Below are 57,671 nucleotides of genomic sequence, written 5' to 3' on the forward strand. Positions count from 1 at the left end.
AAGTCTTATCCTATCTTTTATATTGCTAAACACGACTATTCAGCATATTTTTTTACGATTACACATGCATTATGTCCACCAAAACCAAAGGTATTGCTCAATGCAGCGTTTACTGTACGTTTCTGAGCTTCGTTGAACGTGAAGTTCAAGTTATAATCAATGTTTTCATCATTATCACCTTCCTCATGGTTGATAGTCGGCGGAACAATGTCGTTCTTCACAGCCAATACACTGGCAATAGCTTCTACCGCACCGGCAGCACCCAACAAGTGTCCTGTCATAGACTTAGTAGAGCTGATATTCAGTTTATAAGCGTGATCTCCAAATACATCCTTGATAGCTTTCACTTCTGAAACATCACCTACAGGAGTCGAAGTTCCATGTACATTGATATAATCAATGTCTTCCGGCTTCAATTCCGCATCTTCCAATGCGTTCAACATCACCAATTTAGCGCCCAATCCTTCCGGATGAGAAGCTGTCAAGTGATAAGCGTCGGCAGAAGCGCCTACACCGGCAAGTTCCGCATAAATCTTGGCACCACGTGCTTTTGCATGTTCCAATTCTTCCAAAATCAGACAGCCTGCGCCTTCACCCATCACAAAGCCATCACGGCTTGCGCTAAACGGACGGGATGCACGTTCCGGATCATCGTTACGGGTAGACAAAGCATGCATAGCGTTAAAACCGCCTAAACCAGCTTCAAAAATTGCAGCTTCCGCACCACCTGCCACAATTACATTTGCTTTACCCAAACGGATATAGTTAAATGCATCGGCAATAGCATTTGATGAAGATGCACAGGCAGAAGTTGTTGTGAAGTTAGGACCGTGGAAACCATACATGATAGAGATCTGTCCCGATGCAATATCAGCTATCATTTTGGGGATAAAGAATGGGTTGAATTTCGGTCCGACAGTATCTTTATTCAGTGTATAATTAGCTACTTCTTCTTCAAAAGTATGAATACCTCCGATACCTACACCGTAAATTACACCTATTCTATTCAAATCTTCTTTTTCGAGGTCCATTCCAGAATCCTCCACCGCTTCTTTAGCAGCTGCAATGGCATACTGTGTATACAGATCCATTTTGCGAAGTTCTTTACGGTCAATGTAATCAGTTCCATTGAAATTCTTCACTTCGCATGCAAAATGAGTCTTGAATTTAGACGCATCGAAATGAGTAATAGGCCCTGCCCCGCTTATCCCCTTCACCAGGTTTTCCCATGTTTCTGCAACATTGTTACCTACAGGAGTAAGAGCACCAAGACCTGTTACTACTACTCTTTTTAATTCCATATTATAAAATAAGGATAATTACTTAGCGTTAGCTTCGATATAAGAAACGGCGTCACCTACTGTACCAATTTTCTCAGCCTGATCATCAGGAATAGAAATACCGAATTCTTTTTCGAATTCCATAATCAGTTCTACAGTATCCAGTGAATCTGCGCCCAGATCGTTAGTGAAGCTTGCTTCTGTTGTAACTTCTGATTCTTCTACACCTAATTTATCAACGATAATAGCTTTTACTCTTGATGCAATTTCAGACATAACTTTAATTTTTTAGTTAATAAATTGAATTATTTTATTTTCTTTGCGGTTGCAAAGGAATAAATATTTCTTGGGCTGAGCAAATATTCAGGCAAATAAATGCAGAATTTTGCACATTTTTTTGTTTTATGTGCACCAAAATAGAGATCATCATGAAGAAAATCGCAATTTTAGCTTCAGGAGAAGGCACGAATACTGAAAGAATTATTCGGTATTTTTTAGAGAAAAGAACAGCTGAAGTAGCATTGGTTATCGTCAACAAAGCACAGGCCGGTGTACTCAAGCGGGCTGAAAGACTGAGTGTTCCGTCACTTATCCTCACAGCTCAAGAATTTGCCGACGGGAAAGTACTGGAAACACTGCACCAATATCATATTGACTTTATTGTACTGGCAGGCTTTCTCTTGAAAGTACCTGATGCCATTTTGCATGATTATCCGAATAAAATAGTAAATATTCATCCGGCCCTCCTTCCCAAGTTCGGTGGTAAAGGTATGTATGGTTCCCGCGTGCACCAAGCTGTCATAGCTTCCCATGAAAAGAAAAGCGGCATCACCATCCATTATATAAATGAACAATATGATGAAGGAAATACCATTTTCCAAGCCACCTGTCCGGTATTACCCACTGACACGCCAGATACATTGGCAACACGGGTGCACCAGTTGGAATACGAATATTTCCCTCGGGTGATTGAAGCGACTATTTTAGGCAAAAATCTTTCAATCTAATACGAAAAAACTGAAGAGCTTTGCCTATCCGATAATTGACAGTCTGCACCGACACCTCCAGCGTGTCAGCAATTTCTTTATGGGTCAGTTGTTTATATCGACTCATAACATATACTTTTTGCTGTTCTTTAGGAAGAGCATGAAGAGCTTCCATATAGGCATTAAACAACTCCGTGCTATAACAAGAATCCAATGCCGGCAGAGATTTTAACTGTTGGCTCTGGTACTCTTCATATACCTGACGGGTAATATGGGAACGGGTGATTGAATTCAATGCCCTGTTCCTGACACTGGTAAATAAGAAAGATTTCAGCGACAAGTCCTCTACCAGCGACTCACGCTTTTCCCACACATACATCATCAAATCCTGCACTATTTCTTCAGCCTCTTCAAGAGAAACATACGAGGAACAAAACAAACATAGCGGCTTGTAATAAGAAGCATAAACCAGGGAAAATACTTTTTGATCCCCTGACCTCAAGGTTTTAATAATTAAGCGGTTATCATTAAGGTTCATAGGTCATTTTTAATTTAAGGTTACACAAACATAAGTATTTATTTCAAAATAAGAAAACAAGAATGAGATAAAATACAAAAAATATAAGTTTTTGTTTAGTAACCCGGTTATGATATTTGTATTAATAATGTTGACCGACTTAAAGAGAGATTAACAGAAACCTTAATAAATAAACCTTGATAAGTTAACCTTAAACTGAATGCCTATGCGAAAAATTATCAAATCAAACCTATTGGGTAAACATACCCAATTATCAACAAACCTATTATTTAATCTAAAAACAAAAATCTAATTAAGAACGAACCTCAAAATCTAACCTTATGAGACGAATTTTTACTTTTTTCCTGACATTCCTATTGGGAATGTTTGTAACAGCATTGTATGCACAAACGCATACAGTCAGCGGTACTGTAATAGATAAAGACGCTAACGAACCTCTGATCGGCGCAAACGTATTAATTAAAGGTACAACTATCGGAACAGTGACCGACCTCGACGGAAAGTATACCCTGCAAGCCGGCGACAAAGACATTCTGGTATTCTCCTATTTAAGTATGAAAACCATCGAGGAACCTGTAAACGGACGTACAGTAATCAACGTAAAAATGACATCGGACACAGAAACACTGGGTGAAGTCGTAGTGACGGCAATGGGTATTAAACGACAATCCGAGACACTAACCTATTCTGCGCAAACAGTAGGAGGTAAAGACGTTAATGACATCAAGAGCGTCAATATGATTAACTCCCTGCAAGGTAAAAGTGCCGGTATGATGATTACACCGAACTCAACCGGAGCCGGCGGTTCTTCCAAGATTCTGTTCCGTGGCAATAAGTCCATCAGCGGTAATAACCAGCCATTAGTAGTAGTAGACGGAGTTCCTGTCATGATGAATATCACCAATTCACAGGTAGACAGCAACTACGGAGGCCAGCGAGACGGTGGTGACGCCATGTCTACAATCAATCCGGACGACATCGCCCAAATCACCTTGCTGAAAGGTGCATCGGCAGCAGCACTTTATGGTGCGGTAGCAGCCAATGGCGCCATTATGATTACCACCAAATCAGCACAGTCGGGTAAAGTTTCCGTTAATGTATCCAGCAACACCACAATGGAGAGCCCAATGGTGCTACCCGAATTCCAGACTACTTATGGGATGAGCGACAACGGTACTTTCAGCTGGGGTGAGAAACTAAGCAGCAAAGCTCCAAACTATGCAAAAAAATTCTTCCGTACCGGATTTACAACGAATAACTCTATCTCCTTAAGCGGGGGTAATGAAAACATCCAATCTTATTTTTCCTATGCCAATGTCTATTCACAAGGTATCACTCCCCAGAATGACTACCGAAGCCACAATTTGAATTCAAAAGTAGGTTTCAATATTCTGAAAGACATTCATATTGATTTCACGGCCAAGTTTACCAACCAGCACATCACCAATCAGGCAGCTGCCGGCTATTTATGGAATCCGCTGACCGGTGTTTATCTCTTCCCTAGAGGAGAAGACTGGAATGGCTATAAAGAGAACTTCGAGGTATATGATCCCGCAAGAGGCTGCTATGTCCAAAACTGGACAAATACACAACAACAGCAATTCGGTAATCCATATTGGATGTTAAACAGACAGACCCCGATCACTGACCGTAACCGCTATGAATTTGGCGGAAGCATCAAATGGGACATAACTCCAGATCTGAATATCCAAGGACGTATGCGTTACGAAAGAGGAGAAGAACACTGGGTACACAATGCTTACGCATCCAGCGTAGGAAACCTTTATCCGATGGGACGCATGAAAGACAACCGCTATTTCAGTGACCAACTTTATGGCGATGTCTTGGTAAGCTACAACCATACATTCAATGATTTTTCTCTATCTGCTACCGCAGGTTCCAGTTTTACAAAAACCAAAACCTCTCATGTAGACCTATGGGGTGAGGGCTCCCAGTTCTCACAGCCCGGTTCCGGAAACATTTTTTATCCGAACATCTTTACTCCGAACAACTATTATGGCAATATGTCCACCGTGGGCAAAGATGACAACTGGATGACCCAAAAACGGCTGAACTCAGTATTCGCCACCGCACAACTTGGTTATCGTGAAGGCATATTCCTTGATATATCAGCACGTAATGACTGGTCTTCGGCATTAGCTTTCACAGAAAGCTGTTCATTCTTTTATCCCTCTTTTGGCGGTAGTGTCCTGCTGAACAAATTTGTAGATATGGGTAAGAACATTGATCTGTTCAAATTCCGCGCAAGCTATTCTATCGTAGGTAATGACGTACCTGTATTCATGAGTAATCTGCTCTATTCTCTAGGTTCTCAAGGTGCTATCACTCCCCCCGACAAAGCTCCGTTCAGAACATTGAAGCCGGAAAAAACTCATTCTTTAGAAATTGGTTTTGACGGTACATTCTTACAGAACCGACTGAATATCAATCTGACTTATTATAAGACCAACACCAAGAATCAGTTCTTCTCCGTTGCGGCTCCTTACGAATCAGGCTTGAGAAACCGTTATGTAAACGCCGGTAATGTAGAAAACAAAGGCTTTGAATTCAACATCGGATGGTATGAGCAGTTCACTGACCACTTCAGTTGGAGTACCAACCTAAACTTCTCTTACAATGACAATAAGATTAAAGAATTGGTAGATGACCTTCCCAACGGACTGACATTGACCGATTTCGGAGGTGCAAAAGTGATCTTGAAAGAAGGCGGCCACTACGGAGATTTATATGTACGTCACCTGATGCGTGATGAAAACGGCAAGCCCCTGCAAAACGAAAAAGGAGAGCCTATCGTAAGTGGTGATTCTATGGACGAACTGGAATACGCAGGCAATATGAATGCCAAAGTAAATATGGGATGGACGAACACATTCCGCTACAAGGACTTCTCACTATCATTCCTGATTGATGCTAAATTCGGTGGAAAAGTGATCGGTATGACCGAAGCGGCTCTAGACGGTTGGGGCGTGTCCAAACGTTCAGGTGAAGCCCGTGACGCCGGCGGTATTACAGTAGACGGAGTAAAATTTGATGCCGATAAGTACTATCGCACCACCGGTAACAATAACTTCAACAGTCCATACGCTGTAGAAAACTACGTTTATGATGCAACCAATATACGCCTTCGCGAAGTAACTTTCGGCTACACCTTCCGTAACCTGTTAGGTGCGGGCAAGAACCTGACCGCAGCCATCATCGGCCGCAACTTGTTCTTCTTCCACAAAGACGCCCCGATGGATCCGGACGTATCAGCAGGTACAGGCAATGGTATACAAGGTGTAGATATGTTTGCACTGCCTACCTCACGCAGTTTTGGTCTTAATTTAAAACTTAACTTCTAATGCTTGAAACTATGAAACGGAATAAGATATTAACATACGCCTTTTTAATGGCATTCCCAATGACCGTAGGAAGTATCTTCTCTTCCTGCACAGACGATTTTGAAAAATTGAATACCAGTAACATCCAGGTAAATCCGGCAGATCTTCCTTTTGCCGCACAATGTACCGAACCGATGACCTACTGTTATCCTCCTCAGCAAAATATGTTCCAGTTTTGGACCAACCTGACCATTGACCTTTATGGAGGTTACTTTATGACTCCCAACGGTAACTTCACCAACGGTGATATGGGAGAGAACCGGGGACATAGTGGCGGTATGTATGAGAACTATTATCTCCATATTTTCAACAACACCCGCCGCATCATCGCACAATGCGACGCCAGTGGTGAAAGAGGTCTGTCAGGCGTGATGCGTATCGTACAGGCTTACGGAACATTGATGACTACAGATGCCTACGGACCGATACCTTACAGTTCCATCCTGTCGGGCGAAAACGAAGTGTATTTCGAGTTCGACAGCCAGAAAGACCTATATAAAGCCATGCTTGAAGATCTGAGTACAGCCATTACTGACATCAGTGCCATGAGAGCAGATGAAATAGCCAAATTGAAATCCTTTGACTGTTGGTGCAACGGCGACAAAGACCTATGGGTAAAAATAGCCAATACGATGAAACTACGCATGGCGTTACGCCTGTCCAAACGGGAAACCGAAGCCAGCAACGCCGGAATGAACCTTAAGGCAATCGCTACCGAGGCTGCCCAAAACACCTTGGCAACAGTCAACAAGGATATTCTGATCGATAAAAGTCTTGAGAATGAAATGTGGCTGATGTTCAATTGGGGTGATTGTGGATTCAATGCCAATCTGGTAACTATTATGAGTGGAACCAAAGATCCGCGCCAACCATTATATATGACCCTGAATACCGGAGATATCAAAAACGAAGCCGGTACTACCACAGTAGCCGCCAATAGTCAATATCTGGGTATCCGTTTTGCCAGCGGCCTGCCTGCCAAACCAAACAGTTGGGGTAGCTTCTCCGGTTGGATTCAGGGAAACAACGGTTCCTCTTATTCCATGCCACTGCCTATCATGAAAGCAGCGGAAGCCTATTTCCTATTGGCTGAAGCAAAATTAAGATGGGATATTGGCAGTGAAAGTGTAAAGAACCTATATGAAAATGGAATCCGTGTTTCCATGACTAATGAATTAGCTTATCGGGGAGCTTATGCCGGAATCAAAGAATATCCGGAAGGAGCAGTAGACGCCTACATCAATGGAACAAGCACCCAAATAGACTATACAGATCCCATCAAAGCCGAATTAAGTACCCCGGCTGTAAATAAATTAAGTGTAAAATGGGATGAGAGCGCAAGCAACGAAGAAAAACTGGAAAGAATCATCACCCAAAAATGGCTCGCCCTATTCCCCCTATCCACCGAAGGCTGGGCAGAACAACGCCGCACCGGCTATCCACGCTTCTTTCCTGCATTCGTCAATGAAAGTAATGGAGCCGTAAACACAGAAGAAGGTGTACGCCGCGTAATTTATAGCAGCCAGGCTTATGATGCCAACGCTAAGGGAGTAGAAGGCGGAATCAAACTTCTGGACCAAGAAAATTCCAGCAAATTTGGCATCTCCGGTGACAAAGGCGGAACACATCTTTGGTGGGACAATGCTGATAAAGGAAACTTTTAAATGCAATATTTTAAGGTAAAAACTGTGATTTTTGTTTCAATAGGCATTTCATATTAAAGTTTCGGATAGGGCAGGCCGTGAGGTTTGCCCTATTTTTGTTTACAGCATATCACTTATTCTGGATACTTTGGGTTTGCGCCAGTCCTATACCATATCCTTTCGGTTCGTTCCGGCTTCCCGATACAGGGCAGTTTTTTGGCAATTACTACATTCTTCAAACATATCATCTGTCATCATCAAGCGAAAGCGTAAAAGTGCCCAAGCGGTATGAATAATCCGGCTCACCGAGCATAATTCGGGAAACATTCACTAAAAACAATATTTCCGGTTGATTTAATCGCACAAACCTACCAGATGTAAAACCGGTGAAGTGGAGGGAGTAAGAGTTTACGGCAATTGCCGCATAAGTGTTAATTTAACGCTTAACGAACTATTATCATAAATTAAATTGAATAAACTTTGCTGATTATCAAATTATTATTATAACTTTGCGATTATTCTAAAAAACGTTTGCCTATTAAGAACGTTTTTTGATTAGGAATGACAAAGTTATTTTATATACTCAGTTTGCTGATTATTAAAGTAGCAAGCAATTACATTAGTACACATTTATGGTCAGGTGAAAAAAAACTGAAGAAACGCGTATTATTGCAAACTTTGATTCTAACAGCCTGCTTCCTGCCCACTCATGGACAAGACAGTTTTTTATGTTTCCAAACAAATGTTCAAAAGAGTAATATCAGCATACACGAACAAAGAATGAAACATCCCGGGCATTCCCAAACCGCGTGTGTTCACTCTAAGCATATCGGCATTGGAAATGAAGATACCGGCAATGACCATGGAGCCGGAAAAACGAAATACAATAAGTCGGTTCCATTTCTCGCCCTGAAAACAAACATGCTGTTTGACATTGCTTTAATACCAAACATAGAAGTCGAAGTTCCCGTCGGCAAATGTTGGTCGCTCAACGGCGAATTGATGTTTCCGTGGTGGCTGTTTGATAACGACAAATACTGTATGCAAATATTATCCGGAGGACTGGAAACACGTTACTGGCTAGACAACAAGAAGAAACGAAATATCCTTACGGGGCACTTCGCCGGGCTGTATGCCGGAGGCGGAAAGTACGATTTGCAATGGAAAGAGAATGGCTATCAAGGAGAATTCTTCATTGCCGCAGGAATCAGCTACGGATATGCAAAACGCATTTCCCGAAATCTGCATTTGGAATTCAACCTCGGAATAGGAGTGCTGAGAACCTATTACAAACATTACCACGCCAACGATAACCATCAGACATTGTTGTGGCAAAACAACGGACGATATACATGGTTTGGTCCCACCAAAGCTAAAATCTCCCTTGCATGGATATTAAACCATAAAGTAAAAGGAGGTGTAAAATGAGAATGCGTTTTATCTTGCTTTCCTTTCTGCTTTTCATATCTTGCAATAGGCGCGAACTTACCTACTATGAAGTTGTGGGAGTCACCCTCATGGCAGACTGGAGCCAAGCCGGACTGGAGGGAGAAGACACCTATGGCGCGACGGCCGTTTTCTATCCCCAAAATGGAGGAGTGCCTCAAACCGTACTGATGGGCAACCGTACTCACGCCATCACCCGTTTGCCCAAAGGACATTATAACGTGATCTTATTCAACCGTTCATTCAGTGATTTCGGCGGCATTGCTTTCCGAGGAGAGAATGCTTTCCACACCTTCGAAGCGTATGCCAAACAAATAGAAAATCGTTCCGCAAGCGAAGTTAGCGTTACCTCACCCGAAAAGCTGGCAACCTGCGTCATCGAGGGATTTGAAGTGACGGACAACATAGAATGCTCACTGCACTTCACCCCTACCGAGCTGACAAGCACAGTGAAAGTGCAGATTAGCATAGACGGACTGAACAACATAAAAGATGCTACTTGCCGCCTTGGAGGCATCCACGCCTCCATATTGCTGCACAACGGCCAATGCGGTGAAAAGATGATTACACAGGAATTTTCCATAGGAAACCCGACCTTCCACGAAGGATCTTTCACCGACGGCACTCTTACAGGCGAAATCTGTGTTTTCGGATTTGACGAAGAAACCGACCACAGCATGAGCCTGAGTGCCAATCTAGTAGACGGAAAGACTAAGATAGAACAAAACTTCGATAAAGTGAGTATCTCAAAAGACACGGATGAAACAGGTGCCATCTACCTACATATAGAAGCAAAAACACCCGGACGAATACCTGATGTAGAACCTGAAAAAGATCCCAACTCCGGTTTCAATGCAGATGTAAACGACTGGGGGAAAGAAGAAAACACAGAATTGCCTTTGTAAAACAAAAGTATAATACTAATCAATAAAAAAATGAGAACAAAACATTTATTAATGGCGATAGCAACGTTGCTGGTGGCAGGTTGTTCGCAGAATGAAATTACGGAGGTCAGAACAGTCGGTAATCCAGCTGTCGGATTCGATGTCTACACGGGGGTGGCGACCAGAGGCACAGATGTTTCTACCACAACCATGCAAGGAACATGTGACGAGACCCATTATGGCGGTTTCGGCATTATGGGATATTACACAGGGAGTAAAAATTGGGATGAGGCTAAAGGAACCGTAACTCCATCTTTTATGTTCAATCAAAAAGTGACTTATGACACAAATGCAAATGAATGGACTTATTCCCCGACAAAGTATTGGCCGAACAACACGACAGACAAAGTGTCTTTCTTTGCCTATGCTCCTTATGAGAGCAATGTATCCGGAGGCCGTGTAGGAATCGTGACTTCCCAAATTGATGATACCGGCATACCTTCTATTGATTTCACATTGAAAGAAGCAACCAAAATTGATGAAATGGTAGACTTGGTTGTAGCTGAAGAATTAAACAAAACAGCACAAGATGAGGCCATACAATTCAACTTCAGGCATACACTTTCTAAAATAAATTTTAAAGCCAAATTAGGCGCTGACTATAGCGGATTGGACGGAACAAGCAGCTTCATCTATATCACTCACATGTGGATAATAGGCCAAAAGGGAGGGAGCCTGTCTTTTGATCAGACTAATAAATTAACCAACGAAAATTCTAAATTTTATACGAAGGCAACATGGAAAGACCTTCATTGGGACTATGAAAATGCTACAATCGCTGAAGGCGATTACAGTATCGAAAAGATCATGAAAATGGAAGAGAAGGAGATCACGGAAATATGGGCCGATGGTACGGAAAAATCCATTAAAGGCATCATTCTGAAAAAAGGGAACAAAGAAACTCCGGTAGATTTATTCAAAAAAGATCAATACCTGTACTTAATTCCAATCAACGATAATGCTGAAGAAGTTGCGGCAGACGGTGCCGGCGGATGTACAAGTGGCGATATTCAGATTGGCTTCCATTACGATATTGTATCCAAAACGGCAGATAGCAGCGATGACAATCCCAAATACGCAGTAAGCCATTTGGAAACAGCAGTTTCATTACCTGCCAATCACATGAAAAGAGGTAAATTTTACACATACACTTTCACTATTTCTCTGAAGGAAATAAAAGTAAGTGCGGCTAAAGTGAACGACTGGGGTAGCGTTACCGGTAATTTTGATGTAAATTAAATATTGCATAAGCCCGGATAAGGTTGAATGGTTGAATGTCCTTCTCCGGGCACACCAACCGACAAATTGAAATTGACACATAAATAAAACAATGAGAAGATTAAGAAAGATACTCTTTTTTATAATCCTTTCGGCATGGACACTCACGTCTTGCGAAAAGGATACAGGCACAGAAACCGTAAATGTTCCCATAGGCTTCTCCAACAATGTAACGACCGCCACAAGGGCCGGCGATATAAACAACGACAATCTTACCTCCATCGGAGTATTTGCCAGTCTTACCCACGGCAACTTTGACGCAACAGTTTCCACCCCCAACTTCATGTACAATCAGCTGGTGGAAAAGAAAAACGGCACATGGCAATACACTCCCCTGAAGTATTGGCCAAACAATGATTCGGATAAAATCAGTTTCTTTGCCTATGCACCCCACAATGCCACGGGCGTTACGCCGAGCAACGCAATCCAAAAGGGTTATCCTTCATTCACTTACACTACACCCACAGCAGAAGCCGACCAGGTGGACCTGCTTGCCGCCACCCCCATTATAAACCAAAACGGGGGCAGTGTGGATTTCAAAATGCAACACGCACTTACCAAGGTGGTTTTCAATGTGAAAAGTAATGACGACATAACGGGAAAGGTAATCACAGCTTTCTCCATTACGGGAGCAAAAAGCGGGACACTGGCTTTTCATGTGCCGGCAAACGATGACGACAAGGGTTTCGGTTGGACTTATCCGTCAACGGTTACTGCCGAAACATTTACCGCTACCACAAAATCCCTGTCCGTACCGGATAAAAGTACTCCGGAGGAAGCTATGCTATGTACCTACTTCCTGCTCCCCACAAATATAGGAAACACATTCAACATCACCTATACATACATAGGAATCAAAGGAACGCAAACCGTCACGTTGACCAATCAGCCTTTACCTTCACTTGACAAATGGCTGTCGGGGGCTTTCGTGAGCTACACCATCGGCATAGACAAAAAAGTAGTCACTGCCACAACAGAAAGTCATCCCACATGGGGGAATGGCGGTCAGGGATCTGTAGACGGAACAATTAATTGAATCTGAAAGAAAAACTATATATACATATGAAATACTCTTTTATCGTCACGGTATTATGCGGCCTCCTTGTCATAGGTGGCGCATGTACGCACGAAAACGACCCAGAGGATGGCAAAAGAACTAACCAGACGCCCCTCATCGTGAAAGCCACGGCAAGCAATTTCAATCATCTCTCCATATCCGGCTCCCCCTTTGCACGTACTCCCTTGGAAGACGGAGCCGAAACGCAGTTTAGTGCAGGAGACGCCATCGGCATTTTCGCCGTTAAAAATAATGCGATAGCAGATGCCGTCAACAACATCAAACTGACTTATAAGAAAACAGGCATTGACACAGGTGAGTGGATTCCTCCTGCCGGCACTTCGCTCTATTGGAATGAAGGTATGGACTATATCGCGTACTATCCCTACAAGGAAGGTGTCACGATAGATACCGGTAAAACCACGGACGAAATCATGACCTCACTAGTGGACAACGAAAAGCTGAAACCCGGAGCGGATCAATCCGGTTCCGATGAATATACCGCCTGTGACCTGATGACCGCCGTAGGAAAGGTCAGCGAGGAAACCCTGACTTTTGAATTCGAGCATCGGTTCGCATTACTGATATTGAAGCCACAAGCGCATTTCAAATATGTTCCACCCGCGGATGCAGTCTTCACCTATCGCAACAATGGAACATTATCAGACCTGACTGTCGATGTCACAGCCAAAAACGTGAAACTGAACAATGTCACTCCCTGCAAAATGGACGACGGCAGTTTCCGTGCCATTGTCCTCCCCACCAAGACAGCGACAGCCATAGCCGGGAGCTATTCAATAACCGATGTATCAACTTCCGGCACAAGCACAGACAAAACACTGACCTACTCATTCACCCCCTCCACAGCGTTCACTGCAGGATGCTGCTACACCTTAGAGGTGAAAAGCCCGTTATCTGCCATAGAGAAAACACGGGAACTCACTCCCGGTGATTTTGTTTTTTTCACGGCAAACAATAAAATAGAGATTTTCCCCGGAGATGGAGTCTTTGAGGGCAACACAATCCCCGACTACAAAGATGCTGCAGGGATGGTAATTACTTGCGATCCGGAAAAAATGACCGATCCGGAATGCAATAAGAAAGGATGGACACATGCCTATGTGATGGGATTGGAAAACATAGGAGCGGCTAAATGGGGAGACAAGGTAGATGAACCCGATATCCCTAATATGACAACAAACGATTTACTGGAGAATAACATGAATGGCTATTCTGAAACGCAAGTGATATTGAATGCTCATGATGATACTCAACTTAAGAATACATACAAAGCTTTTTTTAAGATAAAAGATTATCGGACGAAAAATAAAATACCGAATGACGAAAATATATGCAGTCCGTGGTTCATGCCGAGTATAGGTCAATGGTTCGATCTGCTCATAAATATAGGGGGAAAATCTCCGAGAACATTTGAAAGACAGTCTGCATACAGTTTAGAAACTCTGATATATGGAACCGAAACAAGAGAAAAAATAAGTAAACAATTAGCCAAAGCCGGAAGTACGTTGGGAGAAATTGTCGGCAACAGAAACATTTTCAGATGCACCACCGAATCCAATGTAGCGACAGATACCTGGATTCTTATTTGGCACTTTGAGATGCTCGATGGCGTTTTTTGGGAAAGAGTAGCTGTCAAAACTTACAGCAAGCTTTCCGATTCCGGATATAACGTTCGTCCTTTCTTCGCTTTTTAACTATCAAAAACGTAACTTCGATATAAGAGTTATCGTATAACTGATTAATAATGAATTAATTCACAAATGTGCTAATATGCCAATTATCATGCGGAATAGAGCGCAGCCAATTGGCATATTAGCACATTGACCCATTGGCAAATTATTCAAAACCATTCTGCAACGAGCGTACCAACGATGCCACCCGTGCATAAGGGGGGGGGCTTGTACCAGCTATCAGCCCGTCTGGTATTCTATTCCATAACCGCTTTATGCCCTTTAAGGCTCTGTTAAGGCGGATAGCCTGCCACAGCTTTGACATAAAGCCATGCTTTTAATGTGCCTTTTCTGGAGACTTCTCGGGAGAAAGATCCCATATCCCTTTTAATCGGTATGCAGATACTAAATTCCGAAGCCGGTACAGTGAACGCTAATCACATTAACTAAAGGCTGTTATCATACAGCCACCCCATTCCATCCATTATTCCACCTTAGTGAAAATGCCATTTCACTAAGGTGAACTACTTGCTTCACCCAGGTGAAAGAAGCGCTTCACCAAGGTGATATTTCGGATGCCGCCGGATAGAAACACAAATCCGCCTATGCTCTTGCCGGAAAACAGCTGCAGAAAAGACACACGCATGAAGAAAACCTGCTTCTGCCGTATGAAAAGCAAGCAGAAGCAGGACTACAAACCGTTTCAGTGGAATTCGAAAAGTATTCGCACGGCATTATATTGATTTACAACAAGATATGGTGACAGAATAAAATAATATAAAAGGGAAAAATGTTTTTTGTTCAAGATCGATATCCCTTACACTGACTATGAAATTAAAGACTTTTCACCTCGTATCGCTTGACTACCGAAAAAAAAGCCGTAAGTTTGCCTCTGTTTACATAAAAACGTAATATGAAACTATCGGCAAAGGAATTTGAATACCAATTTCGCTGTCTTTACCGTCCGCTGAATATGTATGCCCTGCGCTATACTGAAAATCTGGATGACGCAGAAGACATCGTCCAACAAGCCTTCTCTGATGTATGGGAAAAGCTTGTCGGAGGCACATCTATTCAAAATCTGAAAGCTTATATGTACCAAACTGTACGTAACCGCTCACTCACACTGGTAACCAACCGGCAAACACACTGTGAAACAACCGAACTGACAGACTTGGAAGATTTAACAGAAGAAGAACGCATCATCCGGTCAGAACGTGATGCTCGTTTATGGACAGCTATCGACCACCTTCCTACCGAACGGAAAAAGATCTTTCTGCTTTCCAAACGTGACGGCCTTACTTATCAGGAAATTGCCACCGAGCTGGGTATTTCTATAAAGACAGTCGAACATCAAATCAGTAAGGCACTGAAAACATTACGAGAAACAGCCATTAAAATATATACTTTTTTCTTCGGATAAAAAAATCGGCAAGCGAATAGGGGGATTTTGTCTTTTCCCTGTCTTAACAATAAAAAGAAAAAAGATCGCATGGAGAAAGAAGAAAAAGATATTCGTTTTGTAGCCCGGTTCTATCGGGAAAACAGGCTGGACACGACACAAGCCTGGCAAAAACTAGGTATCGGCAAACAGAAAAATAATTCTATCTTATTATATAGACTAATAACTATCGCCGCTGTCACTTTCCTGATAGCCGGATTCAGTTGGTGGTGGATATACGACAGGCAAGATTGGATTGTCATTGCCTCATCCGCACACGCTGTCAAAGAAGTCACGCTTCCGGATAACAGCCATATTACGCTGGCAGAGAATTCGGCCTTACAGTATGACCGCTTGGCATACGGCAAAAAAAACAGGAACGTCACTTTAAACGGAAAAGCATATTTTTCAGTCACACATCAAGAACAATGTCCCTTCAGGGTACAGACCGAACTGGCAAACATACAAGTACTAGGTACGCAATTCCAAGTAACGGCAAATGCAAATCAAACTTCGGCAACCGTAGAGTCTGGAAAAGTCCGTTTTTATAACAAAGAACAAAAAGAAGCTATCCTGACAAAAGGCATGTATGCTTTCATTAACCAAAAAGGACAAATGCAAATAGAAAAGCAAAGTGATCCCAACACTTTTGCATGGAAGACTCACGTGTTTGTTTATAATGAAGCCCCCTTGAAAAAGGTAGTAAAAGAACTAGAAGAAGTCTATAAGGTCCATATCGGCGGAATTCCACAAAAAGAGTACTATTTGACCACGACCTTTGACAATACTCCGATAGAAGACATAATTGAAATCATAAACCAAACACTAGATACAAAACTAGACATAACCCAATGATGCAATTCCATTCTAAATTTTCTTTTCTTCTGCTCCTTTGCCTCATGCACATTTGCATTGAGGCAAAAGGAACAGAACATGACGAACCCCTCGTAACATTAGATATGAAACAAACCCCCATCCGTAAAGTTTTAGCAGAAATCACCCGGCAGACAGGTGTAACCTTTTCGTATGAATCCTCTTTAACAAAACATCTGTTACCGATAGATATAACAATAACCGCCCAGCCGTTATCCCACTGTTTGCGCATTCTGTTTCAAAAACTGTCCGTAGAATATATACAATCAGGCAAATACATCATCCTCAAGAAAAAACAGAAAAACATTGTAATCAGCGGCTTCATACGAGACAAATCCTCCTCAGAGTCCCTTATAGGCGCCTCCATCTATGATGCTAAAAGCCATCAAGGAACAACCAGCAACGCCGACGGCTTTTTCAGCCTGACCCTGGAAGCCGGAAACGATGTATACCTGAACATCTCCTATGTAGGTTATGACAGTTTCCACCGTTCATTCATACAATTGGAACAAGACACGCTGCTTCCGGTTCTGCTGAACAGCCACCAGCAATTAGCCGAAGTAGTAGTGACCGGAGAATATACCTCTTCTCCATTAGTCCAAACATCCGATATGGGACATACCCGTCTCAACAAAGACCTGATCCAACAAACCCCGGTATTATTCGGAGAAGCTGATATTATAAAAACCCTACAGACCTTGCCGGGTGTATCGGCAGGCACAGCCGGATTGGCAGGAATGTATGTGCGGGGCGGTAATGGAGACGACAATCTTTATATGATAGAAGGGAATCCGTTATACCAGATCAACCATGTGGGCGGTCTGTTTTCCTCCTTCAACGCCGAAGCCGTAAAGGATGTAGAATTCTTTAAGTCCGCCTTCCCCGCCCGTTACGGAGGAAGACTGTCCAGCGTAGTCGATATCCATACAAAGGATGGCAACATGAAAGAATATCACGGAAGCGCCATGCTGGGACTGACCTCAGGCAGCCTGAATCTGGAAGGTCCGTTGGTCAAAGACCGGACCTCATTCAACTTTGCATTACGCCGTTCATGGATTGACGCGCTTTCGGCCCCAACCATCGCCATCTGGAACGCTACCAGAAATAAAGGAGAAACCCAAATAGTGGCACGATACGCTTTTACCGACATGAACTTTAAACTCAACCACCAGTTCAATGACCGCAGCCGCGGATATGCCGGTCTTTACTGGGGAAACGATTTTTTGAAGGGAGGAGAAAAAAGAGAAGGTGACAACGGATATGAAAGCAGAAACACCGGCAAACTGCGATGGGGAAACATCATGGCATTTACCGGCTGGTCATACGTATTCAACAACCAACTCTTCGGTAATGTGAATGCCGCCTTTACCCACTACTCTTCCACCTTGAAAGGAGACTACTACCAAGGAACAGAAGCCAACTACGTATCACAGGAAAGTTCAACCCAGAACCGCATTGACGACCTCAGCATACGAGCCAATTTCGATTTCCGCCCCAATGCTTCCCATCAGTTGCATTTCGGCACTCATTATATTTACCACCGTTTTCATCCCGTAGACGAAAAATCGTATTTTTCCAATGGTATGACCACCCAGACCAGACAAAACAACGACACTGCCCTACCTGCACATGAATTAGGCATATATATGGAAGAAGACTGGAAAATGAACAAAAGAATACGTTTGAACGCCGGGGTTCACCTCGGACTATACACCATTGACGGAAAAACGTACACTTCTCTGGAGCCCCGTTTTTCCAGTCGTTTCCTGATCAATCCGCAACTCAGCCTCAAAGCCTCTTATACCCGGATGAGCCAATATGTACATCAAGTCAATGAAAGCTACATCAACCTGCCCACAGACACATGGATACCGGTCAGCCGCAAGCTGAAACCGATGCAGAGCGACCAACTGGCTGTAGGAGCTTATTACACCACCGGCAACAAAATCTACTCTTTCTCCATAGAAGGATATTATAAATGGATGAAACATCTGATGGACTATAAAGACAACTACCAGTTTCTCCCTCCTTCCACCAGCTGGGAAGATAAACTGACTCAAGGAAAAGGACGTTCTTACGGCGTAGAACTTATTGCCCGCAAAGAAAAAGGAAAAATAACCGGATGGGCAGGTTATACTCTAAGCTGGAATGACAGACAGTTCACTGAGATAAATAAAGGCAAGCGTTTTCCTGCCAAATTCGACAACCGGCATAAATTCAATATAATAGCCAATTGGAAAATCAAGCCCAAACTGGAGTTGACCGGAAGCTGGACCTACGCAACCGGTAACCGGCTCACGGTTTCTTTCGAAAACTACCAGGCCGTTTCTCCCCAACATCCGTTTCCGGGAGGCAGCCTGGTTCCTCCTTATATAGATTCAGGCGGATTAGACTATTATACGGAACGTAATAATTTCCAACTTCCCGCCTATCACAGACTCGACTTGGGCATCAATATTTACCGGCCAAAGAAAAAGAACCGGATGGGAATATGGAATATCAGCATCTACAATGTCTATTCCTACATGGCACCCGTCAGCATACGCAAAGGATGGTGGTATAATAACGACTGCTTCTATACCCTGGGCATAGTTCCCATTATACCATCAGTTTCTTACACTTATAAATTTTAAATGATTATGAAACATCTGCTATATACATTACTTCTCGGAGTGTTCCTTACCTCCTGTTATCGAAAAATAGATTTGGACGAATATCGCACTACGCCCAAAATGGTAATAAACAGTGTAGTATCCCCCGACACAGTGGTAATGGCCTCCATCACCCGGACCTGGTTCTATCCAGACAAGAAGCCTTATGTCAATCTCCCTCACGCCCATGTGGAGCTCTATATCAACAATCAATACATAGAAACCATGCAATGGAAAACACTGAATAATCCCCGGAACCCAGACCAGCCGGATACCTTATTCCTTTCAAATACAATCCCGGCAGAAGGAGACCGGATAAAAATTGTTGCATCCACCCCCGAATATGGTACAGTAACGGCAGAAGATATCATACCAAAGAAAGTACCTATAAAAAACGCCAGTCATACAATAAAAAAAGGTAACGGAGTTTATCAAGGAACAATTTCCGACTATTTTGAAATATACTATGAAGTCACGTTTGATGAATTTCCGGAAAAGAACAATTATTATCTGGCCAAAATCACACAAATAAAAACGGGCTATTACGGTTACTACGAAACAAAAATAGATTATATAGATCCTGTATTCAAGGAACAGGATGCCATATTGGACGAAAGTATGGCATTCAACGGATTGGAAAAAAGAGGAGGAGCCCTCTTTACCGACCAAAGCATTAACGGACAAACCTATACTTTACAAATAAAAGAGACAACGGCAGAGTTAGACGAAACAGAACAAAGAATCATTTCCATCTATTCCCTTTCCGAATCCTACTTTTTATACCTGTTGTCCTTACAAAAAATTGCCGGAAGCACGTTAGAAGGAGGCTTGGGTAACATTGGACTAGCCGAACCTCTACGGGTTTACAGCAATGTGGAGGGAGGAACCGGCATTCTGGGCGGTAACCAACATTCGGAAACAACTATAACATTGAATAACCCATCTAAAAAATAATTGATTATGGATACATTACAACAAACTCCCGCCTTATGGTATTGGAGCGAACCCGCATCGGGATACAGCATTGAAGATTGCGAACAGATTGTAGCAGAAGAGATGCAAACAGCAAAAGCAGACTAAAAGTTCTGGCCACCGTAGGGGTACATTAAAATGTCCCCCTACGGTAAAAAAGAAATTTCACGCCTCAATGGATAATTCCCCCGCAAATGTTCAAATTCTTCGGGATGCCGTTTCAATGCATCACTGTCACGAGTCGGATCATACACCTGTAGAAAAGCCTCTTCCGGATCAGAAGAATAATCCATATACGGCAAAGCGGGCGGTACTATTTTAAAATCAGCCTGTATATGGAAGAAGTTACAAAGCTCCTCCAATGCCATCCGTGTAGCATTCGACTTTCCGTCAGCTGAATACCCTGCTATATGAGGGGTTCCCAAAAAAACTTTCTGCAACAAATCCGGGTGAATATCCGGTTCATTTTCCCACGTATCAATAACCGCATCACGTATCCGGCCTGTCTTCAGCGCATCAAGCAAAGCCAATGTCTCCATTACTTCTCCACGAGAAGTATTCACAATAAAAGGTTTCCGTTGCAAACCGACAAAGAAATCCGCATCCGCCAGATGGAACGTTTTATATTTCCCATTCCTGTTCAGCGGAGTATGAAAGGTTATTATATCACATTCCCGTGCCAGCACAGACAAATCCACAAATCCTGTTTCCCCCCGGTCCGTACGTGGAGGATCATTCAGCAAGACCCGCATCCCCAATGCCTCCGCCATACGTTGGATACGGCTTCCCACATGTCCTACCCCAACAATACCCAGACAGCTTTCTTCCAATCTCACCCCCTTCCGGCGTTTCAACAATAATAATACCGAATGCAGGTACTGCTCCACACTGCCGGCATTACAACCGGGACAATTTTTCCATACAATTCCCGCCTCATCACAATAGTCCACATCAATATGATCAAAGCCGATGGTTGCAGTAGCAATGAATTTCACCTTGCTTCCTTCCAGCAGTTCGCGGTTACAACGGGTACGGGTACGGATCACCAATGCGTCAGCATCCCGTACATCCCCGGCGGTAAAACCACTGCCGGGCAAATACACCACTTCATCGGCTATCTGTTCGACAGCTTCATGTATATAAGGTATTTTATTATCTACAATTATTTTCATCTTTCAAAAACTTGCTTGGGAACAAAGGTAGACACTTTTACCGAATAATAATTGGCTGATTAGAAAACTTTGCATAGATTTGTACATTCAATAAAACAGCTGTTATGTCCAAGATTCTTGTAATCTGCTTTTCATCCATCAATAATGTGGCAATGGCAATCCCGGTCATTCACTCATTGGCTACGCAATATGCCCAGCATCAAATCATGGTGCTGAGCATAGACACATTCTCCCCCTTATTCGAGAATGTGCCGGACAATGTTATTTTCCGTGGAGCAGATTTCAGAGGAGAACATGCCGGATTAATGGGTCTGGGATGGCTGTACAATGATTTAAAAGAAGAAAAATTTGATGCCGTAGCCGCTTTCCAGCCCACATTCCGCAGCCGTTTTCTTTGCTGGCGTTTTCGTCTGGCAGGCATAAAAGCAGCCCACATCAAGCAGAACAGGCGGGAACTGCAAAAACTGATACGGCGGAAACATAAAATTTATACAGAGCAAGACTCCTTTTTTCAGCGCTGTGCCCATACGCTCAGTCAGATAGGTTACCCCATCCGGTTAAGTTTCCTCTCCCTTTTCGGAAAGAATAAAGGCAATATTTCCAGCCTGGCGCCGTTAACCGGTGAGAAGAACCAAGAAACATGGATTGGAATCGCTCCCTTTGCAACACATGTAGGCAAAATCTATCCGTTGTCAAAGCAAGAGCAGATCCTCAAACATTTATCTGCACGCGACCATACAAAAATCTTCTTATTCGGAGGCGGAAAAAAAGAAATCAAAGTATTGGAAGAATGGGCCCAACATTTCCCCAATGTCATCTCAACAGCCGGCAAACTAACCATAAATATGGAATTGGCCCTCATGAGCAATATGGACGTCATGCTGGTAATGGATGCCGCCAATATGCACCTTGCATCACTAGTGAACATCCCGGTTGTGTCCATTTGGGGGGCAACGCATCCCTGTGCAGGCTTTGCAGGATGGAATCAGTCTGCGGCAAACATAATACAGATAGACCTGCCCTGCCGTCCTTGTTCCTTATCCGGAGAAAAGCACTGTTATAGAAAAGATTATGCCTGTCTGCAAGGCATAACTCCCGAAATGGTAATAGAACACATAAACAAAGTCATCAATTAAATGAAACAAATAAATCTCATATATTATTCCGTTTTCTTTTTGTGGTATTTGCTTTCGCTTCTACCCTTACGATTCTTATATTTCATATCCGATCTTCTTTTTTATCCGCTCTATTATTGCATCCGCTACAGACGTAAAATCATACGCAATAATTTATCGAACTCATTCCCCGAGAAAGATTTAAAAGAGATTGTCCAAATCGAGAAACAATTTTACTCTTTCTTTTGCGACTATATAGTAGAAACGCTCAAGTTATTCTCCATTTCAAAAAAACAACTGATGAGAAGAATGACTTTTGAAGGACTGGACGAGATAGTGGAAAACATGAACAAAAAGAACAAAGACTTCTGTTTTATCTATTTAGGGCATTATTGCAACTGGGAATGGATTGCATCCTTGCCTTATTGGATTTCCAAAGACATATCCTGCGGACAAATCTATCATCCACTGTACAATCAGGCTTTCGACAAACTATTTCTAAGATTACGCAACCAGTTCGGAGGCGAATGCATCCCCATGAAAACGACTTTGCGCCGCATCATTGAATTGAAACGGACAAAGCAAAAGGCAATTATCGGATTTATTTCGGACCAAGCACCCAAGTGGAACAGCATACATCACTGGACTGAATTTCTAAACCAAGAAACACCGGTTTTCATCGGTACGGAGAAAATAGGCAAGCAAGTGGACGCCTTGATTTATTATGCTGACATAACACGGGTCAAAAGAGGATACTACCACTGCCGGCTCAAACCATTGTGCGATACCCCCCGGCAAGTACCCGATTTTGAATTGACCGATTTGTTTACCCGAGAATTGGAACAAACAATAAAAGCGCATCCCCAATATTGGCTCTGGAGCCATAACCGCTGGAAAAGAACCAAAGAAGAGTGGCTGCGCAGACAACAGGAAGAAACTAAGTGATTATGGAAAAATATGATTATTTGATAGTAGGTGCCGGTTTGTTCGGCGCCGTTTTTGCCCACGAGGCAAAACGAGTAGGTAAACATTGCCTGGTAATTGACAAGCGCAATCATCGCGGAGGCAATATCTACTGTGAAGATATAGAGGGCATCCATGTACATAAATATGGTGCACATATCTTCCATACCGACAATAAAGAAGTGTGGGACTATGTAAACAGCTTTGTCGAATTCAACCGATACACCAACTCCCCTTTGGCTTACTTTGACGGGAAATTATACAATCTTCCCTTCAACATGAACACTTTTTATCAGCTGTGGGGAGTAAAGACTCCGGCGGAAGCCAAGGCCAAGATAGAAGAGCAACGTAAAGAATTTGACCATATCGCCACCCCCGCCAACCTGGAGGAGCAAGCATTAAAGCTATGTGGAAAAGACATTTACCATCGCCTTATCAAAGGTTATACAGAGAAACAATGGGGACGTTCCGCCAAAGAATTACCGGCATTCATCATCAAACGTATTCCTTTCCGTTTCATTTATGACAACAACTATTTCAATGACAGCTACCAAGGAATCCCCAAAGGCGGATACAACGCCCTTATCGATGCGTTACTGGAAGGAACCGAGGTTCGTCTCAACACCAATTATTTCAGCAACCGCAATGAACTGGACGCATTGGCAGACAATATCCTGTTCACCGGATGCATAGACCAGTTCTTCGATTACCAATGCGGACATCTGGAATACAGAAGCCTGCGCTTTGAACATAAACAGCTGGAAACAGAGGATTTCCAAGGCAACGCAGTAGTCAATTATACAGAACGTGAGGTACCCTATACCCGAATCATTGAGCACAAGCACTTTGAATTCGGCACACAGCCCACCACTGTAATCACGTATGAATATCCCGATGATTTCGCGCCGGGCAAAGAACCTTACTATCCGATAAACGACAAGCGGAACACCGAAATGATGAGCCAATATAAAAAACTGGCCTCTGAGCGGAAAGACGTTTTATTCGGAGGCCGTCTGGCACAATACGCATACGCCGACATGGACGATACCGTAGCCGCCGCCCTCGCCTTATGCAAAAAGACATTTAAATAAAAGGAAATCCTTGGACTCCCCAAGGTTTTCCGCTAAATTTGCATGATATTCCTAAATTGACAAACAACATAGATAACAAACCAATGAAGTGCCTTCATATCATAACACCCGTAAAAGATTCGATTGACTCCACGCTTGAAACCGTAAAAGCAATCATGGAATCGGATATTTTGGTTCCTTTCACTTATACTGTCTATAACGATTTCAGCACGGAAGAAAATACCCATCGGCTGGAAGAGGCCGCCCGTCAATGGAATTTTCGTCTGGTCAACTTATCAGACCTGACCGACCACCCCTCTCCCAACTATCTACTGGTGTTACAAACAGCACAAAAAGAAGCCATCGAAGCAGATGCAGGATTACTGATTGTGGAATCGGATGTTATTGTCAAAAAAAACACATTGCAATCACTATACAATGGAGCATTGCAACAGAAACAATGCGGAATTGCAGCAGCTGTGACAACCGATGAAAAAGGCGTAATCAATTACCCCTACCTACACGCCAAGGGACACGAGAATCAAGTGTACCCGGAAAAAAAGCATTGCAGCTTCTGCTGTTCACTACTCACCCCCGGACTGCTGAAAGCATTTGACTTTCAAACATTAGACCCAAGCAAGAACTGGTATGATGTGACCATCTCGCACGAGTCACTGAAACGAGGTTTCCAAAACTACCTGTTCACCACGTTGCCCGTATGGCACAGGCCCCATAGCAGCCGTCCGTGGAAACAACTGAAATACAAGAATCCTTTAAAATATTACTGGTTGAAATATACCAAAGGACTAGACAAAATTTAACACTATTATAATGATATGAGCAAGACAGAGCGTTTGTTTCATCCCCGCACCTTAGTGATTCACCCTGATTTCAAAAATCTGGAAGAATTTATAGTATCCATTCCCGAACGTTTCCAAAGGAATGAAGGTACTGTTATTCACCAAGGGCGCAATGAATTGCGGAAAATGGAATACAATGGCAAAGAATATGTTATCAAATCCTTTCACAGCCCCCACCTTATCAACCGGTTTGTATATGGCATATTTCGTCCATCCAAGGCAAAACGCTCTTACGACCATGCAGAAATGCTGCTGAAAATAGGTGTAGGCACTCCGCAACCGGTGGGATATATGAATATACGTTCAGGGCTGCTGTTCGATAAAAGTTATTATATCAGCCTCCTCTCCACCTGCCCCTACATTTACGACAACCTGTTCACACAGCAATTCGACTACGCCGAGGAAGTATTCCGCGCCATAGGCAAAGTGACCGCCCGTCTTCACGAACACGGATACGCCCACAAAGACTACGGACGTGCCAACATCCTGTTTCAGAAAACTCCCAATGGCATAACAATAGAAATTGTCGATTTGAACCGGATGTACATCGGCCCCATAGATATGAAGACCGGCTGCAAAAACTTTGAACGCCTGCCGGCAACTCCACAAATGCACCGATGGATGGCAGAAGAATACGCCAAGGCACGGAACTTTGATGTGGAAAAATGCTTTGAGCTCATGAGAGCCTATAGAAGCGTACAGCCGGGAAAAATAGATAACCTTTACTAAAAACTAAATGCATCATGAACATTATAGCCGTAGTTGTAACCTACAACCGAATGGAACTTCTGAAAAGAAATATTCGTTGTCTGCAACAAAACAAGCCGATATCTTCCATTGTAATAGTAAATAACGGAAGCACGGACGGTACAACGGAATGGCTTGCCGCACAGGAAGGGCTGACAATAATCAATCAGACCAATGTGGGCGGTGCGGGAGGATTCTATACAGGCATACAATACGCTTATCAGGCGGGTGCCGACTGGATTTGGTGCATGGATGACGATGTATTTCCGCGGGCCGACTGTCTGGAACAACTCTTGCCGTATACCGACAAGAAAGATATCGGCATACTGGCCCCTCGCAGGTTGCTCGAAGGAGAAATATTCACCCATGACTTCCAGGCATACAACCTGAGCAATCCTTTTGTATCCATGTACAGCAAGAAACTGGCAGGACGGCACATCACCTCACCGACAGAAATTACGGGAACAGCTTTCGAAGGTCCGTTCATCCGCCGCGAAGTCGTTGAGAAGATAGGTCTTCCCAATAAAGACCTTTTCATTTTCTGTGATGATACAGATTACTGTCTCCGCACCATACGGGCAGGGTACAAAATACTCTATATACCTGATGCCCTGATGGATAAAGAGAAATTCTTCTCCAACGACACATGGAATGAGCGAAGCAAGAAGAAAAAGTGGAAACGCTTTTATCAGATCCGTAATTCAACTTATTTAAACCATCACTACGGACGCAACATAGCAGTGAAATATCTTCGCGGCTTCAACGGAGTAATGGGATATATTTTCATCGCGTTGTTCACCAGTCCGTTTGCAAAAGCCTATCAATGGAAAGATATACCCCGATTATGGAAAGCCTATTGCGACGGAATACATGAAAAACTTGGAATTATGAGTTAAAAAACGGCAACGCTCTTACCAGTTAATGTTTCATAATAAACTAGCATTTATATACTATATTTACAGAAAAAGAGTAAATTTGTTATATAATTAAATATCAGAATATTATGAGAAAACTAAGGATTACGTTATCTATTATAATGAGTTCAGAATAAAACAAATTCTTTTGACAATAGTATTAATTATCTCTAATATGACAGGTAGAAATCAATAATCATTGGTTATTTATGAGCAATTTATTACTATCCAAAATAGGGCACGTTATATCCGAATTTCCTTTGGCTTTTAAACAAACGAAAGAAGTCAAATTATTCATGACATTGCTGGTAAAAAACGAAGAAGGGATGCTGGAAGAGAATCTACAGTTCCATAAAGCGATGGGAGTGGACGGGTTTATCATTACTGATAATAACTCCACAGACTCAACTCCGGACATTATCCGTAAATACAAACAAAAAGGGTGGATTAAAGAAGTGATAGAAGAAAAGGCTACCAACTATGAACAAAAGGACTGGGTAGACCGTATGATTTGGAAAGCCAAAACCATTTATAAGGCCGACTGGATTATCAATGCCGATGCCGACGAATTATGGTATGCCCCTACCGGCAATTTGAAAGATGAATTATATGCCACCAATGCCAATGTGCTGAATTGTGAAATGAGAAGTGTCTATCCTGAAGAAGAAAAGCCCTTTTGGCAATGGGATAAGACTGTAAAAGCGGTAACCGAACCTGAAAAATATGACTTGTCACTCTATTCGCTGTTTGAGCGTCAGAACAAAAAAGTCATTCACCGGACTGCCGGTTACCTGCAAATTTCAATGGGAAACCATAAAGTAACCATGTTCCCACAAAACTCTGCCGACAGCCATATCCATGTATATCATTACAATATACGCGGCAAGCAGCAGTTTATGGAAAAGATGATAAATGGCGGCAAGCAACTGGAGCAACACAAGGGCAAACACGGAGGTCGCCACTGGCGCTACTTCTATCAGTTACATAAAGAAGGAAAACTAGAGGCTGAATATGAACGTGTTATCGGCAGTGCTTATTTTGAAGCACTTCGCAAAGACGGATTCATTATTCCGGATGTAACGATTCCTAATTTCTTTAAAAGATTAAAACCTGATATATAATGAAACATGCATTTCTGATTATCGCCCACAATGAATATCCGGTACTGGAGGTACTACTTTCCATGTTGGACGATGAACGTAATGACATTTATTTGCATATTGACAAACGGGCTACAGAACTGTTTCAGCAAATAAAAAAAGTCAAAATGCAGAAAGCCGGCTTTTATTTAATAGAAAATCCCATCGAAGTATATTGGGGTGATATCAGCCAAGTACAAGTAGAATATCTTCTCTTTGAAACGGCCTTATCACACGGTTCCTATGCTTATTATCATTTATTATCCGGAACGGATTTGCCCATAAAAAGCCAAGATTACATTCATGCTTTTTTCCAGCAGAATGCCGGTAAAGAATTTGTAGGCTTTTGGCAGGATGCCGCTCATCAGCGTGATTTGGAGCGCAAAGTATTCCGATACTATTTTTTTACAAAAAGGTTAAAAGATAAGGAACATCTGTTACATGGAATTACAGCATTAATCCGAAACCTCATATTAGCAGTACAGAAAATAAGCCATTATCGCAGAAAACAAACTTTTGAATTCAAAAAAGGAGGAAATTGGATAAGTATTACCGAAAACGCAGTCAAGTATCTATTACAATACAAAGAGATTGTATTAAATCGTATGAAATATACACTTTGCGCAGATGAAATATTCATTCAAACTATTTTATGGAACTCTCCTTTTCGAGAAAGAATGCATTGTACGAACAATGCCAATACCGGTAGTATGCGGGAAATTGACTGGGAGCATGGCAGCCCCTATATATGGCAAGACCATGATTATCAAACGCTTATTAACTCTAATAAAATATTTGCACGGAAATTCAATTCAAACCAGATGGGAATTGTCTACAAGATTCAAAAATTATATTTAAAACAAGTTCCCAAATGAATATACTATTTTATACTACCAATGAAGTTGCGCCACAATACGGAGGTGTTGAAAGAGTTACTGCTAATATTGCAAATGCATTAACTACTTTTTATAATGTGAACTGTTACTCTGCCTATAAATACAACATTGACAAATCCTTTATTAAACAGCAATTCGTTAATACAATTAAAATCAATTCTTATCACAATCTCAATAATTTAATCCAATTTATAGAACAAAATAAAATTGACGTCATTATTAATCAAGGAGAGCATAAGTTAACTAAGAGTTTAAGACTTGCTTTAAACCAGTCTCAAAATAAAAAATGCAAGCTAATGTTTGCACTCCACGTAAGTCCTGCCACGGAGATTAATTTCATCACCTTAGATAATCCTAAAAAAGAACTAAAAGAAGGAAAGAACATTAGGAAAAACATCAGCAAATTTTTATCCTTTCCATATCAAAAGATAAGAAAAATAATAAAACTACCTATTTTATATAGAGAGTCATATCATTTTGCCGATAAGGTTATCTTATTATCCTCTCATTTCAAAAAGCCGTTTCTAGAATACTCTCATTTGAAAGATGATAGTAAAATAAGAATAATCCATAATGCTCTTTCATTCCACTCTTTCTATGATTTAGCCAACTATAATCACAAAAAGAAAGAAGTACTTATTGTATCCAGACTGGAAGAAGAACCTAAAAGAATTTCTCTGGCTTTAAAGATTTGGAAGGAAATTGAACAGACCATACTCTATCCGAATGGAAGCTAAAAATAGTAGGACATGGGAAAATGGAAAGCTGGTACAAAAGTCTAGTCATACATTATGGCTTACAACGTGTCTTTTTTGAAGGGACAAAAAATCCGGAACCTTATTATAATGAAGCTTCTATTTTTATGATGACCTCATCTTTTGAAGGATGGGGGCTGACATTAACCGAGGCACAACAATATGGTTGCGTTCCTTTAGCTTTTCATAGTTTTGCTTCATTGACAGACATAATAACAGATAAAGTCAATGGGTTTGCTATCCCCAATGATGATATATCACTATATATTAAACAGATAAAGCTATTGATGACAGATGAAAAGCTACGTAAATCAATGTCTGCCAACGCTATTGAAAGTAGCAAGCAATTTTCCATCGAAATTATCATAAAGAAATGGATGGAAGTGATCAATGAATAATCACACTTTTATTTTTATCATACCAAATCAAAATTCTAATAATTCCATGCTCTCTTATATGCAATTACAAGATAATCAGTGCTATCCAAAATAAAATTTCATACCGTCTTAACATTATCCCCCCCTTCAAAAAGTCCTGGCTTCCTTTAGGATTCACCTGAAAAATCAAGGGGAGAACCTTTGTTCTTAAAGTATCATTTTATTCTTTGGATAACATCTGAAAGTATTCTTAATATATCAGCTCACTAGAAAGTTCGGAACATTTATACCCTCATGCCCTCACTACATTTTAAAACAGAATTTCGCATAACCTACTTACTGTCAGTTATATATTCTTTCCTGTAAGCTGTTCCGACTTGATATAAAGTATGGCATTTTCAGACTTTTTCCTTGCAAAAGTGCAATAAAGAGTGTGTACTTTCACAGAATGACGGATAACGAAGGCATGGCAACGGTGAAAAAGATCAAAACGTTTAAAAGAATTCGTTATCTTTCCTTCAAAATAAGACAATCAATACAGGCTATCTATAAATTCTTCCAATTGCATAAGCTTTTTCTATCTCCAGATTAAACCTTTTTATATGCATCTATTCTATCTCCATAAGCTTTGGAGTTATCTCCCAAGACTATGGAGTTAACTCCAAAGGCTTGCGGAGATAAAACAAACAGGAAGAAAGCCCTTAACCATACAGCAAGAAATGTTTAGGGATGCGGATAAGATATTTTAAGGATGAATCTGATTTTAAAACCACACAATTCCTTACGGATGAAAAAACTCCCCAATGTCCTTCTTTAAAAAAGTGAAACAATATATGACAGGAAGATATACATCTGACTATACATACAGGACAGAAATATGAAGTGAGGGCATATATGCACCCAAACTTTTTATGAAAATACAGGCACTCTTGAGAAATCGCAAGCGGCTGCATAAATGAAATTAAGAGAACAACCTAAAATTCCTGAAAAACGTAGTAAAGGCCGCCCTTTTATTAAATCTTCCCAAAGCCATAGATACCCCCCACAAACCACATATATTATAATGTTTATGCAATGAAATACGAAGGATGGTATGGATATAGCATTGCAATGCATTAATCAGCTCCGGATCATCCACATAATCGGAAAACATATTCCTCATCCATCTCAAGAAAAGAATAGTAGCGTGCAATTTATCTTTGTCATGACCGGCAGAGTTACTGATGTTTGCACCTTCAACATTCCTCCAACATACAGGCTGCCCCGGCAAAGAAATAACACCCCCCGCATGACGGGCAAAAGCAGCCCACGTAGCATCATCCGAACACCAAGCCATAGGAAAATGAACAAAACCACCTGCCGACTGCCATATCTCCCGACTGAACACGTACTCTACGGCAGCCGAATCTATCTTTCCCTGTAACTTATCTAGCAGCAGCCGGTAACAAGACACACTTCCTTCTTCCAAAGGACGATTGGCACGTATCCGCTTGTTTTCACCATCAATGACAGCTAATGGAAAACGAAAGAAATATCCTCGCTGATGGTGTGGGCGCGACAAAGCCTCCATGACACGTTCCACACCATCAGCCGGCATCAAATCATCATCCGAGAAAAGCCAGATAAACGGCTCTGCAGACAGCTGGATACACCTCTCCCAATGGGCCACCAAATCTTTGCCCCCCATATTTTCGCTAAAGCGATGATACACCAGATTTACCTTATTCTGATAAGATTCCACAATCTTATCCAATCTTTCAGGACTTGCATCATCACCTATATATAACACGAACTCATCTTTATGGGCCTGAACTGCAATTGAGTCGAGCGTTTCCTTAAGGAAACGCCCCTTGTAGGCGGGAATAACAATTGCCAATTTCTTTATTTGCTCCACTTTACAAAGACTGCATATCGTTCAACTTCTTGTAATATCCATTTAAGGCTATCAGTTCATCGTGAGTTCCTCTTTCTACAATGTCACCTTCATAAAGTACACAAATTTCATCGGCATTCTTAATGGTACTCAATCTATGCGCGATAGCGATAGTAGTACGCGATTTCATCAAACGCTCCAACGCTTCCTGAACCAAACGCTCGGACTCTGTGTCAAGAGCCGAAGTAGCCTCATCTAATATAAGTATAGGAGGATTTTTCAAAATTGCACGGGCTATACTGACACGCTGACGCTGACCGCCGGACAAACGCCCTCCACGATCACCAATCATCGTGTCATATCCTTTTTCCGTTTCCATAATGAAATCATGTGCATTCGCTATCTTGGCAGCTTCTATTACTTGCTCCATAGTGGCATTCTCTACACCAAAAGTAATATTGTTATAGAAGGTGTCATTAAACAGAATAGCTTCCTGATTTACATTACCAATCAGAGAACGTAAACTGTGGATGGATACATCTTTCACATTCTTGCCGTCAATCAGCAATGCACCCTCCGATACATCGTGATAACGCGGTACCAAGTCCACTAAAGTAGACTTTCCGGAACCGGACTGACCCACCAGTGCAATCGTTTTTCCTTTAGGAACCGTCAGATTGATATGGTTCAAGACTGGACGCCCTTCTACATAGCTGAAACTTACATTTTTAAACTCTAACTTATCTGTGAAAGCGTCCAATGGCAAAGGCTGCTCCGGCTCTACGATATGATTTTCCGCTTTCAATATCATATCAATTCGCTCCATACTGGCCAATCCCTGCGGAATATTATAAAATGCTCTTGAAAATTCTTTCAAAGGATTGATGATACTATAAAGGATAATCAGATAAAATATGAAAGTAGCCGCATCCATCGGAGCATAGTTTGTATTTAAGATTAAAGCACCGCCAAACAACAGCACGGTCACAATCACACAAGTGCCTAAAAACTCACTCATGGGGTGGGCTGAACTTTGCCGGATAATCATCTCGTTCATTGCATCGCGGAAGTCATTGTTTGTTTTAGAGAACCGAGCAGACATTTTGCTTTCGGCTATAAACGCTTTGATAACCCTTAAACCTCCTAATGTTTCATCCAATTGGGACATAATATCTCCCCATTGCGCCTGTGCTGTAGAGGACTGTCTTTTCAGCTTCCGGCTGACAACCCCCATTATCCAACCTGTCAGAGGTAAAATAAAGATAACAAAAAGCGTCATTTGCCAACTTACCGAAAACAGAGTGACAAAACAAACCAAAAGAGCGATAGGATTACGGATAAGCATATCGATGGAACTGGTCAACGAGTTCTCCACCACCGTAACATCCGCACTCATACGGGCTATGATATCTCCTTTACGTTCTTCTGAGAAAAAACTCAAAGGAAGACTTAACACTTTATTATAAACCTGAATACGGATATCCCGGACAATACCTGTACGCAAAGGTACCATGACAGCCGCAGAAGCAAAATAACCGGCAGTTTTCAACATAGTCATAAAGATAAGTATTCCTCCCATCATGGCAAGTGTATAGAACGCACCATTTGTAGCCACAAAATTGCTCACAAAGTAATAGGCATTATTTATGAGTACATCCTTATCCAAATTATGAATATCCATAGGAATGTACTCATAAGACTTGGTATCAATTTTGAACAGAATGTTCAAAATTGGCACAATCGCCATGAACGAAAACACATTAAGCCATTGCGACAGAAAGTTCAGTATCAATGCCCATGTCAAATATTTGCGGTATGGAAGAATATACCGCTTCAACAAACTAAAGAACTGTTTCAGCATAATTATCAATTATATATAATGCCGCAAAGGTAACAAAAAAGAAATAATCACCCAAGATTACCCCACTTTATCCCCTAATATTTGTTCATACACGGCAAGCCTTCTTTCCTGCATCTGTCCGGGGTTATATACTTGTCGCAAACTGTCTTCCGCATGGGTAACCAACTGTCTCTGCAACTGCGGATTACTTGACAAGGCTATGACAGCTTCTGCAAATCCGGCAGGGTCATCAACAATCAAGCAATCTTCACCATCCTTAAAATCAATGCCTTCCACACCCTTTGCCGTCGTTACAAAAGGTACTTTTGACAATACAGCATCTAATATTTTCATACGCATACCACTACCGATACGTATTGGAACAACAGCAACACTGCCTTTTAAAAAAGAGCCCAGATCTTCCACATAGCCTACCAGCTTCAGTTCCGGGTATTCGGACTGCAAACGATTGATACACTCTCCACGCCATTTACCAATTACTTGCAATGTAAACGAAAAATGACGTTTACGCAGATGCGGAATCACTTCGTGACAGAACCATGCCACGGCATCCAGATTGGGAAAATGATCCTCACTTCCCACAAAAGTCAGGCGTCCGCTTTGGACCGGAACAAAAGGCTGTTCCAGCCTGTCACCCACTTGCACCACAGCCGGAGAAGTGTAGATATGGTCTTTCCGTCCTATGAAGTCCTCCATAATTTTACGGTCTACTTCAGTCAGAACAATAACATCTTTATATTTCAATAATGCACTGCGCTCAAAATCCTTTGCTATATGAAACAACATCCTGTCACCGGCAGTCTGTTCCCTGAACAAAGTAATCTCCTTTTCATTACGGATGTAGCGGAGTTCATGATGCACAAAAATAGTCTGTACATTTTCAGGCAACAAGAATCCCAATGACAACAGTTCATAAAACTCTACTTGAATAATATCAAAACCTGAATGAGCCACCTGAGAAACATACTCCACATACCCCTGGTCTAGCGGCTGGAAACAAGAGCTGAACAAAGTACTCTTTCCCCGTACTAAATCCACAACTTCGCCCGTTTCATCCGTCCATATCTGTTGCCGGTTCATTTTACGGGTTACAGACGCATGTATCTTTTGCAGCCATTTATAATAAAAAGGATGTTTAATTTTGGGTAATCTGACAGTTTTAGTTTTAGGAGTATAAATAAAGAAATCCACATTATCCCAAATTTTCTTCAATGACTCTACATCTTGCATACGTCTCCCTGTTTCAGGATAAAGCAATACAGATACGGCCATCTTATGACGCAAATACTCCACCATATTAAAGAAAGCCTGATTACCGCCCGAATCCAGCGGATAAGGAATGTACGGAATAATAAAAAGAATTTTCTTTCTCATACTAATTGAATTTAAACAATAGTCTAATGTCTAATTTAATTTTTAGTTTAATACAGCAAATGCTATGTAGTGTATAATGCAAAGGTACAAGAAAGACTGCATACTAAAATGTTAATTATCGTTTCTTTTTAAAAGTTCAACAAAATTCCTGTTTTTTGAAAAAAAAACAAAGAAGCAACTTGTTTATTTACCTGTATAACATTACATTTGTAGAAATAAAACAAGAACTAACTTAACAATAGAGCATGAATGCACTTCCCTTGGTCAGTGTAGTGGTACCTAATTATAATTATAAACGATACCTCAATCTACGAATTCAGAGTATTCTGCAACAGACCTATCAGAATATCGAACTGATTTTACTTGATGATGCCTCAACAGACGGTAGCGAAGAGGTATTATCGGACTATCAAGACCATGCCAAAGTGAGCCATATTCTATTAAACGAACACAACACCGGAAATCCATTTAAACAATGGTTTAAAGGCATGCAATTAGCCAAAGGAAAATATATATGGATAGCCGAAGCCGATGACTTGTGTGAGCTTACTTTTTTAGAGAAAGTAGTTCCTTTAATGGAGAAATACCAACAAGCCGCCGTATGCTTTGCCGGTTCCAAGTATATTGATAAAGACGGTAATGTGCTGAGTTGCGACATGAACAAATGGAAATCTGCCATACCTCCATACGCCGTATTCAATGGGAAGACTTATGCCGAACATAACCTTTACTGGCGTGGTTACATAGCCAATGCAAGCTCAGCCATTTTCAGAAAAAGCATGGTAAATGTCCAAAATATGGAACAATGCCTGCAAATGCGCTACAGCGGCGACTGGCTGTTCTGGTTTTATATGGCAATGCAAGGAGACATTATAGAAAGATATGAAGTACTGAACTACTTCAGACAACATACCCAGAAAGTTACCGTCAAAGCTGAAAACAACGGAGGGGGTAAGAGCGAAGATATTGAGATAGTCCGCATTATGGAACAACACCTTACCCACCTGAGCAGATACAAACGATGTATACGGAGAGGAATGCTTTACAACCGCATTGCCAAATTAAGCACAACAGAGCAAGTAAAACTGCAATTATGGGAACTCCTCCGGCAGAAATTAAACGGAACGCGGAAAGACGGACGTCTGGAGCGCCTCAACCGGATAGCACGGCTATTCTGTCCTTTTGTTCTGACTATGAAACGAGACCGCCTTACTCCTTCCCGAAAATAGAATAAGAAACGGAAACTGCTTGCCCATATTTTCGGGCGGACTCACATGTTTGCCCCTAAAGTGAACAAATTGGCAGCCAATTTTACTTTTGGCATACCCTCTTTTGATATTTCTAAAATTCTGTTTACCTTTGTTGTTAATCATCCGAATTGATTCAAACAAATGCAAACTTTACTAAAACAAATGAAATATCTCCGTTCACTCATGCAGCAATTTGTAACAGCATGTAAGAATCAAGCTAAGCTTATCCAACAGTTTACTCTTTCTTTACTTTACTTATTTATCATACATATAGTTGCTTTACTTTTTTTCTTCCTGTTCCGGCTTGTCCTGTTCACCTCAATAGATTATCAGTTTCCTCCCGATATACAAAACAACTTTCTCATGCAAGCCACTGCATTTATAAAAGGGCTATGGTTTGACAATGTTATAGCTTGCTACATATTGCTGTTACCATTAGTCATTTTATGGATAACCGCTCTCTGCAACTATCACTCCAAGTGGGTATTCAGATTTATCTCTATCTTTTTCATTCTATTTTATTCACTGTCGTTCATTATTTCGGCAGCCAACATCCCTTATTTCTCCTATTTTTTTAAAACAATCAATTCTTCCATTTACAATTGGTTCGGATATGGAGCCACTACTGCCGGAATGGTATTGGGTGAGACATCATTCTATTTCCCTATTTTTCTAGGACTGATATCTATTCTTCTGCTGTCAGGAAGTGTACTACGGTTATCTTCTTATTTCTATCATCTCATCAATTCGAAATCTACTTCCATCAGCCCGATAAACCGCCTATGTATATTCGCCACCGGTGCTGTTTGTATAGGACTTTGTCTATTCGGAATACGGGGACGCATGGGATATAACCCCATCAGAGTAAGTCAAGCATACTATTGCACCGATCCATTCCTGAATCAGCTAGGGGTTAATCCTGTCTTTAATCTACTTACCAGCACACTGGATGATAACCGTAAGGAAAACCGCTATCTTCACCTGATGCCGGAACAGGAGGCAATAACCAATATGCAAAGTATATTGCAAAGAAAAGGAATAGAAGGCATCTCCCCCATTGCACGTGAAGTGAAATGCGCAGCCGTCCCTACACAAAAGAATGTTGTTCTTATTTTCATGGAATCGATGTCGGCCAACTTGATGGAGCATTTCGGATCTACCAAAAAACTGACTCCTTTCCTAGACAGCCTTTATCTGGAATCTCTCAGTTTTGACCATTTTTATTCAGCGGGCATACATACCAACCACGGAATGTATGCCACCCTCTACTCTTTCCCTGCCATCATGAAACGGAATGCCATGAAAGGAGCAGTGGTACCTGTCTATTCGGGGTTGCCCACCGTATTAAAGGATAATGGCTATCGGAACCTATTCTTCATGACGCACGAATCACAATACGATAATATGAACGCTTTTCTCCGCACTAACGGATTTGATGAAATATATGCACAAGAAAACTACCCAAAAGATAAAGTCGTTAACAGCTTTGGTGTACAAGACGATTTCCTATATCAATATGCCTTGCCCATTCTGAACAAAAGAGCAGAAGAAAGACAACCTTTCTTTACCGTATTGCTTTCTATCAGCAACCATCCCTCGTATGTGATACCTGACTATTTCAAACCACACAGCACAAAGCTTGAAGATCAGATTGTGGAATACGCGGACTGGGCCATCCGGCAATTCATGCAAGAAGCACGCAAACAACCCTGGTTTGAAAATACAATCTTTGTTTTGCTGGGTGACCATGGGAAATTGGTAGGAAGTCCGAACTGTGAAATACCACAATCCTGCAACCATGTTCCACTAATGATTTACGGAAAAGGCATCAAGCCCGAAATCAGACAAGAGCCGGGCGGCCAGACTGATGTGGCACCGACTTTACTCGGACTGCTGAACATGAGTTATACCCAAAACGACTTCGGCATAAATTTGTTAACAGAACAACGCCCGTATGTCTATTTCTCCGCCGATAATTTGATAGCGGCTACAGATACAACCCACCTATATATTTATTCTCCACATGACCGGCAGGAATTCAAATATAAGAAGCAAGGAAATGCCTTGCAACTTGTAACAGGGGAGGACAGTACATTCTACGTGATGAAAAAATACTGTTTCTCCACATTGCAGAGTGCGGAGTATCTGGTAAAAGAGCACAAGACTGTCAATAAAGCTAATGGACAATAAGGTGGGACGGGTTTCACCGCCTTGCCTTCCTTAACGGTCATACCCCAACTTCTCCTCGTTATAATCAGAGGCTATGTAGGTAGGACGGCCTTTGGTTTCCTTGAAAATGCGCCCCACGTACTCTCCTATAATTCCCAAAGAGAAAAGCTGGATGCCACCTAAAAAGAGCATGACAATGATCAAAGTGGGGAAGCCGGCCGTTTCATCACCATAAAGCACGGTCTTTATCAGAAAATAAATGGCATAAATAAAACTGGAGATTGAACAGAGCACTCCGCATACTGTGGCGATGCGCAAAGGGGCGATAGAGAAAGAGGTTATTCCCTCGACAGCCAGATTCAACAGCTTGAAAAAGTTCCAAGAGGAATGGCCCATCAGCCTGTCTCCGCGATCAAATTCAATGCTTTTCTTCTGATAGCCTATCCAGCAAAACAATCCTTTTGTATAACGCTCGCATTCGCGCAGACGACGCAACGTGAGCACACAACGACGGTCCAGAAGCCTGAAATCGCCCACATTGGGCAAAATATCAATACGGCTCATCCGCTGAAGTATACCATAAAAAGCCAGAGAGAACTGACGACGCAACCAGCTTTCCTCGCCACGGGTACGCCGTTTGGCATAAATGTCATCATATCCTTCTTCCCAATATTCCAGCATCTGGTCTACCAGTTCCGGAGGGTCCTGCAAATCAGCATCCATCACAACGCAGCAATCGCCGGTAGCGTAATCAAAACCCGCCAGCATGGCTACCTCTTTACCAAAGTTACGCGAAAGGTTGACATAATTCACCCGCTTGTCCTGCTGCCTCAACCGGCGGAGGCATTCCAGCGTAGTGTCGCTGCTGCCATCATTGACAAACAGGATTTCCCACTCATAAACGGCATTGCGGTTGACAAGCTCTATCAAACGTTGATACAGAGTGGGCAGCATCGCTTCCTCATTATATACCGGAATCAAAAGAGTCACTTTCTTCATATCATTCTTCACTATCATAAAGACTCCTCAAAGATATTACTTTTGTTTGAAAACAAACCTCACTAATAAAAAATTTACCGGAATGGCAATGAGAAACACTGGGATGGGAGCCAACGGACGGGAAAAACCCAACCGCAGAAAGAGATTCAACAATCCAATATGTATCAGATAATTTGTCAGATGTGCCCCCCCGAAGCCAAAAGCTTTCTTCCAGGAAGGAGGCTGCCCGAAAGTAAAATAAGCCGTAAGATAAAAGTTGGCAACAAAACTCAGCACATATCCCAAGGTATAGGCTACATTGACCTGAATGAATTTTTGCAAGACAAAATAAATGCCATAGTGCAGCCCTGTAGCAAAAAGGCCTACCATTACAAATCGCAGGAACTCGGGTATCTGTTTCAGTTTATTCATTTTCATTGATTTAAAATGCAAAGTTAGGTATTACTAAAGAATTATTCGTACTTTTGCGACAGTAAATATAAAAGACCGAAAAATATATGTCAGACAAGAAAAAAGCATTTTGGTTCATAGCCTTACTAAGCACACTTGTAATAATCCCCTTTTTGGGAGAAACTATTTTTTACTCTAAAGGGGAACCGCGCGAAGCAATTGTGGCATACTCGATGTTGGAAAGCGGCAACTGGATATTGCCTTTGAACTACGGAACAGACATCGCCTATAAACCTCCTTTCCTGTATTGGTCTATTGCAGCTATTTCCGCCATTTTCGGAGGGGTGAGTGAATTCTCGTCCCGTCTGCCGTCCGCTATCGCTTTTCTAGCTATGCAGTTCGTGTTTTTCGGATTCGTAGCCCGCTATAAGAATACAAAGACAGCAGTCATTACCTCCCTTTTACTGCTCACTTCATTCGAAGTGCACCGGGCGGCGGTGGCTTGCAGGCTGGATATGCTACAGGTTTCCTTCATCGTCATCTCACTTTGCTTACTATTTCGCTGGGACGAAAAAGGCTGCAAGGGAATACCTTGGACGGCTGTCGTGCTGATGGCATGCGGCACGCTGACCAAAGGACCTGTGGGTTCTATATTCCCCTGTATGTGTATCGGTATTTACCAGCTGATACGGGGACGCTCATTCGGCAAGACTTTCCTTTCCTTATTCAGAATCGGGCTGCTTTCCCTTATTCCATTGGGAATCTGGTTTTATGCGGCCTGGCTACAGGGAGGACAGCCGTTTATGGACCTGATGCTGGAGGAAAACACCGGACGCTTTGTCGGCAAAATGTCATACCCGTCGCATCACAATCCTTTATGGTATAACTTCCTGACCATTATATGGGGGTGGATACCTTGGACATTGGTCTTGCTTATTTCACTCTTCGGACTGAAATGGAATGAAATGCACCTGCTGCCCGCAGGAAACTCTTTCACCGGACGCATCAGGAAGGTTTGGGATAACATCCGCTCACAATCCCCCATACAGCTGTTTATCTGGATAGTGATTATCGCTATTTTTGTCTTCTATTGTATTCCTAAAAGCAAACGCAGCGTCTATTTGTTGCCTATCTATCCATTTATGGCTGTACTGATTGCCCAGTATCTGGAGGCGTTAATGCAAAAAGGGGCGAAAGTGTTCAAAATATCGGCTTATATCTTTGCCTCGCTCTGTTTGTTACTCACCGTGGTGTTTTTTGCTGTACGCTGTCAGATGATACCGGACAGCATATGGGGCAACGGACGTCATGCTGCCGAAAACATAGCGTTTATGCAAGCTTTGGAAAGCACGTCCTTTTCTATTTCCAAATGGCTGATTATAGTATTGCCGGTAGTGGCTGCCATCTGTACATTAAGGCTGGTTATCAAAAAAAGTAGTACGGGGTCACTCCTCTATGGAATCACCGGTTGTGTTCTTTGCCTGTTTGTCGCTTTAGACGGGGTATATCAGCCAACAATACTAGCTGTAAAATCCGATAAACATCTGGCAGAAGATATCAGAAAACAGGTGCCTGAAGGAGTCGTTTATTCATATACAGACAGAATGATACGGTTTTATTGTACAAATTATTATATGAATAACCAAATGCGGAATTTCACACTGGAAAATCCGCAAGAAGGGTATGTCATACTTTCTGCAAATGCACAAGAGGAGTTTTTAAAGAATTACAATGCAAAATATCAGCTGGAAGAGGTCTTCCATACAGATTACAGAAGTTGCGACTTACGCAATACGGTAATCATGTACAAGTTCAACGAGAAACGGAAATAGTTATATCCGGCAGATTCTGCACCGATTGGGACGCGGACTATATGAATTCCATACTGATTCATATAGTCCGCGTCCAAGTTTTACTATCTGTTCCCTAAATCATCATAAACAGTTTGCAATATCGCCTTACCCTTATCCAGACGGGACTCGTCAGCTTCAGGCTCATTAAAAAGAATACTGCCGGAATTATTATCAAACACCGTCACTCCTGTACTGTCCCTGAATGAGAACCCATTATTGAAACTATAAAAGGCAAAAGGATACTTATAATCACTTCCCAATACATTACGGCTAAACGTAAATGCAGTATGTTCCAGCCCCAGCTGCCCCAACAAAGTGGCTGCCAAATCGGTCTGATTCATAATCTTGTCCACCTGCATAGGCTGTTTTACCGCTCCACCTAACCATAACAAGGGAATATGATAAAAACGAGGCATCGCATTAGACCCCTCACGCGGGTAATAGAAACCATGATCGGGAAGGCAGATAACTAAAAGATCTTTCCATGCGGGAGTCTGCTTCAACCGGTCAATAAACTTACCCAGACATTCATCTGTATAAGCAAAGGCATTGGGAATTTTATCTTCCAGCCGGTGATAAGGAACTTCGAAAGGTTCATGACTGCTAAGTGTCAGAAACGCAGTATGCCAAGGCCCTTCTTCCTTCCGGTTTCTTAACTGATTATATAAATATTCAAAAGTAATATCATCATTCACTCCCCAGGCATTACTGGTCTGTTCGGCCAATGAAAAATCTGTATTGGCTGTAAGACGCTGATAACCGGTACTCAGCAGATAACTCTTCATATTGGTAAAGTTGATATCACCTCCATACAGGAAATCTGTTTTATAACCCACCTTGGACAATCCTTCAGCTATAGCAGGCAGCGTACGGCTCTTGGCAGGAATTTTCATTACCGATGCCGTAGGCAATCCAAGGTAACCGCTGAAAGTACAGACTGTTCCACGGTCGGTACGGAAACTATTGGCATAACAGTTTGTAAAAAAGATCCCTTCCTTTGACAGACGGTTAAAGTGGGGCGTCACATCAGGAAGACCGCCTAAAGGTTCTACAAAAGCACCTCCAAAACCTTCCATCAAAATAATAAGAATATTGGGACGCTTGGTATTCAGGACTTGAATAATACTATCCCCATCTGTTGTAGGATAAAGTCCGTCAAACAATGCAGCCCGCTTCTCTTCATCAAAGAAATTGAACTCTGATGCAAAATCCTGGGATTTACCCATAGAAGACAACAAACTGAAATCGGGATTGACCGCCGAATGATTCAAGAAAGGTTCGTTGCTGAAATATACTTGCCCTATATTAGAAGTGGATTCCGTTACACCACCACGTATAATGACGAAAAGCACACCTCCTAATAACAGCATTCCCGCAGTTCCCGTTATCCGTTTCCGGGTGGCAGTCAAAACGGAAGGCGTGATTTTCAGCAAGACCCAACTATTCAGAGCTATGAGTAACAAGATGGCAAGAACCCTCAGCAAGATAAATCCAACGGAAACACTCGCCAAAGCTTCCTTCGGTGAATCGATATAAAGAAAAACAGATGCGTCCAGTTTAAATCCCCAAAATGTATATAATGCCATATCTACCACAAAAATGATAGAAATAAGCGCGGCGGCCAAAATATAATACCCGTAAAGTATTTTTTTCAAAGGGAATTTCCTAAACCAAATACTTATCAGTACCAACAAGAATGGAAATGCAGTAAGATATCCCGCCGTAGCGGCATCAAGACTGGCTCCATGAACCATTACCTGCATATAATCGGCAAACCCGAATCCTTTTTCAATGGAACCATTATAGAGCATGAATAATGGTTTCTGTAGAATAAATATCAGTAAGACCGTAAAAAAGTACAAGCTGATATAAGCAATCCTCTTTTTCATATCTTCAGTTCTTTATTATTTCCGTCCGAAATCAGCCGGGACCTCTCCCCATCGGTCGGTTTCCCACTTCAATAAAGGTGTGGTATATTTATTTTCTTTCAGCCAAATTTCGGCCCGTTCTATCATTTGAAAAAGTTTCTCTGTCTGAGGAGTCCGTTCCAGTTTAGTTTTACATTTCTTCTGCTTCACCCAACTCAACGCATTACGGCTGTCCGAGTAAACAGGCATATTGATATTTTTCTGCTTCATCAACGCCAAAGCATGGACAATGGCAAGAAACTCTCCAATATTATTCGTTCCATAAACAGGACCGAAATGAAAAACCTCCTGTCCGGTAAGCAAATAAACGCCCCGATATTCCATCGGTCCGGGATTTCCACTGCAAGCAGCATCCACAGCCAGGCAGTTCATATCAAAGTTCTCGGGAAGTTGTTTAGGAACATCTTCTTTTTTAACAGCATTCTTACCTATATAATGGAAAGCGGAAGAAGCCAAGGCGTGTTCCGCCTCCTCTTTGGTCTCGAATGACTTGTATTGTGCGCCATCGTAACCTTTTATCTGTAGCTGGCAGTCAGTCCAAGAGTCATAAACTCCCGGATTGACGCCTTTCCATACTACATAATATTTCTGTTTCTTTACCATTTACATACGTTCAGGCACTTCAATACCCAGTAGGCCCATTGCTGTCTTTACAATCTTACCCACATTAGCACTCAATGCCAGACGGAAGACTTTCAACGCTTCATTTTCTTCACGCAGAATACTAAAATCATGATAGAACTGGTTGTATTCTTTCACCAAATCGTATGCATAGTTTGCTATAATGGAAGGATTATAGTCTGAGCCTGCCTGCTTGACAACCGATTTAAAATCAGCCAGCATCTGAATCAAACCTTCTTCTTTTGCGCTCAGTTCCAAACCTGCTGGAATGATTTCGGGAATAACGATACCTGCTTCAGCCGCTTTGCGTAATACAGACTGGACACGGGCATACGTATACTGAATGAAAGGTCCTGTATTGCCATTGAAATCTATCGATTCTTTCGGATTGAAAGTCATATTTTTACGTGCGTCCACCTTCAGAATAAAATATTTCAAAGCGCCCAAACCAACAATACGGGCAATATTGTCGGCTTCTTCTTGAGTCAGACCGTCCAATTTACCTAATTCAGCAGAAGTTTCCTTAGCAGTTTCAATCATTGCTTCCATCAAATCATCCGCATCCACTACTGTACCTTCACGACTTTTCATTTTGCCCTCGGGCAGCTCTACCATACCGTATGAGAAATGAACCAATCCTTTGCCCCATTCAAAACCCAATTTGTCCAACAAGATAGAAAGTACCTGGAAATGATAGTTTTGTTCATTACCCACTACATAAATCATCTTGTTGATGGGGTAATCCTGAAAACGTAATTTGGCAGTACCAATATCCTGGGTCATATAAACAGAAGTACCGTCACCGCGAAGAAGCAACTTATGGTCCAGTCCTTCGGCAGTCAAATCAGCCCATACAGAGTTATCCTCTTTCCGGTAGAAGAAACCTTTTTCCAATCCTTCCATCACTTTCTCCTTACCTTCCAGATAGGTATTCGATTCATAATAAATTTTATCGAAACTAACTCCCATCATCTTATACGTTTCATCGAATCCGGCATATACCCAGTCATTCATCTTCCTCCACAAGGCACGGATCTCAGGGTCATTCGCCTCCCACTTACGGAGCATCTCGCGAGCTTCCAGCATCAGAGGAGAGTTTGCCTCTGCCTTAGCTTTAGCTTCTTCTTCATTCAAGCCTTCAGCCTGGTACTGAGCTGTCAGTTCCTTTACCTCAGCCTTGTAATGCTTGTCAAAAGCTACATAATAGTCACCAATCAAATGGTCCCCCTTCTTGCCCGATGATTCAGGTGTTTCACCGTTACCATATTTCAACCAGGCCAGCATGGACTTACAGATATGGATACCACGGTCATTCACAATATTGGTCTTGACCACCTTATTGCCATTTGCCGCCATGACATTTGCCAAGGCATTTCCCAACAGGTTGTTACGGACGTGACCCAGATGAAGCGGCTTGTTTGTATTGGGAGAAGAATACTCAATCATCACCAACGGAGAGTTTTCCGTAGCCTTTTCAATACCGTATTCGGGAGCAGCCTGAATAGAATTCAAGAGTTCAATCCAACAATCCGAAGCAATTGTCAAATTAAGAAAGCCCTTCACTGCATTGTAGGCTGAAACCAATTCGGGAGCATGCTCTTTCAGGTATCCGCCTATTTCCTGTGCGGTCTGTTCAGGAGCTTTCTTGGACATTTTCAGAAAAGGGAAAACAACCAAAGTAAGATGTCCTTCAAACTCTTTCTTAGTCTTTTGCAGTTGTACCATTTTTCCGGGTACATCCTGTCCGTACAACGTTTTGATAGCGCTGATAATGGACGTGGTGAGTTTTTCTTCTATATTCATAATATGTACGTACACTTATTTGTTATTGAGTTGCAAAGATAGACATTTTAGGCGAAATCTTTCCTATCTTACTTTAATTTACTATCTTTCCTCTCCGCAAACTATATCCTTTTAACTAAAAAAATAAGTATCAAAAAGTCAAAAGTCACTATTTTATCGAATAAGAATAAGAGGACAACTTTCACTAATCAAGAGAATTCCACTTTATAAAAAGCTAAATTATCTGCATAAACATACAATGACTAATTAAATATGTCCAACAACACATTCCCAGTTCATTAGAAATATAAAAATACATTGACTACAAGAATTAATTCAACACGAAATTACATAAACACTTGATTGATAAAACAATATTATATATTAAATCCACATTAAAACAAGACAAACACTATTTTGATAAAGTTAAGAAAAACCGTATATTTTTATCCTAAAGAAAGGACTTCGTAAAAAATATATTAAAATATATTATCCTATTTAAATCAAAATACATATATTTGCGGTCATTATTAAATAATGCAATTATAAGAATGCAAGCAAAAAGAAATCCTAATGCAGTTGAATAGTAATAAAACCACTATGGAAAACGACACAATGATACAAGAAATTGCATTTACAATTTAAAAAAGAGAGTTCAATACATAATGCCTGAAATATGGCAATTTATAAACCCCTAATTAAAGCCAAGTTTATATGAGCAGATTTTCTTCATTATTATGTAGCTTGCTATTCTGCATGATTACATATGCACAGGAAATTACAGTAACTGGTAAAGTCACCGCAGGAGGCGAAGAAATGCCTGGTGTCACAGTAGCTGTAAAAGGACAAACTCGCGGTACCATCACTTCTACCGATGGCAGCTACCAGATTCAGGTTAACGGCAATGAAAGCCTGATCTTCTCTTTTGTAGGTTACGAAACAGTAACTATACCGGTAAACAAACGCAAAGTTATTAACGTAGAATTGAAGGAAACAACCCAAATGGTAGATGAAGTAGTTATAACCGTTCCTTACGGTACTGCCAAAAAATCCACATTTACAGGGTCTGCAAGCTATATTGCCGCCGGCACTATTGAAAAAGCACAGGTCAGTAGTGTGTCAAAAGCATTGCAAGGAACTGTAGCTGGTTTACAGTCTTTTTCCTCCAGCGGTCAACCCGGATCAGACGCAACTATCCTGATTCGTGGAGTTGGTTCTGTAAACGCTTCAACCAATCCCCTCTATGTGGTCGATGGTGTTCCTTACGATGGTGCTCTTTCCTCCATAGCATCTTCAGATATTGCGTCAATCACTGTATTAAAAGATGCAGCTTCCGCTGCATTGTATGGCTCACGTGCAGCAAACGGCGTAATTATGATCACCACCAAACAAGGAAATAAAGATAGCGCACCCACCGTTGAATTATCTGCTAAATATGGTTTTTCAAGCCGTGCACGCGCAGACTACGACCAGTTGAATACAAACCAATATTATGAATTATATTGGGAAGCCATGCGTAACTATCGTATGGACAACGGTTACTCTGCCGAAGAAGCTGCAGCATGGGCATCAAGCAATGTTACAGGCAATCTAGGCATCAACCCTTATGGCAGTGCTTACCCTGAGCCAATCGGCCATGACGGAAAACTGGTAGCAGGCGCCAAACCATTATGGAACGACAGCTGGGACGACGCCCTTTCACAAGATGCACACTATACAGATTTAAATGTACGCGTAAGTGGTGGTAGCAAAACCTCCAAATATTTTGTTTCAGCAGGTTACATGGATGATCAAGGTGCTTATATCTGCTCTGGTTTCAAACGCTATACTCTCCGCGCCAACGTGACTTCAGATATCCGCAAATGGTTACAGATCGGATTGAATGTATCAGGAACTCATTCTGTTCAAGACTATCCCAAGCAAGATGACTCAACAATCTCCAATGTGGTCATGTTTGCCCGTTCATTGCCATCATTCTATCCAGTGTATCAACGTGACTTGGCAACTGGAGCATATTTATTGGACGAAAATGGTAACCGTATGTTCGATTATGGTGAGTATCGTCCTAACTCGTATGCAAAATATAATCTGCTGGCTTCCATGCCACACGATAAAAGCGAGATAAAACGCGATGCTGCTTCTTTACGTGGCTTTATCCAAATAACTCCTATCGAAGGACTTTCTTACAAAATGTCTTTGAATATTGACTATAATAACAAAACAAATCATGACTACACCAATCCTACTTACGGTACAGGTTCTATCAGTGGTGGCAGCGTAAGCAAATACAACTACCGCACTACAGGCATGACTTTTAATAATGTCATTAATTATCAACACACGTTCAATGATGTACATGATATCCGTGTGATGGCCGGTCAGGAGTACTATGAATATAACACTTCCAATTTCGGCGGAAGCCGCAGCAAAGTCATCATGGATGGATTCTATGAGCCCGACGCAGCTTCCTCTTTAGGTGATTTTGGCGGAAACAGCGACCAATACAAGCTGTTAAGTTTCTTTGGAAGTGCTGAATACTCGTACGATCAAAAATACTTCTTATCGGCTTCTGTCCGTTCTGACGGTTCTTCCCGTTTCCATCCGGATCATCGTTGGGGTACTTTCTGGTCAATAGGCGCATCTTGGAAAATTATGCAGGAAGAGTTTATGAAGGACACATCAGACTGGCTATCTAATTTATCATTGCGTGCCAGCTACGGAGCGCAAGGTAATGACCAGGTAGGTTATTATGCGTATCAGGCGCTCTATTCCATACGTAATAACCTCGGTGAATCCGGTTTGCATGCTTATCGTCTGGCAACTCCTAATTTATCATGGGAAACCAATCTAAATACTAATATCGGCTTGGATTTTGGTTTCTGGAACAATCGCCTAAGTGGTACAATCGAATACTTTGAACGTCGTTCCAAAGATTTATTATTCTCTAAAGACTTAGTTCCATCTTCAGGTTTCTCAAGTATGGACGAAAATATTGGTGCCATCAAAAATTATGGATGGGAATTCCAAATCTCAGGATATCCTATCATGACTAAAGATTGGAAATGGAAACTTTCTTTTAATGCTACTACCTATAAAAACAAAATAACCTCATTACCTGCCGAAGAAATGTGGAGTGGCAACAAGAAATGGGTAAAAGGAGGATCGTTATATGACTTCTATTTAGTAGAATGGGCTGGTGTCAATCCTGAAAATGGTAATCCCATGTGGTATCGTTACAATACCAACGGAGAAAAAGTAACCACAGAAGACTATTCATCAACCACACCGGACGACAAAGTAAAATGTGGCAATTCACTACCAGACTGGACTGGCGGTCTTCAATCAGATCTTTCATTCAAAGATTTTACATTATCATTCTTATTCTCTTATTCCATTGGTGGTAAAATCTACAATGGGGATAAAGTTTCATTGATGAGCCAAGGACCTACAGGTACCAGTTGGAGCGTAGATATGTTAGACCGTTGGACTCCTGAAAATCCCTATACCGATGTACCACGTCTGACTACTTCTCCCAAAAGCTCATGGACAAACTCTTCAAATCGGTTCTTAGTTGACCGTTCATACTTACGTCTGAAGAATATTACATTCTCTTACAATCTGCCGAAGTCATTGCTGAACACATTGACACTGAAAGATGCAAGCATATTTTTTCAAGCAGAAAATATGCTGACATTAGCCAAACAACAAGGTCTAGACCCAGAGCAAACTTTCGGAGGCTCTACTTACTATCGTTATCCGGCAATGAAAACTATTTCATTCGGTATCAATGTGAAACTTTAATACAGAAAGAAGAATATGAAAACTATTTTTAAATATATATTTTCAGTCGCACTGGGAAGTATAATGCTCACTTCCTGCGATTTGGGTACAATTCCTACAACTTATGTAGATGCCGGTTCTGTTTTCGGTAAAACAGGAGATGCCGAAAAAGTACTTAATGGTGGTTGGAACTACCTGATGGAAACTTTCAATTCTTACGCCAACCCTGGCTATGGAGCAATGTTACGTGCAAATGATGCAATGGGTTCTGACGTAGTACTAAACACCAAATATGGTTTTAGAGCACACAATGAATTTACCGCTATTTATGGAAAAGGGGGCACAAATACCCTAAGCTGGCTTTTAGCATACCGTGTTATTAATGACTGCAATGGTGTATTAGATAATATTGATGCTGCTGAAGGCACACAAATTGACAGAAATCGAATCAAGGGACAAGCGTTAGCCTTACGTGGTTTTCTATATTTACATCTAGCTTCTTGTTATTCTTTTGCCATTGATAAAGATCCAGATGCTGTATGTGCACCTATCTATACACAATCAACAGATGAAACAATTGCAGCTGAAGGAAAACCTGCATCAAGTGTCAGTGAAGTATATGCGCAATCTATCAATGATTTAGAAGAAGCATTAGAACTTATTCCCGAAACTTATGTACGTGACGCCAAACACAAAATTGATAATGAAGTTGTCCTAGGTATTCTCTCACGTGCCTGTCTTTATGCTCGTCAATGGGAAAAAGCTAAAACTTACTCAGACAAATTGTTAGCTAAAAACAATTATCTAATGACTGAAAGTGAATATAAAGCTGGATTCAATTCTGTAGACAATAAAGAATGGATTTGGGGGCATGCTCAAACCAACGATCAAAGTAATGCCAGTTATCAGTTTCATTATTTAGATACTACAACTAAAGGATCATACTATTATAGCTTCAATGTAGACCCTTACTTCCGTGATTTGTTCGAAGATGGTGATTATCGTAAAGATATGCTGTTCTGGGCTACAGATCCAGGAGCTGACGTTGAATCAGCAGCCTATGTATGGATGCGTAACTCTAAATTCAGATTCCGCGATATCGAAAACCAACTTGGTGATATCGTATTGATGCGCGTTGCTGAAATTTATTTGATAGATGCAGAGGCAAAAGCACATCTGAATGACCCAGATGCAATTAACAAATTAAATGATTTAAAAACAGCCAGAGGAGCAAAAACTATTAATACAAATCTTTCACAACAGGATCTATTGGAAACAATTTGGTTAGAACGCCGCAAAGAATTATGGGGTGAAGGATTCAGTTTGATAGACATCATCCGTAACCAACAGGCTGTAGTCCGCAAAGCATATCCCGAAGGTCCCATTGACTATATTTACACTGATGAAAACGGACAAACTCACACACTTAAGAAAAAAACTCAAGGACATCGCTTCTTCAATTTTCCCGATAAAAGTGCGTTCTGTCCAAATAGTAAATATTATTTATACAGAATTACAGATGCAGAAGAACTAGCGAATAAGAACCTTTACAAAGATCATCCTAAGCTCTCAATTTATACAGAATAACAGCAAACTCTAACAAAGTGAAAAACCGTAGCAAATGAATTGTTACGGTTTTTTTATTTTTTTCCGGACAGATTAAGGAAAGACATACCTAAACAATCCTATAGAAGAAATTCCTAATCACGTTTTTTAATATGACCGGGAGTTTCCTGTTTTATTTCTTTTTCAAATCCTCAAGAGAAACCAATTTATAAAGCTTGTCACTAGGACGTACCTTATCGGGGACTTTAAAGGATACATGTTGACCTTTTCTTACCACATCCACCGGTTTCAAATCCACACGCGCCTCATCCAACGTCAGAAATACCGCTCCTGTAGTAGGTCCTGTAATCAGAAGTTTATCCCCTACTTTCATCTCAGCAGCTTCCACCAGAAACTCTGCAACACCAATATTAGAAAAGTACTTGATTCCCTTACCCACATACACTTTACGCTCAGTAGCCTCCGAACCATAGTTCTTACTCCATTCACCCAAACGCTGTCCTAAATAATACCCATTCCAAAATCCCCGATTGAATACAGTCTTCAGCCGCTCATCCCAAGCCTGCTTCTTCTCCTCGGTAAAAGTACCCTCCAGATAAGAACAAATAGCTTCTTTGTAACATTCCACCACAGTGCGTACATACTCAGGTCCACGGGCACGCCCTTCGATCTTGAAGACACGCACACCAGCCTCTATCATTTCATCCATAAAATGAATAGTTTTCAAATCTTTAGGAGACATGATGTATTTATTGTCCACCTCCAGCTCAATATCACTCTCTTTATCCTTCACATCGTATGCACGGCGACATATCTGCATACAAGCCCCCCGGTTAGCAGAAGCATTCATCTCATGCAAACTGAGATAACACTTGCCCGACACTGCCATACAGAGCGCCCCGTGACAGAACATCTCAATGCGGACCAATTCTCCATTCGGACCTTTAATTTGTTCCTTCTGGATAGTATCATAAATCACTCGCACCTGCTTTAAATTCAATTCACGTGCCAATACCACTACATCAGCAAAGCGAGCATAAAATTTCAATGCTCCGACATTACTGATATTTAATTGGGTGGAAAGGTGTACTTCCTGCCCCACCTCGCAACAATAAGCCATTACCGCCACATCCGCAGCAATCACGGCACTGATGCCTGCCTCCTTAGCCGCATCGACAATGGTACGCATCAAAGCAATATCTTCATCATAAATAATGGTATTGATTGTAAGGTAGCTCTTGATACCATGTTTATCACAGATCTGTGCTATCTCACGTAAATCATTGACAGTAAATGTACTGGCAGAACGTGCACGCATATTCAGACTCTCAATTCCGAAGTAAATAGAATCCGCACCTGCCTGTATAGCTGCCGCCAGCGACTCACGTGAACCTACAGGAGCCATTATTTCAAAGTCTTTTATAGAAGCTTTCATTATTCTTTTGATTAATATGTGTGCAAAGGTAGGCTTTTTTCCGTATTTTTGCAGCCTGATTTCACCACAGATTACACAGATTCACACAGATTATAAATTAATACTCAAATGAATCTGATTTTTCTGTAACCCAAAGATAAACATACAACAATGAAGATTAGAAATATAGACCTGGACAAATACCCAATTTTCCTAGCCCCGATGGAAGATGTAACGGACCCCGCTTTTCGCCTGATGTGCAAGAAGTTCGGTGCTGATATGGTATATACCGAATTTGTATCAGCAGATGCACTGATACGCTCGGTAGGTAAAACTATGCAGAAGCTGAATATCAACGATGAGGAACGCCCTGTAGCTGTCCAGATTTATGGCAGAGACACGGAAACAATGGTAGAAGCAGCGAAAATAGTGGAAGAGGCGCATCCGGACATCCTGGATATTAATTTTGGCTGTCCTGTAAAACGCGTTGCCGGTAAAGGAGCCGGTGCAGGTATGCTGCAAAATATCCCGCTGATGTTGGAGATTACCCGTGCTGTTGTGGATGCTGTAAAAATTCCCGTTACTGTAAAAACACGTCTAGGTTGGGACAATGAGCATAAAATTATAGTAGATTTGGCAGAACAATTACAAGATTGCGGTATTGAAGCACTGACCATTCATGGACGTACCCGTGCACAAATGTACACTGGTGAAGCGGATTGGAGTTTAATAGGTGAAGTAAAAAAGAATCCCCGTATGCATATACCTATCATTGGAAACGGAGATATAACTACGCCACAACGTGCCAAAGAGTGTTTTGACCTGTATGGAGTGGACGCTATTATGATTGGCCGAGCCAGTTTTGGACGCCCGTGGATATTCAAGGAAATAAAACATTATATAGAAACCGGTAAGGAACTCCCTGCCCTTTCTTTTGAGTGGCGGCTGAATGTACTCCGCCAGGAAGTGTTGGACAGTGTGAATCTGCTTGACGAGCGCCGTGGGATTCTTCATGTACGCCGCCATCTGGCTGCTTCTCCTTTATTTAAAGGCATTCCCAACTTTAAAGAGACACGTATCGCCATGCTCCGTGCCGAAACAGTGAAAGAGCTTTTCAGTATTTTGGATTATATCAGGGGAAATTACGGAATGAATTGTTAATGCTACAATATATTAATGTGCCAATTGGCTGTGCTGTATTCCGCATGGCAATTGGCACATTAACATATTGGCACATTGTAGCATTAACACATTATTTATTCTATTTTACGCAAACCTCTTTTAGGAGAGAAATCAATGTTTTTAGGATTGCCCTTATAAGCCACCTCACCACTACTGGATGCTTTCGCAGTCAGCGAACCGGTCACATAACATTCCACATCACCAGAGGAACTGGCACTAGCAGTTACATTTACCGCCTTCATACCTTTTGCCTTTACATCCCCACTACTACTGGCTCTATAAGAAGCGTTCTCACAAATACCTACCAAAATTACATCTCCGGAAGAGCTGGCATCAGCAGATACATTAGCAGCGTTCAGATTCTTGACAGATACATCACCAGAACTACTGGCATCAGCAGAGAAATTTGTACAAGATACCTTTTCCAGAATCACATCACCCGAACTATTAGCGGTAGCCGCAAAATCATCACAAGAAATAATGCTTCCTGTTACATCACCGCTACTGCTAGCCTTAACAGTAACTTTCCCACTCGTTTTCAGTCCATTCTTTATAATAATGTCACCAGAGCTGGAAGCTTTCAAGCTGTTCACAGCCGGAGCAGAAACTCTTACTTCCTTTTTATGTTTTCCGTTTATTGAAAAATTGTTTCTTGGCGATTTAAAACCAACCTTAAGTACTCCACCCTCTACACGGACATCAATATAGTCCACCAAATTGTCCGGAGCATATATTTCCACATCCTGTCCACCGGAACTTTGAGTATAGATTACATCCACCGAAGAACTGGTAGAGATAGCATTAAAACTACCCACATTCACTTTTTTGGTAACATAGTTTTTGCTAGGAGTTATTCTCTCTGCACATGCTGTTACCGACACTAACATAAGAGTTACCGTCATTAAAGTTGATACTAATTTTCTCATATTACTTTTGTTTTATTTATTAGACGTTATTTCTATGCCAAACGTTGCAACGTTTGACCATTATTTTTAAAGCAAGATTCATGCCAGCAACATTTATCACTGATAATCAACAAGGTATAAACAAAGCAGGGTGTCCGAAAATGGACACCCTGTACGCTTTTATATGCTTTTTAAAACTATTTCAGTACAAGTTGGAAGACTACAGAAGCAAACCAACGCTTATACATATAAGTAGCCGTAATATAAATACATACCGCCGAAATCCATCCGGCAATAACATCAATCAAATAATGCGCCTGAATATAGACCGTAGCACAACATAGAAGTACATAGAACGGTGCCAAGAAATAACATAGTTTCTTATTAACACGATAGGCCATAATCATCACAATGGTAGATATACCGACATGTGAGCTAGGAAAAGCAGCAGTAGGCCGTTCCCCCACTTCCTGTGAGGCTTCCACCAAATTAAAGAAGAAACCATGATCAAAACCGGGACCAGGCAGCAGAATATCATTATTATTAAAATAATCACCGATAGCAGGGAAATGCTGCGCCATCACATTATCCATTCCGATAGCAGGGAAATAAAATTGCGGACCGGCAACCGGAACCAATATATAAATAAGATAATAGATAAAAAACGAAGTGACCAACACAAAAGAAACCTTTTCAAACCACTCAAAACGAAACAAGAAATAATAAATAGTCACAATCCCAATCATTGGATAATAAGCAAAATACCCCATATTAAATGGTTCACTGAACCACATGGAAGGAAAATGTTCACTAAATTCTACCGAAGGCTGGCAACGGAACAAAAACTGCTCCGCCGAAGCGAAGAAATTATCCAGATTGGGAAAAAGACGATTAAATTCAAAGGTATCGGGATACCAATACGCTAAAAATGCCATCTGCACAGCCATTCGTATAAATGCCGTAAGTTTACACGGATACTTACGATACAAATATATTAATGCAAACGTAATGGCCACAATGCCTGCACGCTCCGAAAGCATAATTACAGGGTGATCCATACGAGGAAATAATATTAAAACCATTATGGTCGTGAGGGCATTATATATCAGACTAATGCTCTCGACGGCAAACAATCCTTTCACACTGTCTACCCGTTTGAATAAATTTAAAGCCATCCTTCTTTCTTATACCATGCAATGATTTCCTTTACTCCCTTGTCTAAAGGGTACTCAGGACGATATCCCAGTTCTTCCACCAAGGGTGAAATATCGCATTGCCAATTACGTTGTTTCATTATTTTATATTTGTCAGCATTCAGCGTACTTACCTTTCCCAGGCAACGCGCTGAAAATTCAGCGAGCAAAGATACAACTTTTAAAATAAATAATGGGCATTTAATGTGTATAACCCACGGATTACCAAGTTCTTTTTGTATCAAATCAGAAAAAGTACGGCTGAAATAAACATTTCCGTCACTAACAAAATAGGCGCGCTGCCGCACTCCATGTTCTATTGCCAAAAAAACAGCTTGTACCAAATCTCTCACATAAATAAAGGTAAGATCCTGCCTTTTAAAACCAGGAGCAAAGTCTATATGCTGCTTGATAGACTTCACCATCAGAAAATAATCGCGTTCGCGAGGTCCATAAACTCCAGTAGGACGGAAAATCACTGTCGGAAAATCATTCAATGATTGCAGGTAATGTTCCGACTTTAGCTTACTGACCCCATATGCCGTATTGGGCATTGCCGTATCACGTTCACTAATAGGTGCATAATTATCTTCATGAATAGGACCGAAAATACTAAGTGAACTGATATAAACAAATTGCCGGGGAACCATATCCAAGGTCCTCAAAGCTTCTACAAAATTACGGGTATAAACATAATTACCTTTGTCGAATTCGTCTTTATGACGGCATTTAGTAACACCGGCACAATGAATGATATAATCCCATCCCTGATGCAATTGTTTATGAACAGCCAATTGCTCCGTCAACCTTCCGGGATGAGCAAAATCCAATTCGGCAAATTGAATGCGAGGATCTTTCAAATAGGCACGACTACTGCTTTTACGTACACCAGCCCATACCTGCATATCTCTCTCCAATCCTCCTTCCACCAGGAAACTGCCAATAAATCCGCTTGCTCCGGTTACCAATACTTTCTTTAATCGGCAAGTATTCTTCTGTGCAAATTCTTCGTTATTCATTCTTCGTATTTTATTTCACCGGTTCCACATGAATACCCACATGAGTATCCTCTCCAAATTTTTCTTTTAATCTATGTTCAATACCTGTTGCTGTTTCGTGCGCTTTATGCAGAGAAATGTTCCCATCCATGCGTATATGAATCTCTATAGCATAATTGTTCCCAATGCGTCGCGTGCGTAAATGATGCGGCTCGCTCACTCCATCAAAAGATAACACAATCCCCTCTATCTCACGTTCCACGCTATCCGGCAAAGACTTTTCCAGCAATTCATCCAAGCAAGGAATCAGCAACTTAATGGAAA

The 57,671-nt window shown here is 41.5% G+C and carries 47 protein-coding genes (2 of these 47 cut by a window edge); 28 read left to right on the forward strand and 19 right to left on the reverse strand.

Annotation, left to right across the window (positions count from 1 at the left end; all coding sequences use genetic code 11):
• The 3 genes in view from rnc to AB5935_RS03815 are tightly spaced (at most 18 nt apart) and all read right to left on the reverse strand, a layout consistent with a single transcriptional unit that may run on beyond the window.
• On the reverse strand, positions 1-33 hold the 5' end (the start) of the coding sequence (gene rnc / locus AB5935_RS03805; RefSeq protein WP_007848068.1) for a ribonuclease III. The gene continues 894 nt to the left of window position 1, outside the view; the window shows 33 of its 927 coding nt (coding positions 1-33); it begins with the start codon at positions 31-33; its stop codon lies beyond the left edge, outside the window.
• 2 nt (positions 34-35) lie between these two features.
• Positions 36-1,301 carry a beta-ketoacyl-ACP synthase II gene (gene fabF / locus AB5935_RS03810; protein ID WP_007833876.1) on the reverse strand — a complete coding sequence of 422 codons (1,266 nt, stop codon included), beginning with the start codon at positions 1,299-1,301 and terminating at the stop codon, positions 36-38.
• An 18-nt stretch (positions 1,302-1,319) separates the two neighbouring features.
• Positions 1,320-1,556 carry an acyl carrier protein gene (locus tag AB5935_RS03815; protein ID WP_005844276.1) on the reverse strand — a complete coding sequence of 79 codons (237 nt, stop codon included), beginning with the start codon at positions 1,554-1,556 and terminating at the stop codon, positions 1,320-1,322.
• Between the two features lie 152 nt (positions 1,557-1,708).
• On the opposite strand from AB5935_RS03815, the gene purN reads away from it, so the two are divergent.
• Complete coding sequence (gene purN, locus AB5935_RS03820; protein ID WP_038612686.1) at positions 1,709-2,287, forward strand: phosphoribosylglycinamide formyltransferase; 579 nt, start codon at positions 1,709-1,711, stop codon at positions 2,285-2,287.
• Here purN and AB5935_RS03825 read toward each other — a convergent pair.
• Entirely contained in the window at positions 2,259-2,804 is a 546-nt protein-coding gene (locus AB5935_RS03825) for an RNA polymerase sigma-70 factor (RefSeq protein WP_007833882.1), read from the reverse strand. The two genes, purN and AB5935_RS03825, sit on opposite strands and share 29 nt — an antisense overlap.
• Before the next feature lie 320 nt (positions 2,805-3,124).
• Between AB5935_RS03825 and AB5935_RS03830 the strand changes: the two genes are divergently transcribed.
• The 7 genes from AB5935_RS03830 to AB5935_RS03860 all read left to right on the forward strand — a co-directional run bounded on the left by AB5935_RS03830 (position 3,125) and on the right by AB5935_RS03860 (position 14,288).
• A complete protein-coding gene (locus AB5935_RS03830) occupies positions 3,125-6,166 on the forward strand; it encodes a SusC/RagA family TonB-linked outer membrane protein (protein ID WP_007833883.1) in 3,042 nt (1,013 codons plus the stop codon).
• A complete protein-coding gene (locus AB5935_RS03835; RefSeq protein ID WP_007848064.1) occupies positions 6,166-7,869 on the forward strand; it encodes a SusD/RagB family nutrient-binding outer membrane lipoprotein in 1,704 nt (567 codons plus the stop codon). Before AB5935_RS03830 ends, AB5935_RS03835 begins: the two co-directional genes overlap by 1 nt.
• 540 nt (positions 7,870-8,409) lie before the next feature.
• Positions 8,410-9,276 (forward strand): DUF3575 domain-containing protein, encoded by an 867-nt coding sequence (locus AB5935_RS03840; protein WP_007833888.1) that lies wholly within the window; start codon positions 8,410-8,412, stop codon positions 9,274-9,276.
• Positions 9,273-10,199 carry a DUF5119 domain-containing protein gene (locus tag AB5935_RS03845; RefSeq protein WP_007833890.1) on the forward strand — a complete coding sequence of 309 codons (927 nt, stop codon included), beginning with the start codon at positions 9,273-9,275 and terminating at the stop codon, positions 10,197-10,199. The genes AB5935_RS03840 and AB5935_RS03845 overlap by 4 nt, the downstream gene beginning before the upstream one ends.
• A gap of 51 nt (positions 10,200-10,250) precedes the next feature.
• Entirely contained in the window at positions 10,251-11,477 is a 1,227-nt protein-coding gene (locus AB5935_RS03850) for a fimbrillin family protein (RefSeq protein WP_007833891.1), read from the forward strand.
• A gap of 91 nt (positions 11,478-11,568) precedes the next feature.
• On the forward strand, positions 11,569-12,552 hold the full coding sequence (locus AB5935_RS03855; protein ID WP_007854719.1) for a fimbrillin family protein: 984 nt from the start codon (positions 11,569-11,571) through the stop codon (positions 12,550-12,552).
• A 26-nt stretch (positions 12,553-12,578) separates the two neighbouring features.
• On the forward strand, positions 12,579-14,288 hold the full coding sequence (locus AB5935_RS03860; RefSeq protein ID WP_038612689.1) for a fimbrillin family protein: 1,710 nt from the start codon (positions 12,579-12,581) through the stop codon (positions 14,286-14,288).
• A 142-nt stretch (positions 14,289-14,430) separates the two neighbouring features.
• On the opposite strand, the gene AB5935_RS03865 is transcribed toward AB5935_RS03860, so the two are convergent.
• Positions 14,431-14,589, reverse strand: a complete 159-nt coding sequence (locus tag AB5935_RS03865) for a hypothetical protein (RefSeq protein ID WP_153880852.1) — start codon at positions 14,587-14,589, stop codon at positions 14,431-14,433.
• Between the two features lie 588 nt (positions 14,590-15,177).
• Between AB5935_RS03865 and AB5935_RS03870 the strand changes: the two genes are divergently transcribed.
• From AB5935_RS03870 to AB5935_RS03885, 4 genes are all read left to right on the forward strand, one after another.
• Positions 15,178-15,687: an RNA polymerase sigma-70 factor gene (locus AB5935_RS03870; protein ID WP_007833895.1), complete on the forward strand. Its 510-nt coding sequence runs from the start codon at positions 15,178-15,180 to the stop codon at positions 15,685-15,687.
• A gap of 69 nt (positions 15,688-15,756) precedes the next feature.
• Entirely contained in the window at positions 15,757-16,560 is an 804-nt protein-coding gene (locus AB5935_RS03875; RefSeq protein ID WP_007833896.1) for a FecR family protein, read from the forward strand.
• Positions 16,557-19,211, forward strand: coding sequence for a TonB-dependent receptor (locus AB5935_RS03880; protein WP_038612057.1), 2,655 nt, complete (start codon positions 16,557-16,559; stop codon positions 19,209-19,211). The genes AB5935_RS03875 and AB5935_RS03880 overlap by 4 nt, the downstream gene beginning before the upstream one ends.
• A 6-nt stretch (positions 19,212-19,217) precedes the next feature.
• Positions 19,218-20,183 (forward strand): DUF4249 domain-containing protein, encoded by a 966-nt coding sequence (locus tag AB5935_RS03885; RefSeq protein WP_007841477.1) that lies wholly within the window; start codon positions 19,218-19,220, stop codon positions 20,181-20,183.
• Positions 20,184-20,347: 164 nt separating this feature from the next.
• Here AB5935_RS03885 and pdxB read toward each other — a convergent pair whose 3' ends face one another.
• The gene (gene pdxB / locus AB5935_RS03890; protein WP_038612060.1) at positions 20,348-21,373 is read right to left on the reverse strand and encodes a 4-phosphoerythronate dehydrogenase PdxB; all 1,026 of its coding nucleotides are present in this window, start codon (positions 21,371-21,373) and stop codon (positions 20,348-20,350) included.
• 104 nt (positions 21,374-21,477) lie between these two features.
• Here pdxB and AB5935_RS03895 point away from each other — a divergent pair, with 104 nt between their 5' ends.
• From AB5935_RS03895 to AB5935_RS03940, 10 genes are all read left to right on the forward strand, one after another.
• The gene (locus AB5935_RS03895) at positions 21,478-22,509 is read left to right on the forward strand and encodes a glycosyltransferase family 9 protein (protein ID WP_038612063.1); all 1,032 of its coding nucleotides are present in this window, start codon (positions 21,478-21,480) and stop codon (positions 22,507-22,509) included.
• A complete protein-coding gene (locus AB5935_RS03900; protein ID WP_007833904.1) occupies positions 22,510-23,433 on the forward strand; it encodes a lysophospholipid acyltransferase family protein in 924 nt (307 codons plus the stop codon).
• A 2-nt stretch (positions 23,434-23,435) separates the two neighbouring features.
• Entirely contained in the window at positions 23,436-24,542 is a 1,107-nt protein-coding gene (gene glf, locus AB5935_RS03905) for a UDP-galactopyranose mutase (protein WP_005850118.1), read from the forward strand.
• Between the two features lie 83 nt (positions 24,543-24,625).
• A complete protein-coding gene (locus AB5935_RS03910; protein ID WP_008666588.1) occupies positions 24,626-25,342 on the forward strand; it encodes a hypothetical protein in 717 nt (238 codons plus the stop codon).
• A gap of 15 nt (positions 25,343-25,357) precedes the next feature.
• Positions 25,358-26,110, forward strand: a complete 753-nt coding sequence (locus AB5935_RS03915; protein ID WP_005844246.1) for a lipopolysaccharide kinase InaA family protein — start codon at positions 25,358-25,360, stop codon at positions 26,108-26,110.
• Between the two features lie 14 nt (positions 26,111-26,124).
• A complete protein-coding gene (locus AB5935_RS03920; protein ID WP_038612067.1) occupies positions 26,125-27,024 on the forward strand; it encodes a glycosyltransferase family 2 protein in 900 nt (299 codons plus the stop codon).
• A 227-nt stretch (positions 27,025-27,251) separates the two neighbouring features.
• Positions 27,252-28,163: a glycosyltransferase family 2 protein gene (locus AB5935_RS03925; RefSeq protein WP_007833909.1), complete on the forward strand. Its 912-nt coding sequence runs from the start codon at positions 27,252-27,254 to the stop codon at positions 28,161-28,163.
• Complete coding sequence (locus AB5935_RS03930; protein ID WP_007833911.1) at positions 28,163-29,056, forward strand: beta-1,6-N-acetylglucosaminyltransferase; 894 nt, start codon at positions 28,163-28,165, stop codon at positions 29,054-29,056. The genes AB5935_RS03925 and AB5935_RS03930 overlap by 1 nt, the downstream gene beginning before the upstream one ends.
• Positions 29,053-29,814 (forward strand): hypothetical protein, encoded by a 762-nt coding sequence (locus AB5935_RS03935; protein ID WP_368327327.1) that lies wholly within the window; start codon positions 29,053-29,055, stop codon positions 29,812-29,814. The genes AB5935_RS03930 and AB5935_RS03935 overlap by 4 nt, the downstream gene beginning before the upstream one ends.
• A 20-nt stretch (positions 29,815-29,834) precedes the next feature.
• Positions 29,835-30,230 carry a glycosyltransferase gene (locus AB5935_RS03940; protein WP_368327328.1) on the forward strand — a complete coding sequence of 132 codons (396 nt, stop codon included), beginning with the start codon at positions 29,835-29,837 and terminating at the stop codon, positions 30,228-30,230.
• Between the two features lie 940 nt (positions 30,231-31,170).
• Here AB5935_RS03940 and AB5935_RS03945 read toward each other — a convergent pair.
• From AB5935_RS03945 to AB5935_RS03955, 3 genes are read right to left on the reverse strand one after another with little or no spacing between them, the layout of a single operon-like run.
• Positions 31,171-32,103: a glycosyltransferase family 2 protein gene (locus AB5935_RS03945; protein ID WP_007854728.1), complete on the reverse strand. Its 933-nt coding sequence runs from the start codon at positions 32,101-32,103 to the stop codon at positions 31,171-31,173.
• 1 nt (position 32,104) lies between these two features.
• Positions 32,105-33,943: an ABC transporter ATP-binding protein gene (locus AB5935_RS03950; protein WP_005844224.1), complete on the reverse strand. Its 1,839-nt coding sequence runs from the start codon at positions 33,941-33,943 to the stop codon at positions 32,105-32,107.
• 57 nt (positions 33,944-34,000) lie between these two features.
• A complete protein-coding gene (locus tag AB5935_RS03955; RefSeq protein ID WP_007833916.1) occupies positions 34,001-35,317 on the reverse strand; it encodes a glycosyltransferase in 1,317 nt (438 codons plus the stop codon).
• Between the two features lie 245 nt (positions 35,318-35,562).
• Here AB5935_RS03955 and AB5935_RS03960 point away from each other — a divergent pair, with 245 nt between their 5' ends.
• Both AB5935_RS03960 and AB5935_RS03965 read left to right on the forward strand, forming a co-directional pair.
• A complete protein-coding gene (locus tag AB5935_RS03960; protein WP_038612080.1) occupies positions 35,563-36,546 on the forward strand; it encodes a glycosyltransferase family 2 protein in 984 nt (327 codons plus the stop codon).
• 183 nt (positions 36,547-36,729) lie between these two features.
• Complete coding sequence (locus tag AB5935_RS03965) at positions 36,730-38,757, forward strand: LTA synthase family protein (RefSeq protein ID WP_038612083.1); 2,028 nt, start codon at positions 36,730-36,732, stop codon at positions 38,755-38,757.
• 30 nt (positions 38,758-38,787) lie between these two features.
• Here AB5935_RS03965 and AB5935_RS03970 read toward each other — a convergent pair whose 3' ends face one another.
• Together AB5935_RS03970 and AB5935_RS03975 are read right to left on the reverse strand one after the other, a co-directional pair.
• Positions 38,788-39,735: a glycosyltransferase family 2 protein gene (locus AB5935_RS03970; protein ID WP_038612692.1), complete on the reverse strand. Its 948-nt coding sequence runs from the start codon at positions 39,733-39,735 to the stop codon at positions 38,788-38,790.
• Positions 39,736-39,771: 36 nt separating this feature from the next.
• Positions 39,772-40,146 carry a GtrA family protein gene (locus AB5935_RS03975; protein WP_005850093.1) on the reverse strand — a complete coding sequence of 125 codons (375 nt, stop codon included), beginning with the start codon at positions 40,144-40,146 and terminating at the stop codon, positions 39,772-39,774.
• 86 nt (positions 40,147-40,232) lie between these two features.
• Between AB5935_RS03975 and AB5935_RS03980 the strand changes: the two genes are divergently transcribed.
• On the forward strand, positions 40,233-41,957 hold the full coding sequence (locus tag AB5935_RS03980) for an ArnT family glycosyltransferase (RefSeq protein WP_038612087.1): 1,725 nt from the start codon (positions 40,233-40,235) through the stop codon (positions 41,955-41,957).
• An 83-nt stretch (positions 41,958-42,040) separates the two neighbouring features.
• Here AB5935_RS03980 and AB5935_RS03985 read toward each other — a convergent pair whose 3' ends face one another.
• The 3 genes from AB5935_RS03985 to argS are packed head-to-tail and all read right to left on the reverse strand — an operon-like array spanning position 42,041 to position 46,330.
• Complete coding sequence (locus tag AB5935_RS03985; protein WP_038612090.1) at positions 42,041-43,867, reverse strand: LTA synthase family protein; 1,827 nt, start codon at positions 43,865-43,867, stop codon at positions 42,041-42,043.
• Positions 43,868-43,882: 15 nt separating this feature from the next.
• Positions 43,883-44,509, reverse strand: a complete 627-nt coding sequence (locus AB5935_RS03990) for a viroplasmin family protein (RefSeq protein ID WP_007833922.1) — start codon at positions 44,507-44,509, stop codon at positions 43,883-43,885.
• Positions 44,510-46,330: an arginine--tRNA ligase gene (gene argS / locus AB5935_RS03995; RefSeq protein WP_007833924.1), complete on the reverse strand. Its 1,821-nt coding sequence runs from the start codon at positions 46,328-46,330 to the stop codon at positions 44,510-44,512.
• Between the two features lie 693 nt (positions 46,331-47,023).
• Here argS and AB5935_RS04000 point away from each other — a divergent pair.
• On the forward strand, positions 47,024-50,110 hold the full coding sequence (locus AB5935_RS04000; RefSeq protein ID WP_007854733.1) for a SusC/RagA family TonB-linked outer membrane protein: 3,087 nt from the start codon (positions 47,024-47,026) through the stop codon (positions 50,108-50,110).
• Positions 50,111-50,125: 15 nt separating this feature from the next.
• The gene (locus AB5935_RS04005; protein ID WP_038612093.1) at positions 50,126-51,676 is read left to right on the forward strand and encodes a RagB/SusD family nutrient uptake outer membrane protein; all 1,551 of its coding nucleotides are present in this window, start codon (positions 50,126-50,128) and stop codon (positions 51,674-51,676) included.
• A gap of 151 nt (positions 51,677-51,827) precedes the next feature.
• On the opposite strand, the gene AB5935_RS04010 is transcribed toward AB5935_RS04005, so the two are convergent.
• Positions 51,828-53,090 (reverse strand): peptidase U32 family protein, encoded by a 1,263-nt coding sequence (locus AB5935_RS04010; RefSeq protein ID WP_038612096.1) that lies wholly within the window; start codon positions 53,088-53,090, stop codon positions 51,828-51,830.
• A gap of 150 nt (positions 53,091-53,240) precedes the next feature.
• Between AB5935_RS04010 and dusB the strand changes: the two genes are divergently transcribed.
• Positions 53,241-54,230 (forward strand): tRNA dihydrouridine synthase DusB, encoded by a 990-nt coding sequence (dusB, locus tag AB5935_RS04015; protein WP_007833945.1) that lies wholly within the window; start codon positions 53,241-53,243, stop codon positions 54,228-54,230.
• Positions 54,231-54,325: 95 nt separating this feature from the next.
• Here dusB and AB5935_RS04020 read toward each other — a convergent pair whose 3' ends face one another.
• The 4 genes from AB5935_RS04020 to AB5935_RS04035 form a co-directional block, all read right to left on the reverse strand.
• Positions 54,326-55,177 (reverse strand): head GIN domain-containing protein, encoded by an 852-nt coding sequence (locus AB5935_RS04020; RefSeq protein WP_038605268.1) that lies wholly within the window; start codon positions 55,175-55,177, stop codon positions 54,326-54,328.
• 176 nt (positions 55,178-55,353) lie between these two features.
• Positions 55,354-56,331: a phosphatase PAP2 family protein gene (locus AB5935_RS04025; RefSeq protein ID WP_007833949.1), complete on the reverse strand. Its 978-nt coding sequence runs from the start codon at positions 56,329-56,331 to the stop codon at positions 55,354-55,356.
• A complete protein-coding gene (locus AB5935_RS04030) occupies positions 56,322-57,368 on the reverse strand; it encodes an NAD-dependent epimerase/dehydratase family protein (protein ID WP_007833952.1) in 1,047 nt (348 codons plus the stop codon). The genes AB5935_RS04025 and AB5935_RS04030 overlap by 10 nt, the downstream gene beginning before the upstream one ends.
• A gap of 10 nt (positions 57,369-57,378) precedes the next feature.
• Positions 57,379-57,671 carry the 3' portion of a cation diffusion facilitator family transporter gene (locus tag AB5935_RS04035; protein WP_007833954.1) on the reverse strand. The gene runs 649 nt beyond the window's last position, so 293 of the gene's 942 nt are visible here — the last part of the coding sequence; the start codon falls outside the window, past its right edge; its stop codon occupies positions 57,379-57,381.

Source organism: Phocaeicola sp. RTP21198st1_B8_RTP21198_201120 (assembly GCF_040929485.1).
Taxonomy (GTDB): Bacteria; Bacteroidota; Bacteroidia; order Bacteroidales; family Bacteroidaceae; genus Phocaeicola; species Phocaeicola dorei.

Bases quoted from the DNA above. Each gene is read 5' to 3' on its own strand.
- AB5935_RS03875 (WP_007833896.1), top strand. From the start codon at position 15,757: ATGGAGAAAGAAGAAAAAGATATTCGTTTTGTAGCCCGGTTCTATCGG.
- AB5935_RS03925 (WP_007833909.1), top strand. From the start codon at position 27,252: ATGAGCAATTTATTACTATCCAAAATAGGGCACGTTATATCCGAATTT.
- AB5935_RS04020 (WP_038605268.1), bottom strand. From the start codon at position 55,177: ATGAGAAAATTAGTATCAACTTTAATGACGGTAACTCTTATGTTAGTG.
- AB5935_RS03975 (WP_005850093.1), bottom strand. From the start codon at position 40,146: ATGAATAAACTGAAACAGATACCCGAGTTCCTGCGATTTGTAATGGTA.
- AB5935_RS03950 (WP_005844224.1), bottom strand. From the start codon at position 33,943: ATGCTGAAACAGTTCTTTAGTTTGTTGAAGCGGTATATTCTTCCATAC.
- AB5935_RS03880 (WP_038612057.1), top strand. From the start codon at position 16,557: ATGATGCAATTCCATTCTAAATTTTCTTTTCTTCTGCTCCTTTGCCTC.
- pdxB (WP_038612060.1), bottom strand. From the start codon at position 21,373: ATGAAAATAATTGTAGATAATAAAATACCTTATATACATGAAGCTGTC.
- AB5935_RS03865 (WP_153880852.1), bottom strand. From the start codon at position 14,589: ATGTCAAAGCTGTGGCAGGCTATCCGCCTTAACAGAGCCTTAAAGGGC.
- AB5935_RS03970 (WP_038612692.1), bottom strand. From the start codon at position 39,735: ATGAAGAAAGTGACTCTTTTGATTCCGGTATATAATGAGGAAGCGATG.
- AB5935_RS03860 (WP_038612689.1), top strand. From the start codon at position 12,579: ATGAAATACTCTTTTATCGTCACGGTATTATGCGGCCTCCTTGTCATA.
- AB5935_RS03870 (WP_007833895.1), top strand. From the start codon at position 15,178: ATGAAACTATCGGCAAAGGAATTTGAATACCAATTTCGCTGTCTTTAC.
- AB5935_RS03940 (WP_368327328.1), top strand. From the start codon at position 29,835: ATGGAAAGCTGGTACAAAAGTCTAGTCATACATTATGGCTTACAACGT.
- AB5935_RS03955 (WP_007833916.1), bottom strand. From the start codon at position 35,317: ATGAGAAAGAAAATTCTTTTTATTATTCCGTACATTCCTTATCCGCTG.
- AB5935_RS03910 (WP_008666588.1), top strand. From the start codon at position 24,626: ATGAAGTGCCTTCATATCATAACACCCGTAAAAGATTCGATTGACTCC.
- AB5935_RS03920 (WP_038612067.1), top strand. From the start codon at position 26,125: ATGAACATTATAGCCGTAGTTGTAACCTACAACCGAATGGAACTTCTG.
- AB5935_RS03830 (WP_007833883.1), top strand. From the start codon at position 3,125: ATGAGACGAATTTTTACTTTTTTCCTGACATTCCTATTGGGAATGTTT.
- fabF (WP_007833876.1), bottom strand. From the start codon at position 1,301: ATGGAATTAAAAAGAGTAGTAGTAACAGGTCTTGGTGCTCTTACTCCT.
- AB5935_RS04030 (WP_007833952.1), bottom strand. From the start codon at position 57,368: ATGAATAACGAAGAATTTGCACAGAAGAATACTTGCCGATTAAAGAAA.
- AB5935_RS03990 (WP_007833922.1), bottom strand. From the start codon at position 44,509: ATGGTAAAGAAACAGAAATATTATGTAGTATGGAAAGGCGTCAATCCG.
- AB5935_RS03815 (WP_005844276.1), bottom strand. From the start codon at position 1,556: ATGTCTGAAATTGCATCAAGAGTAAAAGCTATTATCGTTGATAAATTA.
- purN (WP_038612686.1), top strand. From the start codon at position 1,709: ATGAAGAAAATCGCAATTTTAGCTTCAGGAGAAGGCACGAATACTGAA.
- AB5935_RS04010 (WP_038612096.1), bottom strand. From the start codon at position 53,090: ATGAAAGCTTCTATAAAAGACTTTGAAATAATGGCTCCTGTAGGTTCA.
- AB5935_RS03985 (WP_038612090.1), bottom strand. From the start codon at position 43,867: ATGAAAAAGAGGATTGCTTATATCAGCTTGTACTTTTTTACGGTCTTA.
- AB5935_RS03915 (WP_005844246.1), top strand. From the start codon at position 25,358: ATGAGCAAGACAGAGCGTTTGTTTCATCCCCGCACCTTAGTGATTCAC.
- AB5935_RS03850 (WP_007833891.1), top strand. From the start codon at position 10,251: ATGGCGATAGCAACGTTGCTGGTGGCAGGTTGTTCGCAGAATGAAATT.
- dusB (WP_007833945.1), top strand. From the start codon at position 53,241: ATGAAGATTAGAAATATAGACCTGGACAAATACCCAATTTTCCTAGCC.
- AB5935_RS03845 (WP_007833890.1), top strand. From the start codon at position 9,273: ATGAGAATGCGTTTTATCTTGCTTTCCTTTCTGCTTTTCATATCTTGC.
- AB5935_RS03855 (WP_007854719.1), top strand. From the start codon at position 11,569: ATGAGAAGATTAAGAAAGATACTCTTTTTTATAATCCTTTCGGCATGG.
- AB5935_RS03840 (WP_007833888.1), top strand. From the start codon at position 8,410: ATGACAAAGTTATTTTATATACTCAGTTTGCTGATTATTAAAGTAGCA.
- AB5935_RS04005 (WP_038612093.1), top strand. From the start codon at position 50,126: ATGAAAACTATTTTTAAATATATATTTTCAGTCGCACTGGGAAGTATA.
- AB5935_RS03935 (WP_368327327.1), top strand. From the start codon at position 29,053: ATGAATATACTATTTTATACTACCAATGAAGTTGCGCCACAATACGGA.
- AB5935_RS03825 (WP_007833882.1), bottom strand. From the start codon at position 2,804: ATGAACCTTAATGATAACCGCTTAATTATTAAAACCTTGAGGTCAGGG.
- argS (WP_007833924.1), bottom strand. From the start codon at position 46,330: ATGAATATAGAAGAAAAACTCACCACGTCCATTATCAGCGCTATCAAA.
- glf (WP_005850118.1), top strand. From the start codon at position 23,436: ATGGAAAAATATGATTATTTGATAGTAGGTGCCGGTTTGTTCGGCGCC.
- AB5935_RS04000 (WP_007854733.1), top strand. From the start codon at position 47,024: ATGAGCAGATTTTCTTCATTATTATGTAGCTTGCTATTCTGCATGATT.
- AB5935_RS03895 (WP_038612063.1), top strand. From the start codon at position 21,478: ATGTCCAAGATTCTTGTAATCTGCTTTTCATCCATCAATAATGTGGCA.
- AB5935_RS03965 (WP_038612083.1), top strand. From the start codon at position 36,730: ATGAAATATCTCCGTTCACTCATGCAGCAATTTGTAACAGCATGTAAG.
- AB5935_RS03835 (WP_007848064.1), top strand. From the start codon at position 6,166: ATGCTTGAAACTATGAAACGGAATAAGATATTAACATACGCCTTTTTA.
- AB5935_RS03885 (WP_007841477.1), top strand. From the start codon at position 19,218: ATGAAACATCTGCTATATACATTACTTCTCGGAGTGTTCCTTACCTCC.
- AB5935_RS03980 (WP_038612087.1), top strand. From the start codon at position 40,233: ATGTCAGACAAGAAAAAAGCATTTTGGTTCATAGCCTTACTAAGCACA.
- AB5935_RS03900 (WP_007833904.1), top strand. From the start codon at position 22,510: ATGAAACAAATAAATCTCATATATTATTCCGTTTTCTTTTTGTGGTAT.
- AB5935_RS03930 (WP_007833911.1), top strand. From the start codon at position 28,163: ATGAAACATGCATTTCTGATTATCGCCCACAATGAATATCCGGTACTG.
- AB5935_RS04025 (WP_007833949.1), bottom strand. From the start codon at position 56,331: ATGGCTTTAAATTTATTCAAACGGGTAGACAGTGTGAAAGGATTGTTT.
- AB5935_RS03960 (WP_038612080.1), top strand. From the start codon at position 35,563: ATGAATGCACTTCCCTTGGTCAGTGTAGTGGTACCTAATTATAATTAT.